At 34.0% G+C, this 57671-nt stretch carries 51 protein-coding genes; 36 read left to right on the top strand and 15 right to left on the bottom strand.

Going from position 1 to position 57671, the window contains the following annotated elements:
• Nucleotides 1–3 precede the first annotated feature (3 nt).
• The 4 genes from BLT80_RS07190 to BLT80_RS07175 all read right to left on the bottom strand — a co-directional run bounded on the left by BLT80_RS07190 (nt 4) and on the right by BLT80_RS07175 (nt 1946).
• Nucleotides 4–291 (bottom strand): EF-hand domain-containing protein, encoded by a 288-nt coding sequence (locus BLT80_RS07190; protein WP_092466949.1) that lies wholly within the window; start codon nt 289–291, stop codon nt 4–6.
• 128 nt (nt 292–419) lie between these two features.
• On the bottom strand, nt 420–923 hold the full coding sequence (locus BLT80_RS07185) for a hypothetical protein (protein ID WP_092466948.1): 504 nt from the start codon (nt 921–923) through the stop codon (nt 420–422).
• A 2-nt stretch (nt 924–925) separates the two neighbouring features.
• Nucleotides 926–1222, bottom strand: a complete 297-nt coding sequence (locus tag BLT80_RS07180; RefSeq protein ID WP_092466947.1) for a hypothetical protein — start codon at nt 1220–1222, stop codon at nt 926–928.
• 145 nt (nt 1223–1367) lie between these two features.
• The gene (locus tag BLT80_RS07175) at nt 1368–1946 is read right to left on the bottom strand and encodes an RNA polymerase sigma factor (protein ID WP_092466946.1); all 579 of its coding nucleotides are present in this window, start codon (nt 1944–1946) and stop codon (nt 1368–1370) included.
• A 200-nt stretch (nt 1947–2146) separates the two neighbouring features.
• On the opposite strand from BLT80_RS07175, the gene BLT80_RS07170 reads away from it, so the two are divergent.
• The 7 genes from BLT80_RS07170 to BLT80_RS07140 all read left to right on the top strand — a co-directional run bounded on the left by BLT80_RS07170 (nt 2147) and on the right by BLT80_RS07140 (nt 13624).
• Complete coding sequence (locus tag BLT80_RS07170) at nt 2147–3358, top strand: RsmB/NOP family class I SAM-dependent RNA methyltransferase (protein ID WP_092467305.1); 1212 nt, start codon at nt 2147–2149, stop codon at nt 3356–3358.
• A 26-nt stretch (nt 3359–3384) separates the two neighbouring features.
• A complete protein-coding gene (locus tag BLT80_RS07165) occupies nt 3385–5211 on the top strand; it encodes an endonuclease (RefSeq protein ID WP_092466945.1) in 1827 nt (608 codons plus the stop codon).
• Nucleotides 5212–5440: 229 nt separating this feature from the next.
• Nucleotides 5441–6529 carry an endonuclease gene (locus BLT80_RS07160; protein WP_092466944.1) on the top strand — a complete coding sequence of 363 codons (1089 nt, stop codon included), beginning with the start codon at nt 5441–5443 and terminating at the stop codon, nt 6527–6529.
• Nucleotides 6530–6691: 162 nt separating this feature from the next.
• Nucleotides 6692–10363 (top strand): phosphoribosylformylglycinamidine synthase, encoded by a 3672-nt coding sequence (purL, locus tag BLT80_RS07155; protein WP_092466943.1) that lies wholly within the window; start codon nt 6692–6694, stop codon nt 10361–10363.
• Between the two features lie 33 nt (nt 10364–10396).
• On the top strand, nt 10397–12421 hold the full coding sequence (locus BLT80_RS07150) for an ATP-binding protein (RefSeq protein WP_092466942.1): 2025 nt from the start codon (nt 10397–10399) through the stop codon (nt 12419–12421).
• Nucleotides 12422–12424: 3 nt separating this feature from the next.
• Nucleotides 12425–13057: a response regulator transcription factor gene (locus tag BLT80_RS07145; protein WP_092466941.1), complete on the top strand. Its 633-nt coding sequence runs from the start codon at nt 12425–12427 to the stop codon at nt 13055–13057.
• 177 nt (nt 13058–13234) lie between these two features.
• Complete coding sequence (locus BLT80_RS07140; RefSeq protein ID WP_092466940.1) at nt 13235–13624, top strand: helix-turn-helix transcriptional regulator; 390 nt, start codon at nt 13235–13237, stop codon at nt 13622–13624.
• A 253-nt stretch (nt 13625–13877) separates the two neighbouring features.
• Here the strand turns inward: BLT80_RS07140 and BLT80_RS07135 are convergent, their stop codons facing one another.
• Entirely contained in the window at nt 13878–16511 is a 2634-nt protein-coding gene (locus BLT80_RS07135; protein WP_092466939.1) for a chondroitinase-B domain-containing protein, read from the bottom strand.
• 253 nt (nt 16512–16764) lie between these two features.
• On the opposite strand from BLT80_RS07135, the gene BLT80_RS07130 reads away from it, so the two are divergent.
• Entirely contained in the window at nt 16765–18537 is a 1773-nt protein-coding gene (locus BLT80_RS07130) for an AMP-dependent synthetase/ligase (RefSeq protein ID WP_092466938.1), read from the top strand.
• Between the two features lie 172 nt (nt 18538–18709).
• Here BLT80_RS07130 and BLT80_RS07125 read toward each other — a convergent pair whose 3' ends face one another.
• Both BLT80_RS07125 and BLT80_RS07120 read right to left on the bottom strand, forming a co-directional pair.
• Nucleotides 18710–19276, bottom strand: a complete 567-nt coding sequence (locus BLT80_RS07125) for a dual specificity protein phosphatase family protein (protein ID WP_092466937.1) — start codon at nt 19274–19276, stop codon at nt 18710–18712.
• Between the two features lie 4 nt (nt 19277–19280).
• Nucleotides 19281–21266, bottom strand: coding sequence for an LTA synthase family protein (locus tag BLT80_RS07120; protein ID WP_092466936.1), 1986 nt, complete (start codon nt 21264–21266; stop codon nt 19281–19283).
• A 141-nt stretch (nt 21267–21407) separates the two neighbouring features.
• On the opposite strand from BLT80_RS07120, the gene BLT80_RS07115 reads away from it, so the two are divergent.
• The 5 genes from BLT80_RS07115 (at nt 21408) to BLT80_RS07095 (ending at nt 27778) form a co-directional block, all read left to right on the top strand.
• Nucleotides 21408–21863: a MarR family winged helix-turn-helix transcriptional regulator gene (locus BLT80_RS07115; protein WP_092466935.1), complete on the top strand. Its 456-nt coding sequence runs from the start codon at nt 21408–21410 to the stop codon at nt 21861–21863.
• 1 nt (nt 21864) lies between these two features.
• A complete protein-coding gene (locus BLT80_RS07110) occupies nt 21865–24273 on the top strand; it encodes a 3-hydroxyacyl-CoA dehydrogenase/enoyl-CoA hydratase family protein (protein ID WP_092466934.1) in 2409 nt (802 codons plus the stop codon).
• Nucleotides 24274–24351: 78 nt separating this feature from the next.
• Entirely contained in the window at nt 24352–25545 is a 1194-nt protein-coding gene (locus BLT80_RS07105) for an acetyl-CoA C-acyltransferase (protein WP_092466933.1), read from the top strand.
• Nucleotides 25546–25572: 27 nt separating this feature from the next.
• Nucleotides 25573–25929: a four helix bundle protein gene (locus tag BLT80_RS07100; protein ID WP_092466932.1), complete on the top strand. Its 357-nt coding sequence runs from the start codon at nt 25573–25575 to the stop codon at nt 25927–25929.
• Nucleotides 25930–25969: 40 nt separating this feature from the next.
• Nucleotides 25970–27778 (top strand): acyl-CoA dehydrogenase family protein, encoded by a 1809-nt coding sequence (locus BLT80_RS07095; protein ID WP_092466931.1) that lies wholly within the window; start codon nt 25970–25972, stop codon nt 27776–27778.
• A 73-nt stretch (nt 27779–27851) separates the two neighbouring features.
• Here BLT80_RS07095 and BLT80_RS07090 read toward each other — a convergent pair whose 3' ends face one another.
• On the bottom strand, nt 27852–29291 hold the full coding sequence (locus BLT80_RS07090; RefSeq protein ID WP_092466930.1) for an N-acetylmuramoyl-L-alanine amidase: 1440 nt from the start codon (nt 29289–29291) through the stop codon (nt 27852–27854).
• The gene (locus BLT80_RS07085) at nt 29284–29670 is read right to left on the bottom strand and encodes a BlaI/MecI/CopY family transcriptional regulator (RefSeq protein WP_092466929.1); all 387 of its coding nucleotides are present in this window, start codon (nt 29668–29670) and stop codon (nt 29284–29286) included. Before BLT80_RS07085 ends, BLT80_RS07090 begins: the two co-directional genes overlap by 8 nt.
• Nucleotides 29671–29760: 90 nt before the next feature.
• Here BLT80_RS07085 and BLT80_RS07080 point away from each other — a divergent pair, with 90 nt between their 5' ends.
• The 8 genes from BLT80_RS07080 (at nt 29761) to BLT80_RS07045 (ending at nt 37522) form a co-directional block, all read left to right on the top strand.
• Complete coding sequence (locus BLT80_RS07080) at nt 29761–31335, top strand: hypothetical protein (protein ID WP_092466928.1); 1575 nt, start codon at nt 29761–29763, stop codon at nt 31333–31335.
• Nucleotides 31336–31474: 139 nt separating this feature from the next.
• The gene (locus BLT80_RS07075; protein ID WP_092466927.1) at nt 31475–31717 is read left to right on the top strand and encodes a Pycsar system effector family protein; all 243 of its coding nucleotides are present in this window, start codon (nt 31475–31477) and stop codon (nt 31715–31717) included.
• Between the two features lie 32 nt (nt 31718–31749).
• Nucleotides 31750–32898 carry a DUF6265 family protein gene (locus tag BLT80_RS07070; RefSeq protein ID WP_245710161.1) on the top strand — a complete coding sequence of 383 codons (1149 nt, stop codon included), beginning with the start codon at nt 31750–31752 and terminating at the stop codon, nt 32896–32898.
• A 6-nt stretch (nt 32899–32904) separates the two neighbouring features.
• Nucleotides 32905–34251, top strand: coding sequence for a M28 family peptidase (locus tag BLT80_RS07065; RefSeq protein WP_092466926.1), 1347 nt, complete (start codon nt 32905–32907; stop codon nt 34249–34251).
• 50 nt (nt 34252–34301) lie between these two features.
• Nucleotides 34302–34652 (top strand): hypothetical protein, encoded by a 351-nt coding sequence (locus tag BLT80_RS07060; protein WP_092466925.1) that lies wholly within the window; start codon nt 34302–34304, stop codon nt 34650–34652.
• The gene (locus BLT80_RS07055; protein ID WP_092466924.1) at nt 34649–36289 is read left to right on the top strand and encodes a M1 family metallopeptidase; all 1641 of its coding nucleotides are present in this window, start codon (nt 34649–34651) and stop codon (nt 36287–36289) included. The genes BLT80_RS07060 and BLT80_RS07055 overlap by 4 nt, the downstream gene beginning before the upstream one ends.
• Nucleotides 36290–36360: 71 nt before the next feature.
• Nucleotides 36361–36933 carry a YdeI/OmpD-associated family protein gene (locus BLT80_RS07050; protein WP_092466923.1) on the top strand — a complete coding sequence of 191 codons (573 nt, stop codon included), beginning with the start codon at nt 36361–36363 and terminating at the stop codon, nt 36931–36933.
• A gap of 31 nt (nt 36934–36964) precedes the next feature.
• Nucleotides 36965–37522 (top strand): PepSY-associated TM helix domain-containing protein, encoded by a 558-nt coding sequence (locus tag BLT80_RS07045; RefSeq protein ID WP_092466922.1) that lies wholly within the window; start codon nt 36965–36967, stop codon nt 37520–37522.
• 98 nt (nt 37523–37620) lie between these two features.
• Here BLT80_RS07045 and BLT80_RS07040 read toward each other — a convergent pair whose 3' ends face one another.
• The 3 genes from BLT80_RS07040 to BLT80_RS07030 form a co-directional block, all read right to left on the bottom strand.
• Nucleotides 37621–39084 (bottom strand): MoxR family ATPase, encoded by a 1464-nt coding sequence (locus BLT80_RS07040; protein ID WP_092467303.1) that lies wholly within the window; start codon nt 39082–39084, stop codon nt 37621–37623.
• Between the two features lie 77 nt (nt 39085–39161).
• Nucleotides 39162–40292 carry a vWA domain-containing protein gene (locus tag BLT80_RS07035; protein WP_092466921.1) on the bottom strand — a complete coding sequence of 377 codons (1131 nt, stop codon included), beginning with the start codon at nt 40290–40292 and terminating at the stop codon, nt 39162–39164.
• Between the two features lie 304 nt (nt 40293–40596).
• Nucleotides 40597–41274 carry a Crp/Fnr family transcriptional regulator gene (locus BLT80_RS07030; RefSeq protein ID WP_092466920.1) on the bottom strand — a complete coding sequence of 226 codons (678 nt, stop codon included), beginning with the start codon at nt 41272–41274 and terminating at the stop codon, nt 40597–40599.
• Nucleotides 41275–41377: 103 nt separating this feature from the next.
• On the opposite strand from BLT80_RS07030, the gene BLT80_RS07025 reads away from it, so the two are divergent.
• From BLT80_RS07025 to BLT80_RS06980, 10 genes are all read left to right on the top strand, one after another.
• Nucleotides 41378–43753 (top strand): heavy metal translocating P-type ATPase, encoded by a 2376-nt coding sequence (locus BLT80_RS07025; RefSeq protein ID WP_092467302.1) that lies wholly within the window; start codon nt 41378–41380, stop codon nt 43751–43753.
• A gap of 16 nt (nt 43754–43769) precedes the next feature.
• Nucleotides 43770–44018: a cbb3-type cytochrome oxidase assembly protein CcoS gene (gene ccoS / locus BLT80_RS07020; RefSeq protein WP_317041765.1), complete on the top strand. Its 249-nt coding sequence runs from the start codon at nt 43770–43772 to the stop codon at nt 44016–44018.
• 11 nt (nt 44019–44029) lie between these two features.
• Nucleotides 44030–46237 carry a cytochrome-c oxidase, cbb3-type subunit I gene (ccoN, locus tag BLT80_RS07015; protein ID WP_092466918.1) on the top strand — a complete coding sequence of 736 codons (2208 nt, stop codon included), beginning with the start codon at nt 44030–44032 and terminating at the stop codon, nt 46235–46237.
• 6 nt (nt 46238–46243) lie between these two features.
• A complete protein-coding gene (locus BLT80_RS07010; protein ID WP_092466917.1) occupies nt 46244–46429 on the top strand; it encodes a CcoQ/FixQ family Cbb3-type cytochrome c oxidase assembly chaperone in 186 nt (61 codons plus the stop codon).
• On the top strand, nt 46426–47316 hold the full coding sequence (locus BLT80_RS07005) for a cbb3-type cytochrome c oxidase N-terminal domain-containing protein (RefSeq protein ID WP_092466916.1): 891 nt from the start codon (nt 46426–46428) through the stop codon (nt 47314–47316). The genes BLT80_RS07010 and BLT80_RS07005 overlap by 4 nt, the downstream gene beginning before the upstream one ends.
• Nucleotides 47317–47371: 55 nt before the next feature.
• A complete protein-coding gene (gene ccoG / locus BLT80_RS07000; RefSeq protein WP_092466915.1) occupies nt 47372–48796 on the top strand; it encodes a cytochrome c oxidase accessory protein CcoG in 1425 nt (474 codons plus the stop codon).
• Between the two features lie 58 nt (nt 48797–48854).
• Nucleotides 48855–49301: a FixH family protein gene (locus tag BLT80_RS06995; protein ID WP_092466914.1), complete on the top strand. Its 447-nt coding sequence runs from the start codon at nt 48855–48857 to the stop codon at nt 49299–49301.
• On the top strand, nt 49302–50003 hold the full coding sequence (locus tag BLT80_RS06990) for a sulfite exporter TauE/SafE family protein (protein ID WP_092466913.1): 702 nt from the start codon (nt 49302–49304) through the stop codon (nt 50001–50003).
• Between the two features lie 82 nt (nt 50004–50085).
• Entirely contained in the window at nt 50086–50649 is a 564-nt protein-coding gene (locus BLT80_RS06985) for a hypothetical protein (RefSeq protein ID WP_092466912.1), read from the top strand.
• Nucleotides 50650–50721: 72 nt separating this feature from the next.
• The gene (locus BLT80_RS06980; RefSeq protein ID WP_092466911.1) at nt 50722–51210 is read left to right on the top strand and encodes a hypothetical protein; all 489 of its coding nucleotides are present in this window, start codon (nt 50722–50724) and stop codon (nt 51208–51210) included.
• A gap of 76 nt (nt 51211–51286) precedes the next feature.
• On the opposite strand, the gene BLT80_RS06975 is transcribed toward BLT80_RS06980, so the two are convergent.
• Nucleotides 51287–52120, bottom strand: coding sequence for a universal stress protein (locus BLT80_RS06975; RefSeq protein WP_092466910.1), 834 nt, complete (start codon nt 52118–52120; stop codon nt 51287–51289).
• Between the two features lie 101 nt (nt 52121–52221).
• Nucleotides 52222–53586, bottom strand: coding sequence for an oxygen-independent coproporphyrinogen III oxidase (hemN, locus tag BLT80_RS06970; protein ID WP_092466909.1), 1365 nt, complete (start codon nt 53584–53586; stop codon nt 52222–52224).
• A 145-nt stretch (nt 53587–53731) separates the two neighbouring features.
• Here hemN and BLT80_RS06965 point away from each other — a divergent pair, with 145 nt between their 5' ends.
• The 5 genes from BLT80_RS06965 (at nt 53732) to BLT80_RS06945 (ending at nt 57358) form a co-directional block, all read left to right on the top strand.
• Nucleotides 53732–54361 carry a YceI family protein gene (locus tag BLT80_RS06965; RefSeq protein WP_092466908.1) on the top strand — a complete coding sequence of 210 codons (630 nt, stop codon included), beginning with the start codon at nt 53732–53734 and terminating at the stop codon, nt 54359–54361.
• A 57-nt stretch (nt 54362–54418) separates the two neighbouring features.
• Nucleotides 54419–55003: a superoxide dismutase family protein gene (locus tag BLT80_RS06960; protein ID WP_092466907.1), complete on the top strand. Its 585-nt coding sequence runs from the start codon at nt 54419–54421 to the stop codon at nt 55001–55003.
• A 96-nt stretch (nt 55004–55099) separates the two neighbouring features.
• Entirely contained in the window at nt 55100–55627 is a 528-nt protein-coding gene (locus tag BLT80_RS06955; RefSeq protein ID WP_092466906.1) for an RNA polymerase sigma factor, read from the top strand.
• 1 nt (nt 55628) lies between these two features.
• Complete coding sequence (locus BLT80_RS06950; RefSeq protein WP_092466905.1) at nt 55629–56423, top strand: anti-sigma factor; 795 nt, start codon at nt 55629–55631, stop codon at nt 56421–56423.
• Between the two features lie 215 nt (nt 56424–56638).
• Complete coding sequence (locus BLT80_RS06945; protein ID WP_092466904.1) at nt 56639–57358, top strand: DUF2071 domain-containing protein; 720 nt, start codon at nt 56639–56641, stop codon at nt 57356–57358.
• A 34-nt stretch (nt 57359–57392) separates the two neighbouring features.
• Here BLT80_RS06945 and BLT80_RS06940 read toward each other — a convergent pair.
• Nucleotides 57393–57671, bottom strand: a 279-nt coding sequence (locus BLT80_RS06940; RefSeq protein ID WP_139181027.1) for a transposase, incomplete at its 5' end; no start/stop codon positions are given.

Here is a 57671-nt window from a genome sequence, read left to right as displayed (position 1 = left end):
AGATTAGTTTCTTTCCTTTCGTTCTGGCTTTGGTGCTTTGTCAAATTCCTTTTCTGAGATAAAACCATCCTCATCAGTATCTATTTCAGAAAAATGCTCTTTTAAAGGCCCCTTTATCTCTGATTTAGACAATTTGCCATCTTCATTTGCATCCATCTCTTTTATTAATTCTTTAAATGTTGGTGGTTTTTTTCTATCCTGCTTATTACCCGTTTGACCGAAAACAGAATTCGACATAAAAATTGCGATTCCAAATGTTAACATTACTGTTTTAAATGTGTGCTTTTTCATAAGTATTTGTTTTAAGATTATATACCTTTAGATGAGCTTCTCTCCTTAAACTTGTGCGCATCCTTGTTAAAAAAAACACAAAAAAAAGACCCTCAATTACTGAAGGTCTTTTATAGTGTATTTAATAATTATGGATTTCTTGGAGGTGGTCTATGCCCTTCACCATCTCTTGGCGGAGGTGGTCTTTGCCCTTGCTCATCTTGGCGTAGCGCATCCATTATTATCGTTTTGAATTTTTCTTTTTGGGTATCGTTAGATAATTCTTGAATCATTTTAAAATGATAAAAGACTTCTTTTTCTTTTACTTTTTCCTTTTCACAAATTAATCCTGAAATAGAATCAATTACGGATTCATCTACAAAATCATCAGACAATTTACTGAAGAGTACATCTTTTAATTCCTTAACCTCATCAGACAAACGCATCATAGTTTTATGATGACCTTTACTCTTTTCTTTAAATTCTTCTAATTGCGCTTTATTAAATCCGAGCTCTTTAACTATAAAATTTCTATTTCGTTGTGGCTCATTCATGTTGTTACCGCTAGTATTTCCTATGTAATTAAACAAGAAAAAACCATTAACAACGATAAGAAACACAAGTAGCACATATAATATTACATTTTTCTTCATAATTAATCTATTAAAGAAGTTTCTGTACTTGTAGATAACCCATAAGATTCTGCAAAACTACTAACATTCTCATCATAATTTGTTTTCTTAAGATTATTGAATGCGACTAGATTTAAAACCACAACACAAACTAATGTTGCCAATTGTAGCTTAGGAGTTAACCACGACCAAGTTGCGTCTTGTATGTCTTCTGAGACATTACGAATTTGATGCATTACGTTTTCCTTAAAAAACGGAGACACTTTAACCTCCTCAATAGACGCGATAGAATCAAAGGTGTCTTTTACTTTTTTATTCATTTCTACATTAGATTTAATGTGTTTATACTTATTTGTCTTTTTACAGACATTTGTTGTTCTTTATAAATCATTCCGTCGGCTAATGACATTTTGAACAAACATTGATAATTATATCTTTAGATGCAAAAGTTTAAAAAAACTTGTGCTAATATTCATTTTTATAATAGTTTTCTAGTGTGTTTTGTAAATTCTTTTTTGCTCTAAACATTATAGATTCAACAGAAGACAAACTACGTTTGGTAATGTCCGCGATTTCCTGATAACTTTTACCATCAATTTTATGAAGTGTAAATACCACAGTCTGACTTTCGGGCAAACCATTAATCGCTTTAAATAAAGTGGCATTCAACTCTTTGTTCTCCAGTAAAATTCCGGGATGATTCATTTCTGTAAAATAATCCGTTTTGTCTATGGGAATGGCGTTTCCTGTTATAGATTGTAAAAAAGCAAAACGCTTTTTAGTAGACTTCTTTCGTATAAATTCTAAGCATTTGTTCGTTGTAATTCTATAAATCCAAGTCGATAATTTTGAATCCCCTTTAAATTTATCAATCGATTTAAAAACTTCCACAAAAACATCTTGCGCTATATCTTCAGCATCTTCTCTATTAGGCACAAACGAAATACAAGTACTAAACACCTTCTGTTGAAATTTATCCAACAGTTGGCTGTGAGCTGATGTGCTTTTTAATTTTAATTCTTGTATGAATTCGGTTTCGTTCAAAAAATACTGTTGATTAATAGGTGCTAATTTAGTTTAGATGCGGTTACTAAAAAAAACTTGCGGAACATATTAATAATTTTTTAAAAGATAACACTTTACAATAAAACCTTATACTCTTAAACTTTTCTCTTACCTTTGTATGTTCTTTTTTGCAGAGATTAAACTACTGCAAAATGAATACTCAAAACAGAAGACCTAATATGAGATTACACAGAAATTTATGCTTTGCCGTAATTGACGGATTACACCTTGTTTTTAATGAAGGTGAATATGCTGATAAAGTTATACAACAATTACTAAAACGCGATAAACGTTGGGGAAGCAGAGACAGAGGTTTTGTTGCAGAAACCGTTTATACTATTGTACGTTACCAAAGACTTTATGCAGAAATAGCAGATGTTAAAGCACCATACGATAGAGATAATCTTTGGAGAATATTTGCCGTTTGGGCGACCTTAAAAGGTATCAAATTACCAGATTGGAAATATTTTACTGATACTCCATCTCGAAAAATTAAAGGTCGTTTTGATGAATTGTCTAAAATTAGAAAATTCAAAGAGTCTATACCAGATTGGATTGACGAATTAGGTGTAAAAGAATTAGGTGAAGCCGAATGGACTAAGGAGATGGCCATGCAAAACGAGCAAGCTGATGTTATACTAAGAGTTAATACACTTAAAACTAACAAAACAGATTTACAACTGAAGTTACAGTCTGAAGATATTGAGACTGAATTTTTACCAAATCACCCTTCAGCTTTAAAATTAAAAGAACGTGCTAACGTTTTTGTTACAGAAGCATTTAAAAATGGTTGGTTTGAAGTACAAGATGCATCATCACAGTTAGTGGCTGACTATTTAGATGTTAAACCAGGAATGAAAGTGGTTGATGTTTGTGCAGGTGCTGGTGGTAAAACATTGCATTTAGCCTCTTTAATGGAGAACAAAGGACAACTTATAGCTATGGATATTTACGAAAGTAAATTGAAGAAACTAAAAGTTAGAGCGCGTAGAAATGGGGTTCATAATATTGAAATGAAAGTCATTGATTCTACTAAGCCTATTAAGAAATTACATGGTAAAGCGGATCGTTTATTAATTGATGCACCGTGTTCTGGACTTGGAGTTTTAAGACGAAATCCGGATGCCAAATGGAAATTACAACCTGAATTCATCGAGAACATAAAGAAAACGCAACAAGAGGTTTTAGAGCAATATTCTAAAATGGTGAAATCTGGCGGAAAAATGGTTTATGCAACCTGTTCTGTTTTACCTTCAGAAAACCAAGAACAAGTTCAAAAATTCTTAACGACAGAAACTGGAAAAGAATTTACACTTTTAAAGGACAAAAAGATATTAGCTTATAAATCTGGTTTTGATGGTTTCTATATGGCACTTTTAGAAAAGAAATAACAAAATAAATTATTACCCTACGACATATGAAACATATTTACATTCTATTTTTATTAGTATCAAGTATTGGGTTTGCTCAAATCCCTTCAAATTATTACGATAGTGCAAATGGTTTATCTGGTTTTACTTTAAAAACACAGTTAAAAAGTATAATTTCTAATGGACATACCGCTAGAACATACGATCAACTTTATGATGGATCTGGTGTTTCTGGTTCTAATGGCTATGTAGATACACACTCTGACATTGATGTTACAGGTGGTACGAATTATGAAAATGACGGCACTGTTTTAGATTTTTATTCTGAAAATCCAACAGGTGCAGATCCATATAATTTTACTCACAATGTTGATGAAGGTGGAAACCAAAATTCAGAAGGTGATTGCTATAATAGAGAACATATTGTTCCACAATCATCTTTTAATAGTAATTACCCAATGCAAAGTGACATTCACCACGTCATCCCTACGGATTGTCGTGTTAACAATTACAGAGGTTCTTACCCTTTTGGTAATGTCGGATCTGTTAATTTAACATCAGAAAATGGCTCAAAAAGAGGAACTAGCGCAATGGCTGGGTACTCAGGTATTGTTTTTGAACCTATAGATGAGTTTAAAGGCGACATTGCAAGAGCGCTACTTTATTTTGCGACGCGTTATGAAAGTACTGTTGATGGCTACACAAGTTTTGATATGTTTAACGGCACCGAAGATCAAGTATTTTTTCCTTGGGCCATTGAGGTTTTACTAGATTGGCATAATAACGTCGACCCTGTAGACCAAAGAGAACGCGAAAGAAATAAGGCTGCTTTTAATTTTCAAGGCAATGCAAATCCGTTTGTAGATCACCCAGAATATGCAGATCTAATTTGGAATCCTACTCCTGATACTGAAGCACCAACAAATCCTACTAATTTAGCAGCTTCTAATCCTACTGATAATAGCATCGCCTTATCATGGACAGCTTCTAGCGATAATATTGGAGTTGTAACTTACGACATATATATTGACGGTTCATATGCATTCAACTCTAGTAACACAACGGCTACTGCAACGGGTTTAACAGCCTCAACCAATTATTGTTTTACCGTTAAAGCTAAAGATGCCGCAAACAATGAATCCGGATTTAGTAATCAAGATTGTGAAACCACAACGAATAATGGAACTATCGGAGGATCTGATTGTTTAACTGAAACCTTCTCTAATTTAGATACCTCTATTGGATCTTATACAGATGTTAGCTGGACAGGTGACGAAGGTGGCACATGGAGTGCTACAGAAGCTAGGACTGATCAAGTAATTAATACATCTACAACTGCGGCAATCACAATAAGAGATGGTGTGTTAACACTACCTACAACTTCTGGTGGAATTGGAGCGCTTACAGTGACAACGAAACGTGTCTTTAGTGGCTCTGACGGTACATTCAATGTTAATGTCAACGGAACGTTCGTCGGTACAATTGCTTACAGTGCTACTGAACAAACCATTACGTTACCTAACATTAATATTGAAAATAGTGTTTCTATTGTAATAGATGGTAATAGTGGCATTACTAATAGAGTTGTCTTTGATGATTTATCTTATACCTGTTATTCAGCTTTAAATGTTGAAGATTTTAATGTTGCTAGTGTAAAGATTCATCCAAATCCTGTTAAAAATACGTTGACGGTAGATTTAAAATCTGACGTTAGCACAAGTATAGAAATTTTTGATATTCTAGGAAAGCGTGTATTAAACGAAACGATATCTAAAACAAGTAACTTAAACGTTCAAAATTTAAAATCAGGAATTTATATTGTAAAAGTTACACAAGATAATTCTACCGTTACTAAAAAGCTTATTAAGCAATAAACTAAAGCATTCTTAATTAAAAAAAAAGCAGTTGTTCACCGAGCGAAATCAAAGTGCAACTGCTTTTTTTTGGTTAAAACAATCATTACCAATGCTTAAAGAAGCGCATTCCATAAAGATGTTAAAAAAATAACTAATCTCTATTTTTATCTACCTTTGTTATTGACAAAATTCATGAATTCTGTTTCTACGTATTCTACTTGTCACTCTTAAAAAATCGAAAAAATAAATGAAACACTTTTACACTTTATTATTAGCATTTGTAACGTCAATTGCATTTGCACAATTAGTTCCTCCAACTGAATTAGAATCTTATTATAGTACCGTTGATTTTTCAGCTACAGGCATTAGCTTAAAAAATGACTTAATTGATGTCACAATAGATAATCACATCTACTATTTAAGTTATAGTGACATTTGGGATGCTTCAAGAATCACAGATTTAGATCCAAATAACTCAAATAATGTACTTTTACTATACGGATATAATGATACTGATGGCATCATAACTACCGATAGAACTAGAGGAAAGTATGATAACGGTGGTGGTGTTGGAGATTGGAATAGAGAACATGTATATCCTAAATCTTTAGGAAACCCTAATTTAGGGACTTCCGGTCCTGGCTCTGATGCTCAAATGCTAAGACCTAGCGATGTTCAAAGAAACGGTCAACGTGGAAGCTTAAAATTTGCAGATAAAAACGATGGTCAATTTTCTAATGGTGAATCTGGCACAACTAATAGTGGCTGGTATCCTGGAGATGAGTGGAAAGGTGACTGTGCAAGAATTATTATGTACATGTACCTGCGCTATGGTGAGCGTTGTTTACCAACAGGTGTCGGTTATGGAAGCAGTTCTTCTACTCCTGATGCTATGATAGATTTATTTTTAAAATGGAATGCTGAAGACCCTGTAGTTGAAGGAGAATTAGAAGACGTTAGAAATGCGTATCATGGAAACCCTAATAATGAATATGCTCAAGGCAACAGAAATCCATTTATTGACAATCCTTATTTAGCTACTGTAATTTGGGGAGGACCTGAAGCTCAAAACAGATGGGAAAATCTTTCTATTGCAGAAGTACAACAAGATCGTATTAAACTGTTTCCTAATCCTGCAAATGGTAATGAGGTTACTATTTTATCAAACCAAGACATTATTGCCGAAGTTTATGACATCTTAGGTAAAAAAGTTACGGTTCAAAACATCTCGTCAAGCCAATCTAAATTAAATATATCTGACTTAACTAAAGGTGTTTATATCGTAAAGTTAAATTCTGAAGTCGGTACGCAAACAAAAAGATTGATCAAACAATAAGTATAACTATCATATAAAAAAAAGCGACTCATGAAGTCGCTTTTTTTATGTTTAAAACATCGTGAACAACTCACCATTTTTGAATAGGTAATTATAAGTTAAATCACGTTTAAAAAAAGTAAATTTGCATTTTACTAAACACAACTCAAACACACAACACAAATGATTCATTTCTTCGGAAACCAAAACAGCAAGGTATTTGCCGTTCAAGCAACAAAAGAATTATCAACAGAAACCGTTTCAAAACTGACATGGTTATTTGGCGACCAACCAAAAATAGAACAAGCATCTCTCGATGCTTTTTTTGTTGGACCTAGAGCAGCAATGATTACTCCTTGGAGTACAAACGCTGTTGAAATCACTCAAAACATGGGAATTTCTGATATCCTAAGAATTGAAGAATTTACTTCTGTTCTTAAAGATTTCAAAGATTACGACCCTATGATTTCTGAAAAATATCAAAGTTTAAATCAAGATATTTTCAAAATTAATAGTCAACCTAAAGCGATTCTAAATATTGAAAACATTTCAGAATACAACCAACAAGAGGGCTTATCACTTAGTGATGAGGAAGTTGACTATTTAGAAAGTGTTTCTAAAAAAATAGGTAGACCATTAACCGATTCTGAAGTTTTCGGCTTCTCTCAAGTCAATTCTGAGCACTGTCGTCATAAAATTTTCAATGGAACCTTTGTGATTGATGGAGAAGAAAAAGAAACGTCGTTATTCAAACTTATAAAAGAAACATCGAAACAACATCCTAACGATATTGTTTCAGCATATAAAGACAACGTCGCCTTTATAAAAGGACCTGTTGTTGAGCAATTTGCACCAAAACGTGCTGATGTTCCAGATTACTATACCACTAAAGATTACGAATCTGTAATTTCATTAAAAGCAGAAACCCATAATTTCCCAACAACTGTTGAACCATTTAATGGTGCTGCAACAGGTTCTGGTGGTGAAATTAGAGATCGATTGGCTGGCGGAAAAGGCTCTTTACCATTAGCCGGAACAGCCGTTTACATGACGTCTTATTCGAGATTAAACGATGAACGACCATGGGAAAAAGCATTTCCTGAGCGCAAATGGTTGTATCAAACTCCAATGGATATTTTAATAAAAGCCAGTAATGGTGCCTCTGATTTTGGAAATAAATTTGGGCAACCGCTTATCTGTGGTTCTGTTTTAACCTTTGAGCACCAAGATCAAAATGGTAAGATTGGTTACGATAAAGTCATTATGCAAGCTGGTGGAATTGGGTATGGAAAAGCAGATCAAGCTTTAAAAGATATTCCACAAGAAGGCGATAAAATAGTCATTCTTGGTGGTGATAATTACCGAATTGGAATGGGAGGAGCTGCGGTTTCTTCTGCAGATACTGGCGCATTAGCTTCAGGCATCGAATTAAATGCAGTACAACGTTCTAACCCAGAAATGCAAAAGCGTGCTGCCAATGCGGTTCGTGGTATGGTAGAAAGCGATGAAAATTTTATTGTGTCTATTCACGATCATGGAGCTGGTGGACACCTTAACTGTTTATCTGAACTTGTTGAAGATACAGGAGGAAACATTGATTTAGACAAATTACCTGTTGGCGACCCAACATTGTCTGCGAAAGAAATTATTGGTAACGAATCTCAAGAACGTATGGGATTAGTGATTGCCGATAAACACTTAGAGACGTTACATAAAATAGCCGATAGAGAACGTTCTCCAATTTACGATGTTGGTGAAGTTACAGGAAAACACCGCTTTACTTTCGAATCTAAAACTACTGGCGAAAAACCAATGGATTTAGCCTTAGAAGATATGTTTGGAAGCTCTCCAAAAACCATAATGAACGATATTACTGTTGAAAAAAACTATGGAGGTATTTCTTATGACACCAATAAATTCTACGATTATCTAGACCAAGTATTACAACTAGAAGCTGTAGCCTCTAAAGATTGGTTAACAAATAAAGTAGACCGTTGTGTTGGTGGTAAAGTGGCCAAACAACAATGTGTTGGTCCTTTACAAATTCCTTTAAATAATGTTGGTGTGATGGCACTCGATTTTAAAGGTAAAGAAGGTATTGCAACCTCTATTGGTCACTCTCCTATTTCGGGATTAATTAATCCAGAAGCAGGAAGTCGCAACTCTATCGCAGAAGCGTTAACCAATATTATTTGGGCGCCTTTAAAAGATGGACTTAAGAGTGTGTCGTTATCCGCAAACTGGATGTGGCCTTGTAAAAATGAAGGTGAAGATGCACGTTTGTATGAAGCGGTAAAAGCGATTTCAGAATTTTCAATTGACTTAGGCATCAACGTACCAACAGGTAAGGATTCCTTATCCATGAAGCAAAAATATCCTGATGGTGATGTCATTTCTCCAGGTACAGTAATTATTTCTGCGGCCGGAAACTGTAATGATATTACGAAAGTTGTGGAACCTGTTTTTCAGAAAGGAAAAGGATCTATTTATTATATCAATGTATCACAAGATACGTTTGAATTAGGTGGAAGTTCATTCGCACAAATCAATAACAAAATTGGAAATACCACTCCAAACATAAAAAGTGCGGCTTACGTTAAAACGGTATTTAATACCATTCAAAATTTAATAAAAGACAATCAAATTGTTGCTGGTCATGATGTGGCTTCTGGTGGATTAATAACCACACTTTTAGAAATGTGTTTTGCAGATACTAATTTAGGAGCTGAATTAGATATTACAAGCTTAAACGAATCGGATTCATTTAAAGTTTTATTTGCTGAAAATGCAGGACTTGTAATTCAATCAGAGGATGATAGCATTGAAGGTATCCTTTCTGATGCAGCTATCAAATTTCACAAAATAGGTGACGTTACCGAAAGTGATGTTTTAGGTATTATAAACGGTAGTCAAGTCTTTACGATGACGGTTTCAAAATTACGAGATACGTGGTTTAAAACCTCTTTCCTACTCGATCAAAAACAAACCGCAAATGGTTTAGCCAAAGACCGATTTGATAATTATAAACATCAAGCTTTAGACTTTACCTTCCCAAGTCATTTTACAGGAAAATTAAAAGATACGCTTGGCACAACCAACACACGACCAAAAGCCGCTATTCTTAGAGAAAAAGGTTCAAATTCTGAACGCGAAATGGCAAATGCGATGTATTTAGCTGGTTTTGATGTGAAGGATGTGCATATGACCGATTTAATTTCAGGCAGAGAAACCCTTGAAGACATTCAGTTTTTAGGAGCTGTTGGTGGTTTCAGTAATTCTGATGTTTTAGGTTCTGCTAAAGGTTGGGCCGGAGCTATTAAATATAACGACAAAGCCAACAAAGTGATTAATGATTTCTTTAAGCGCGAAGACACATTGTCTGTTGGTATTTGTAATGGCTGTCAATTAATGATGGAACTCGATTTAGTAAATCCAGAACACGAGGTTCACGGAAAAATGACGTATAATGATTCTCATAAGCACGAAAGTGGCTTTACGTCTGTGAAGATTCAAAAGAATAATTCGGTGATGCTTTCGTCATTGGAAGGTGCGACTTTAGGAGTTTGGATTTCTCATGGTGAAGGTAAATTCAAATTGCCTTATACGGAAGACCAATACAATATCGTAGCCAAATATGGTTATGCAGATTATCCTGCTAATCCTAATGGTTCAGATTTTAATACGGCTATGTTAACGGATAAAACCGGAAGACATTTAGTAACTATGCCACATATTGAGCGTTCTATTTTTCAATGGAACTGGGCTAATTACCCTGCGGGACGAAAAGATGAAGTGTCTCCATGGTTAGAAGCTTTTGTGAACGCTAAATTATGGATTGAAGGCCATAAAGCCTAAACTACACGAATTTGTTTCGTGAAAAATAACTCAATGAGATTTGTATTTACATGCTCTTTATTATTTGCTTTTACTTTCTCGTTTGCGCAAAAAACAACGCATCAATCTGAGGTTGATGCGTTAAAGGCGCTCATAAAATCCGAGACCACTAAGACCAAAAAACTTGCTTTACTCGATAGCTTAACGTCTATCACTCGTGATAAAACAGCCTTAGGATTCGACTCTATCTCTAGAGCGACTATAGACTACGCAATTCAGTTAGATTCTTTTAATCTGGCGTCTCGTAAGACTCAAAATCTTATTAACTATCACAATAATGTTTTAGGGCAACCTACAGAAGGAATTACAATATTTAACACCTATTTCAATACCTTAAAAAATCACCTCACCGATAGAAATCTTGCTGGTATTTATATAGATGCTGGTGACAGCTTTTATTTCGCTAAAGAAGTAGACACTGCTATGTCTTATTATAAGAAGGCTAAAGCACATGCGGAAAAAGCCGGCAACGAGCGCGTTAAGGCCTTCGCTGTTTTATACCAAGGTTATGCTTACATGGACGAAGGAGAATTTGTTAAAGCATCGCAACACCTACAGGAGGCTTCCAAAACTTTCATTGCCGTAAAGGATACCTTTAATATTATTGCGTCTAAGAATATGTTGTCCATTTTATATAGTACCAATGGATTTATAAACGAAGCGAAGAAAGAACGTGCTGAAACAATTGCCTTAGCAGAACTATCTAAAAATTATGGCTTACTCACCTCACTTTACTCCAATGCAGCAGCAGACAATAATAAGCAAGGACTACAAAAAGAACGCATTAAAAATTTACATAAAGCTGTTGCTGTCAGTGAAAAATCAAACAACTTAGAGTACTTTAAACCTCTTCTTTTACAATCCCTAGTCATTGCTTATGCCGAAAACGACAGTATAATTAAAGCTAAGTCTTATTTAAATACAGTGAGACAAGACACAAAAAACATGGAAGGTATTTATGAGAGTAAATACTACAAAGCTTGTGGACATTTAGCTTTTGCGGAAAAAGATTTTGACACCGCTTTAAAATGGGGATTAAAATATCTCGAGCTCGTTAAGGCCTCCAACCATATTGAAAACATAGAAGATGGTGAGTCTTTTTTAGCCAAGGTTTACGAGGAGCGAAATGAATATAATTATGCTTACTCTCATTTAAAGGCTGCCAAAAAAATTGAAGATTCCTTAAAATCTGTTCAAAAAACGAATGCTTTAAGCTATTATCAAACCCTTTATGAAACTAATAAACGCGATCAAAGAATAAAGGACCAAAACAGTGAAATAGCATTATTAGACGAACAAAATCACAGAAAGGCCCTTTTACTTTGGGGAAGCATTATACTTTTAATAGCGCTGTTTTCAATTATCTACCTTTGGCGTTCGCGAAAGTATTCACAAAAAAATGTCCAACTTCAAAAAACGTTTGCACAAGATATTATATATAGTGTAGAACATGAACGCAAACGCATATCTAGTGAACTTCATGATAGTGTTGGACAAAGTCTATTGCTCATTAAAAATAAAATTTTTCTAGAAAGCAAAAATAAAACAGACACCTCTTTGGTTGATGGAGCTATTGATGAAGTAAGAACAATATCTCAGCAACTACACCCGTTTCAATTTGAAAAATTAGGTTTAATACATTCCATAAAAAATACAATAGAAAACTTTCAGAAGAATTCTTATATTTTCTATTCGGAAGATATTGAAATTGAAGTTTTGAATATTTCTAAGGACAAGGAAATATTTATTTACAGAATGCTACAAGAATGCTTAAATAATGTTGAGAAGCATTCTGAAGCAAAAGCCTGTGCCGTAAGTATTGAGAATTTAAAAGATGCCGTTCTTTTTCAAGTAAAAGACAATGGTACTGGTTTTGATGTCACTGAAAATACTAAATTACTCAATAGCTTAGGCATGAAAACCCTAAAAGAGCGTGCCCAGCTTATTGGTGCTCAGTTAAGTATTAATTCGGTTAAAGGAAAAGGTACAACTATTCAAATTAAAGTTCAAAAAAACTAAGCTATGTCAACTACTATAATTCTTGCAGATGACCACCCTTTATTATTAAACGGTACTAAAGAATTTTTAGAAAAAAATTGGTTTGACGTTATTGACACCGCTACTGATGGTAATACGGCTTATAATAAAATTTTAGAATTACAACCCGATATTGCTATTCTCGATTTTGACATGCCAAAATTGAACGGCTTGGAAGTTGCGCAACAAATTAAACGGAACAAATTAAGTACAAAAGTTATTATTCTGACTTTACATAAACAAGAATCTATCTTACAGGAGGTTGGACAATCGATACATGGCTATGTTACAAAAGATAGCACTTTGCAAGAACTCGAAGTCTGCTTAGAAAGTTTAAAGAACAACATTAATTATATTGGTAAAAACTTAAAAAACAGTATCCACCTTAGTGTTCAAACAGATATTGATTTTGGAGAACTCAGTCCAACCGAAATTAAAATTTTAAAGTATTTAGACAAGAACCTCAACAGTACTCAAATTGCTGAGGAATTATTTATATCTAAACGTACTGTTGAAAAACACCGTAGCAACATTATTAAGAAATTAAAAATAGATACGACCAACCAAAATGCACTTTTTGTTTGGTTAAAAAATCATCCAAATATTTTTAATACGTAGACCTACGTATATTAATACAATCTAATAAATTATAGTTTTAAGCTCACCAAACTATAATGCATTATCATTGATACACACACTTACTACACACCTAATAATTATTGGATATTAGGCGTTTTTTCTATTAAATTACAAAATAGAGAAAGCTATGCATTGCAACCAGACGGATACAGTTATATGATCTATAAATTAGAAACGACAAAAACGATATCCTACCATAAACCCTTCGCTAATCCCTTATTACTAACATCCGAAAATAAAACCACTTATTACATCGCCAAATGTAGACCAACTTATGTCGGACACTTAAAGCATCAACAAATTAAAATAGCCGCTCTAAAACCCCATGATTTTTTGGTTGTTCTATCTTCAGCAAAACTAAAAGCTATAACTCCAACGATATTAGACAATATTATAATTCATTTGCTTTCTAAAAGCGAAAACATGTCTTTAACTGAAATCCAAAAACATTATCAATGCACACCTAGTAATCTTAATCGTCTTTGTAAAACAACTTTAGGAATGTCTTTTTTACAATATCAGAACATTTTATTAAACACTACGTAGACCTACGCATTGCAACACTTAGTTAAAAGCTATAATTTAGTCGTACCAAATCACAAGTTAAATCAATTTAATTTTTCTAAATTAATTTGGTTTACATTATACCAATTAGAATGAAAAAAATTTAAATATTATACAATTGCTATTAATCAAGGGGAATCAGGTTGAGCCATTATTGTGCTTAGCCTGATTTTATTAAAAAAAAAGAGCTTTTGCAAATGCAAAAGCTCTTTAGATATAAGTTCTTTTTAAGCAATTAATCTTTTATAATAATTGGCTTAGATTTATTAGCCCCATTAGCACCAATAGCACCAATAAGTTTAAGAATATATGTTCCCTCTGAAACTTGAGATACATTTATAATAAATTCAGAAGTTAAAAAATCGATTTTCTTGTTCAATACTAATTTACCATCTAAACTATATAGTTTTGCAAATTCGATTTGAGTATTGTCTGAAATCTTAACTGTTATATTATTTAAAGCAGGATTAGGGTAAATTGAAATAGTGTTTTCTAAATCATTATCACTTACAGATAAAACCTCAGAACCGAAAAACTCAATTTCACCAATTGCTGTCCAAACACTTTCTCTAGAGTCACCAGCACTATTAAATCTTCCATAACCTAATAATTTCACGTAACGCGCATTAGTATCAACTTCATAGAGGTTAAAATCTGTGGTATTGATTGCTGACAATAACAAATCACCAGAAGTAGGTAATACCATTGTAAAATCGGAAGCATCTGTTCCTGTAGTAGAAACCCAAATTTGAATTCCGAAAGCATCAGATTTGTTTGTCGTATTAAACTGCACTAAATCTAAATCATAATTACTACCTAAATCATAAATAATATACTCACCATCTCCTTTGTAATCTCCTGATAAAATAGAACCATCGTCAGCTGCCCAAACAGAATTCATGTCCTTATCTAACGTGTTAATTGCATAATTAAATTTGTCGATTCCGTTAGCTTCTTCTTTTGAAAAGTAATTAATTGTAACTGGATCCTCACCTTCTACACCTGTATTAATAAGATCGTACAAATCGGTTAAATCAGCTCCATTTTGAACTACATTTAATTGTCTTATAATAACATTTTCGCCTGACGTTTGTGTAAAAGTCACTGAACCAGTTCTAGCACTTGTATCAGCATTTTCAGTAACCGTTACTGAAACAATTGCATCACCAGTACCAGAATTAGGGTCAATAGATATCCAAGTAGCATTAGAAACAGCTGACCAACTTACATTTGCATTCACAGAAACATCGTAACTAGCTGCAACCGGATCTAGCGCAGACAAGCCACTAACCGTTAACGATTCTGGTATTTCAATAGTACAATCTCCATCAATTATACTAGCACCTAAACTGTTTAAAAAACAAGCTCCTATGCCATGTCCAACCATAGTGTCAGTTGTTGGTCCATAACCTCCCATATCAGCACCTTTACCTGCAGATCCTGTTCCTGAAAACGTAAAAATCTCACCATCAGCAGTTGCTATAATTCCTGTTTCCTCAGAAAAACCTGTATTTGTTTCGCCCAATGTAGATCCTGTATAAACGTTTCCGCTGTAATCTAAAGTTGTACCAAGATCAGAATATGAATCTTCTGTATCTCCACTAATTACATTTGTAATATTAGGGTTGTTAGCAGTAAAGTAAATTAAGTTATTAGAAAATGTTCCGGTCGGATCAGTTGAGCCTTTATCTGTATTATAATATAAAGGTGCGTTCGTATTTATAATAGTATTGTTAGATACATTAATGTTTTCAACCTTTTGATAATCACTAGAAGTATTATCTGAAGTACAAGGAACGGAATTATTTGAACTCCCTCCTAAAAATGTAATACCATTGTTCCACTTTGCCTGATCTACAACTGTGATACAATCTTGAATATAATTATTTGTAATGGTATGTTCACTATCAACAATTCTAACACCTCCAGTACCATCAACATTTTCACCTAAAAAATAATTACCATCAACTGTCGCGTTAGAACCATGACGAAGCACTAACGACCCTCTACTTCTTCTAAACGTATTATTAATGTAGGAGTTATTTTTACTTTTATTGGTGATGATTTCATTTTCACCATCAGCCTCAACAAAGTAGTTATTACTCACCATTACACTACTATCAACATTTTGATACGAACTAGTACCTATACGAATTGTTTCACTGTCTCCTGCATTAGATAAAGCAGCATCAATTTTAGCATACTTGTAGAAATAATTATTACTAATTACATGTCCAACAATATCACAACTGGTATTTATTTCTGGCTCACCATCTTCTACAGGAGGATAGGCATTATAAGCAAGTTCAACTAGAATCATATTTCCTGAGCTTTCCTTATTCATAAATGAACAGTTAATTACGGTATTATAAGTTCCGTATAACATTACCCAATTATGTTTAGTACTTGTTCCTGCTGATGGACTTTCAACAGCTAAACCATCCAGTGCACAATTTTGAAGGGTACTATGGTTAGCATAATCTTCACCATCTCTAAACTCAATAACACTACTAGATCCATAACCACCATCCCAATAAAAACCATCAACAATAACATGGTCACCACCTATTCTCAATTGTAAACCACCTGTAAACCTAACTCCGCCTGGAGTTTCAGCTCTAAATGTAATTGGCATTGCCGCAGTACCTGTTGTAGGGGAAAATTTAATTCGTTCATCGGTGTCGTATACACCGTCTGCTAAAATAACGGTATCACCAGCAGAAAGTGTCTCAAATAAATCATTAATGACATCAATATCATCGAGATTATCAAGAGTATGCACCTCTTGAGAGAACACTTTTAATGTAGATAACAGCAATAAGCATGCTGTGATAAAGATGGAGGTTCTTAAAGTGTAAAATGTTTTCATACTTAAACTAATTATTTATTATTAAAATTGGTTTACCAATCTGGTTAACCAAATATAAATAAATTATTATGGTTTTAATAAAAAAACTGAATTATTATTGTAGATTTCACTAAAACATTGCGAAATTTATACCATAACGATAAGTAATTTCTATATTATCAATTTAATTATACCTACAATATTAATTTTATATTTTATAACTTTAATTTTTATATTTTCGTAATATCTCTATACTAAATAAGCGCCGATTAATATGACCGAAGTAACACGTCTTTTTGATTTTCCATATTACCAATTAAAACACAAACCAAACCCTAATGCATTAGTTACCAAATACAATGGTAAATGGGAATCTATATCTACACAAGAATATATAGAAAAATCAAATGCAATGAGTAGAGCTTTGTTGCGTTTAGGGGTGCAAAAAGATGATAAAATTGCAGTTATCTCAACTACCAATAGAACCGAATGGAATATTATGGATATTGGAATCCTTCAACTTGGGGCACAAAATATTCCAATATACCCTACGATTTCTGCCGAAGATTATGAATATGTATTAAACCATAGTGAGTCTATCTATTGTTTTGTTTCTGATGAAGATGTTTTAGAAAAAGTAAGAAAAGTACAAGCCAATACTAAAGTAAAGGAGGTCTATTCTTTTAATCATATAGAAGGTTGTAAACATTATTCTGAATTATTAGAACTCGGTGAAGATGAGAGTAACCAACCTGAGGTAGAACTAAGAAAAGATGCCGTAAAATCTACGGATTTAGCAACCATAATTTATACTTCTGGTACAACAGGAAAACCTAAAGGTGTTATGCTATCGCATTGGAATATAACGAGTAATGCTTTAGACAGCTCACCTAGAGTACCTTTAAAGGAAGGCGAAACACGTATCTTAAGTTTTTTACCTATTTGTCACATCTTTGAACGAGTATTAATCTATGTATATCAATATGCTGGTACCTCTATTTATTTTGCGGAAGGCATTGATAAAATTGGAGAAAATGCGAAGGAGATTAAACCTAATTTAATGAGCGTTGTGCCTCGATTACTAGAAAAAGTTTTCGATAAAATAATGCTTAAAGGAGATGAATTATCAGGAATTAAAAAAGCATTATTCTTTTGGGCTGTACGTTTAGGAGAGCGTTGGGAACCTTATGGTGCAAATGGAGCTTGGTACGAGTTTCAATTAAAAATTGCAAATAAACTTATTTTTAGCAAATGGAGAGAAGCTCTTGGTGGTGAATTAGGAACTATGGTTTCTGGAAGTGCCGCACTACAACCAAGATTAGCCAGAATTTTTGGAGCAGCTAATATGAGAGTTATGGAAGGCTATGGCTTAACAGAAACATCTCCTGTTGTTGCTGTTGGTTTATATAAAGACCATATGTACAGAGTTGGGACCGTTGGTAAACCAATTAATAATGTTGAAGTTAAAATTGCGGACGATGGTGAACTCTTAATTAAAGGACCTAATGTGATGTTAGGGTATTTTAAAGATCCTGAGAAAACTGCTGAAGTTATGACGGACGATTTCTTTCACACTGGTGATAAAGGAGAAATTGACGGAGATGGTTTCTTAAAAATTACAGGTCGAAAAAAGGAAATGTTTAAAACCTCTGGTGGTAAATATGTGATTCCTCCACTTTTAGAAAACGACATGAAACAGTCCCTTTTTATAGAGCAAATTATGGTTGTAGGTGAAGGCGAAAAAATGCCAGCAGCTTTAATTCAGCCTAATTTTGATTTTATACGTGACTGGATTGACCTGAAAAAAAACAACGTTGGTAAAACCGATGCTGAAATTGCGAGTTCAGAAATTGTAATTAATCGTATTCAACAAGAAGTTGATAAATACAATAAGCATTTTGGTAAATGGGAACAAATTAAACGCTTTGAACTTACACCAGATGTTTGGTCTATTGATGGTGGGCATCTTACTCCCACTTTAAAAATGAAACGTGCTATTATAAAAGGGATTTATCAAGATCTCTATGACAAGATCTATAGATCGTAAAATTTTAAAGGGTTTAATAAAATATTAAACCCTTTTTTAATACTTCATAAATTTTCTAAATAGAATTTGTTGTGTAGAAAGTAAAATACTATGTAAATTCAGATTACAATAAACTGAAGTAAAATAGAGAAAAGACATCATCAACTTTAAAGATTGATCTAATCTTTAAGTCTTATTTACTATTACGAGGCTTATAATTTTTAAGGTATTCACCTTTAGGTTTACCATCATCAAAAGAACTCCATTTTAATAATACACGCGTATTATCTCGTGCTTCTTCGTTTGGCATGTCTTCATATTCCATTTGATAAATTGCGGAAAACAATGGTGCTCTACCTTCACCATGGTAACAATGAATTAACACCGGATAGTTATCATCATTATCCATAATTTCGAGAAATTTATCTACTGTTGGTTGATCTGGAACTTGCGTTGCACCTACATTATAATAATTAACATTATCAATCTTTTCAATAGCCTCTTTTTCTAATGTTAATTGCTCAGGGATTTCCGGATTGTTTATAAGATCATCAGTTCCTGGATACCTCAAATCAATGACGCTTTTAATATTGTATTTACTGATATAATCTTCTAATTCATCTGGTGGAATAACACCGGACTTATAAACCTTACCCTCTGTTATCGCTTTAAAATTATAGTTTAAGTTAACATCATAGTAAAATTTAGCAGCTCCTATGATAACGATGGCTAAGACGAGTAATCCTATTTTTTTCTTCATATACTTATTCTATTGAACTTAATTTTTTATCAATAATTCTATCATAATAATCTTTGATATAGGCCTTGCAAATATCTTCAATTTTAGACATTTCGGAATTTTTATTTTCAATGAGATTTTTTTCTAATCCCTTATCTAAAATATCATAAAATCCAGTTGCTTTACCCCCATCAAAGATACAAATATAATTACCCATCTGAAATCTGTAATATGAGCTATTATAATTTATTGCAAATGGTATAGTTGAATTGGTGGGATCAACCAAACTTCTCCCCCAACTTCTAAAAGGTTTTTGATATCCTATCATATCTAAAACTGTTGGGTAAATATCTATTTGTTGCGCCAAATCCATATTAACACCTGCCATAGAGTTGTCCGGTTTATAAATCAAAATAGGCACTGTATGTCGATTCATTGGCTTATAATACATGTCTTTATAATACACCTGATTACTATGATCTGCCGTAAGAATAAAGATGGTATTATTAAACCAATCCTCTTTTTTGGATTCTTCAAAGAACCGCTTAAAGGCATAATCTGTATAACCGACAGTTTTATGCATAGGCACATTTCCAACTGGAAATTGACCTTCATATTTTTCAGGAATCACATAAGGCTCATGAGAAGACACGGTAAAAACAGTTGCGAAAAATGGAGTTTCCATATCATCAATCTCCTCCTTCATATACTGTAAAAAAGGCTCGTCCCAAATTCCCCAAGACCCATCAAAATCGTCATCATTATTATAGTCTTCTCGTCCTAAATACGAATCAAATCCCAATATATTACTAAAGCCTAAAAATCCCATAGAACCTCGTGCGGCTCCGTGAAAAAATGCTGTGTTATAACCTTCTTCATTCAATATAGATACTAAAGATTGAATGTCTTGTTTTGAATACGCGGATGAAGTAAATGCATCTTTAAAAGAAGGAATACCCGATAAAACAGACGACATACCATGAATAGACTTACTTCCATTAGCATAAGCATTTGGAAAAATCAAACTTTTACTTGCCAGCGAATCTAAAAAAGGAGTGTAACCTTCATAATTAGGAATGTCGTATTCCGTATTAAATGCACCTAAATATTCTCGCCCAAGACTTTCCGTAATGATCAATACGATGTTAGGCTTGGATTTTTGATTGTTAGAATAGTGTTTAATTGGTTGCACATAATTATCTACAATAGCCTGATCCATTTTATAACTAACTTTTTTGAACGAATTAGCGTTAATCGTTCGGATAAAGGCAAATGGTGAATTCAATACAAGATCAGCCTGTTCTATTTTTTGAACATGCCTATTGGCATCTACAAGATTAATTGGTCTAGTGCTCTTCCTAAAATCACCTCCTCTTATACCTCCAATTGCTAAAACTGTAATAATACAAAACACAACAAGCGACTGTAAGGCATAGATTAAACCGCCTTTAGTCCTGAGTTTTGGACTTTCAATGGTGCGTACTTTTACTTTCTTGTATAAATAGACCCAAAGTGCTGCAGACAAACCAAAGAGTAAAAAAACATGCCAATAATCAATTAAAAACCGGAAAAACATACTTCCTTTATCAGTTTCATGTTTAAGGACATCCACAACGACTATTGTGGTACGACTAAAGGTGTATTTATAGTAAATTAAATCTACGAAGTTAATGGCATAAGCAATAAGATTTGTTACAAAATAAATATAGAACAAGAGCTTTTGATAACTCTTTTTAGTATTTATAAAAAACGGCAAAAATGACATCAACATAAACAAGCTATTGACGTATAATATGGCTGTTGTATCGAATGTTAAACCGTGATATTGGATTTTAAGAAATTCTGTAACTGACTCAACATGCAATAAATCAAAATTGTAAATCAAAAACAAAACCCTAGCAATGAAGTAAAAAACATAGACTAAAAGAAGTCTGTAAAAAAATACTTTATATTCTTGAAATCTATAAACTGAGTTGTTCAATGTTATGAGTAGTTGGTGGCAAGATGCCATTAATAATACTATGTGGCAAATTTAAGGTATTTATTTAAAAGGTATCAAAATCCATATGCCAAAAAATTATGCCAAAATTTTTGATAATTTATTATGCATGCATAGTATTTTTTACTATCTTTGGTAATCAAATCCAAATTAATGAAAGATAAAACCATTGATTACGTCTTAAGAACCACATGGTTAGCAGTCAACAAAATGTATAATGAAGAAGCGTCTGAATTTGGGACAACAATGGCTACTGGGTTTGCATTACTAAGTATTGATCCAGAAAAAGGAACTCCTTCAACATCATTGGGTCCAAAAATGGGAATGGAAGCGACTAGTCTCTCTAGAACTTTAAAGACAATGGAGGCTAAAGGTTTAATAGAACGTAAGCCAAATCCTGAAGATGGTCGTGGAGTCCTAATTTTTCTAACTGATTTTGGTAGAGAAAAAAGAGCTTTATCAAAAGAGAAGGTTTTAACCTTTAACGAGACGATTAAAAATAATGTCTCTTCAGAAGAACTAACAAATTTTTACAAAGTTGCAGAAATCATTAATAATATGATTTCCAACAAACAGATATACAATAAAAAAGAACACATTTTAAAATAAGATGAGTAAACGAAGAATTAAGAAAATAGCAATTATTGGATCTGGAATTATGGGAAGCGGTATCGCTTGTCATTTCGCCAATATTGGTGTCGATGTTTTATTATTAGACATTGTACCAAGAGAACTTAACGACAAAGAAAAAGCTAAAGGTTTAACTTTAGAAGACAAAGTCGTACGAAACAGATTAGTAAACGATGCCTTAACAGCGTCTTTAAAATCGAAGCCCTCTCCTATTTATAGTCAATCCTTTGCAAGTCGAATTACTACAGGAAACTTAGAAGACGATATTGCTAAAGTATCTGACGTAGATTGGATTATGGAAGTTGTAGTGGAAAGGCTTGATATAAAACAACAAGTTTTTGAAAAGCTAGAAAAATACCGTAAACCAGGCACGTTAATTACATCTAACACCTCTGGTATTCCTATTAAGTTTATGAGTGAAGGTCGTAGTGACGATTTCCAGAAACATTTCTGTGGTACGCACTTCTTTAATCCTGCACGATATTTAAAATTGTTCGAAATCATTCCTGGTCCAAAAACAGACCAAGCGGTATTAGATTTCTTAAATGAGTATGGAGAAAAATTCTTAGGGAAAACATCTGTTATCGCTAAAGACACTCCTGCATTTATCGGAAACCGAATAGGAATTTTTAGCATTCAAAGTTTATTTCACACGGTTAAAGATTTAGATTTAACCATTGAGGAAGTAGATAAATTATCAGGCCCCGTAATTGGTCGTCCAAAGTCAGCAACCTTCAGAACTGTTGATGTTGTCGGATTAGATACTTTAGTTCATGTGGCTAACGGCATAAGAGAAAACTGTCCTAAAGATGAACGTTTAGAGTTATTTGAATTACCAGACTTCATCAATAAAATGATGGAAAATAAATGGTTAGGAAGTAAAACGGGACAAGGATTCTATAAGAAAATAAGAAAAGAGGATGGTTCTTCAGAAATTTTATCCTTAGACCTAAACACTTTAGAGTATCGTGCGTCTAAACGTGCAAAATTTGCCACATTAGAACTCACAAAAACTGTTGATAAAGTTGTTGACCGTTTCAAAATATTAGTCAAAGGAAAAGATAAAGCTGGTGAATTCTACAGAAAAAGTTTCGCTGCTTTATTTGCTTATGTTTCAAATCGTATTCCTGAAATCACAGACGATTTATATAAAATTGATGATGCCATGAAAGCCGGTTTTGGATGGGAACATGGTCCTTTCCAAATTTGGGATGCTATCGGAGTTGAAAAAGGAATTGAAATGATGAAAGCAGAAGGTTTAGAACCAAATGCTTGGGTAAATGAGATGTTAGCATCGGGAAGCACATCGTTTTACACTGTAAAAGAGGGAGCGACTTATGCTTATGATATCCCTAAAAAATCACAAGAAAAAATTCCTGGTCAAGATGCCTTTATCATCTTAGATAACATTAGAAAAACAAACGAAGTCTTTAAAAACTCTGGTGTGGTCATTGAAGATTTAGGTGATGGTATCCTTAACTGTGAGTTCCAATCTAAAATGAACACCATTGGTGGAGATGTTCTCGCAGGATTAAATAAAGCCATCGACTTAGCCGAAAAAGATTTTGCTGGTTTAGTGGTTGGTAACCAAGCTGCAAACTTCTCTGTCGGCGCCAACATCGGTATGATTTTTATGATGGCTGCAGAACAAGAGTATGACGAGCTTAACATGGCTATTAAATATTTCCAAGATACCATGATGCGTATGCGTTATTCATCAATACCAACAATTTCTGCTCCTCACGGTATGGCTTTAGGTGGTGGATGTGAATTATCATTACACGCAGATAAAGTAGTCGCAGCAGCGGAAACTTACATGGGACTTGTAGAGTTTGGAGTTGGAGTTATTCCTGGTGGTGGTGGTTCTAAAGAAATGGCTTTAAGAGCATCGGATATTTTCCATAAAGGAGATGTACAGTTAAATGTATTACAAGAGTATTTCTTAACTATTGGTATGGCTAAAGTATCAACTTCTGCTTACGAAGCTTTCGATTTAGGATTACTTCAAAAAGGGAAAGATGTTGTAGTGGTCAATAAAGACCGTCAAATTGCAGTCGCAAAACAGCATGCTAAATTAATGGCAGACGCTGGTTATACGCAACCTGTAAAACGAAATGACGTTTTAGTTCTTGGTAAACAAGCCTTAGGTATGTTCATGGTAGGAACAGATTCTATGGAAGACTCTAATTACATTTCTGAACATGATATGAAAATCGCTAATAAATTAGCTTACGTTATGGCTGGTGGTGATTTATCTGAACCAACTTTAGTAACAGAACAATATCTACTAGATATTGAACGTGAAGCATTTTTAAGTTTATGTACAGAACGTAAAACTTTAGAGCGTATTCAACATATGTTAACCAAAGGAAAACCGTTAAGAAATTAGACAACTTAGATTCTCAGATTTCTAGACTCTTAGAAATCTAAAATATCAAAAAATCTAATTATCTAAAAATCTAAAATTATGAAAACAGCATATATAGTAAAAGCATATAGAACCGCAGTTGGTAAAGCACCAAAAGGCGTGTTCCGTTTTAAAAGAACAGATGAATTGGCAGCAGAAACCATCAAGTATATGATGAAGGAATTGCCAGGTTTAGACCCAAAGCGTATTGACGATGTTATTGTTGGTAACGCAATGCCAGAAGGTTCTCAAGGATTAAATATGGCACGTTTAATCTCTTTAATGGGATTAGAGATTGTGGATGTTCCTGGAGTAACTGTCAACCGTTTTTGCTCTTCTGGAGTAGAAACTATTGGTATGGCAACTGCAAAAATACAAGCCGGAATGGCAGATTGTATTATTGCTGGTGGAGCAGAAAGCATGAGTGCGGTGCCAATGACAGGTTTTAAGCCAGAATTGAATTACGACGCCATTGTAAAAGCAGGTCATGAAGATTATTATTGGGGCATGGGAAATACGGCTGAAGCTGTTGCAAAACAGTTCAACGTATCTCGTGAAGACCAAGATGAGTTTGCTTACAACTCTCATATGAAAGCCTTAAGAGCGCAAGCTGAAAACCGTTTTCAAGATCAAATAGTACCAATTGAAGTTGAGCAAACGTACATTGATGCGAACGGAAAGAAAGCTACAAAATCTTATACAGTTACTAAAGATGAAGGCCCTCGTGCAGGAACAAGTAAAGAAGCTTTAGCAAAACTTAGAGCAGTATTTGCTGCTGGTGGAAGTGTTACAGCTGGTAACTCATCACAAATGAGTGATGGTGCTGCTTTTGTAATGGTAATGAGTGAAGACATGGTGAAGGAATTAGGTTTAGAGCCAATTGCAAGAATGGTAAACTATGCTGCAGCAGGTGTGGAACCTCGTATTATGGGTATCGGACCAGTAAAAGCGATTCCAAAGGCATTAAAACAAGCAGGATTGAAACAAGACGATTTAGCTTTAATTGAGTTAAATGAAGCTTTTGCTTCTCAATCTTTAGCAGTAATTAGAGAACTTGGCCTTAACCCAGATATTATTAACGTAAATGGTGGTGCAATTGCATTGGGTCACCCATTAGGATGTACAGGTGCAAAATTATCAGTACAACTTTTTGATGAAATGCGGAAGCGTGACATGAAAGGGAAATATGGTGCAGTTACCATGTGTGTTGGAACAGGCCAAGGTGCTTGTGGGATATTTGAATTCCTTAATTAAGAATCAAGATTTAAAAAACTAGAAACCATGCATAATTTCAATAATTTGAAGATTTGGAATGAAAGCATGGCATTAGTTTCAGAATCTTATAAAATCACGCGAAGTTTTCCAAAGTTTGAAACGTATGGTATAATTAATCAAATGAATAAATGTGCTGTTTCAATCCCTTCAAACATATCTGAAGGCACAAGCAAAAATTCAAATGAAGATTTTGCTCAATATTTAGAGTACAGTTTAGGCTCTGCTTTTGAGTGGGAAACACAACTGAATATCGCTTTTAATGAAAGCTATATTTCAGAGGAAAAATTTAAAGAACTAAAAGACAAAATAAAACATATACAAAAAATGATTTCAAGTTTCAAATCCGGACTTAAGCTGTCTTGATTCTTGGTTCTAGAAATCTTAAAATCTAATAACAAAAAAAATGGCAGATACAGAAAAAGACATCCTACGTGGAGGTCAGTTCTTAGTAAAAGAAACAAATTGTGAAGATGTGTTTACTCCTGAAGATTTTTCAGAAGAACAAACCATGATGAAGGAATCCGTAATGGAATTTAACGATCGTGAAATCATACCTCATAAGCCTCGTTTTGAAGCTAAAGATTATGCACTAACCGAAGAGGTAATGCGTAAAGCTGGTGACATGGGCTTTTTAAGTGTTGCTGTTCCTGAAGCTTATGGAGGCATGGGTATGGGTTTTGTATCTACGGTGTTAACTTGTGATTATATCTCAAGTGGAACAGGTTCTTTTAGTACTGCCTTTGGTGCACACACAGGAATTGGTACTATGCCAATTACATTATATGGTACCGAAGAACAAAAACAAAAATACGTACCGAAATTAGCATCTGGTGAATGGTTTGGAGCGTATTGTTTAACAGAACCTGGTGCAGGATCTGATGCCAACTCTGGTAAAACAACGGCTACACTTTCAGATGACGGTAAGTCTTATAAAATTAACGGACAAAAAATGTGGATCTCAAATGCAGGTTTCTGTAGTTTGATGATTGTTTTTGCACGTATCGAAGGTGATAAAAATATTACAGGTTTCATCGTAGAATATAATGGTGAAAACCCAAATGGTATTGTTCTAGGTGAAGAAGAACACAAGTTAGGTATTCGTGCCTCTTCTACGCGTCAAGTATTTTTTAATGATACTGTAGTGCCTGTTGAAAATATGTTAGCAGGTCGTGGTGAAGGCTTTAAAATTGCTATGAATGCGCTTAATGTTGGTCGTATTAAATTGGCTGCGGCTTGTTTAGATTCTCAGCGTCGTATTTTAACGACTGCTGTAAATTATGCTAAAGAACGTAAACAATTTAAAACACCTATTGCAGACTTCGGAGCTATTAAAGTAAAATTAGCTGAAATGGCTGCTAGTGCTTATGCTGGTGAATCTGCAACCTATAGAGCTGCTAAAAATATTGAAGATAGAATCGCCATGCGCGAAGCGGCTGGTAATTCGCATCAAGAAGCAGAACTAAAAGGGGTTGAAGAATACGCTATTGAATGTTCTATCTTAAAAGTTGCTGTATCAGAAGATGTACAAAATGCTGCCGATGAAGGTATCCAAATTTTTGGTGGTATGGGATTCTCTGAAGAAACTCCAATGGAGTCGGCTTGGAGAGATGCTCGTATTGCTCGTATTTATGAAGGTACTAACGAAATCAACAGAATGTTAGCTGTTGGTATGTTAGTTAAAAAGGCGATGAAAGGTCATGTTGATTTATTAGGACCTGCTTCTAAAGTACAAGAAGAATTAATGGGTATTCCTTCTTTTGAAACTCCTGATTATTCTGAATTATTTTCAGAAGAAAAGCAAATGATTGCAAAACTTAAGAAAACATTCTTAATGGTTGCTGGTGGAGCTGTTCAAAAATTTGGACCTCAACTAGAAGAACACCAGCAATTGTTAATTGCTGCTGCAGATATCTTAATTGAAATCTATATGGCAGAATCTGCAATTTTAAGAACAGAGAAAAACGTAAAACGTACTAGCGAAGCAGAACAATCTGCACAAATCGCAATGGCGAAATTATATTTATATCACGCTGTAGATATCGTTGAAGAAAAAGGGAAAGAAAGTATTATTTCTTTTGCTGAAGGAGACGAACAACGTATGTTATTAATGGGACTTAAGCGTTTCACAAAATATGCAAACTATCCAGACATCGTAGATTTACGTATTGAGATTGCAGAAAAAGTAAAAGCAGAAAACAAGTACTGCTTTTAAAATTTAGGTTAAGTTGAATGGTTAAAAGCCGATTCTTCCCTTTACATGATTGGGGTTGAATTGGCTTTTTTTATTATTTACTATTTTTTATATCTAACAAACCGTCATAAATAGATTTTGCTATTTTCACTTGTTGGTCTTTATTAGTAAGCACCATTCTATCGCTTTCATTAGTCATAAAACCTAATTCTAAATAGACTCCAGGAACGCTAGTATTCTTTAAAAGATAAAAGCCAGATGCTTCTTTAACCCCTCTACTCGCAAAATGCTCTAATTGATGCTCAACTAAAACACTAGCATAAGCAAGACTCGTTTTAGCGTACTGATGTTTTGGATTGTAATAAGCTTCAGTTCCGCTTATAGCCGCATCTGTATGTGCATTACAGTGTAAACTCAAAAACAAATCTGGTTTTTTATTGTTTATAAACTCTGTTCGTTCGCTTAGCTCTAAGAATTCATCCGTGTTTCGAGTTAATACTATTTCAACTTTTTCATCACTTAAAGCTGCTAATAAATTGGTTACCTCTAGAACAATACGCTTTTCTACTTCATGTTCACTTAAATTCCCAGAATCTTGCCCTCCATGTCCTGCGTCTATTACGACAACTAATGGCTCTCCAGATAATGTATCATCTAAATTTTTACAAGAGCTAAGTGCAAAAATGCCGGTAAAAAGCAAAATGACTGATATAATGTTTAAAGTTCGTTTGAATACTGATGATTTTGATTGATGTAACATAATAATTCGATTTTTGATTTGAATGAAATTAAATCCGCTAGTTAGAGGAACGCGGTATTCCTTTTGTCCTAAGTTTATTATAGTATTTGAGTAATTCTCAATATCAATCCCTGATAAGACGGACTTTTCATCTGCTCTAAATTCATGATTCTGCAAAGTGGCTTTTTTGTACAACCAGATAAATGGATTAAACCAAAAGATGCAACTGAGCAATTCTAAAAGGATTATATCTACAGAATGCAATTCTTCACTATGGACGGTTTCATGAGCAATAATGCTTTCATAGTCCGCTCTAGTCAGCCTGTGATGTTTAGGAATAAACATATTATTAAAAAAACTAGATACCATATCAGAGTCAGCACTCTTTATCACTTTAAGTTTTCCATTGTATTCATATTCTTTTCTTGTCAATTTATAAATCTTAGCTAAATTCTTTAAAAACCGGAACACTAAAAACAATGATATAATCATGTAGATATAGAAAAAAGGGCTGTTTTGAGATTGACTGACTTGCTGAACCTCACCAAAAGTTACGTCTTCTATAGACTGGGTTTCCACTACCGAAGCAGTAAATTTCTCTAAAGGAATCTCAGTAATACTCGGCACAGCCTTAAATAATTCAACTTCCATAAATGGTGCGACTAGACACAAAAGCAGAGAACCTATTAAGAAAAAGCGATTAAACTGAAATGTTTTTTGCCTTCTGAGTAACAAAACATAAACCGCATAAGAACAGCCTAAACTAATAATGGTATAAATAAAATAACTAATCATTGGCTTTCTTTTGATCCATTTTTTGCTTTAACAACGCTTGAAGTTCTTCTAACTCTTCCATCGATAAATCGGCGTTTTTGGCAAAAAACGAAGCAAATTGCGCTTTAGAATCGTTAAAAAAATGCTGAATCATTCCGTTCACTTGTTTAGTGAAATAATCGTTCTTTTTAAGAATTGGAAAATATTGTTTGTCTCTTCCCAAACGTTCAAATCCTATATAATCCTTATCTGTCATACGTTTCAATAAGGTTGAAATCGTTGTATAAGCTGGTCTTGGTTCTGGAAATTTCTCAACGATGTCTTTCATAAATCCTTTTTCAAGCATCCATAAATACTTCATAATTTGAAGCTCAGATTTATTTAGTTGTTTTATATCCACAATTATAGTTTTAATACTACAAATGTAGTAACAAAAAATTAATATGCAAATGACTCATAAAATTTCTATCTTTAAAAAAACTTATATGTTATGCGTTATTTACTAATTACCGTATTCTTACTACCATTATTAAATTACTCACAGGCTAACACCGAAATCTTCCTATTTGATATAAATACAAACGGTTCGAAAATTGAAGTCAACAATGGCAAAAACGTTTCACACAATCAAGGTTACGATAATCAGCCTTCATTTGTAGATGATAAAACCATTTTATTTGCTTCAACCAAAAATGGTCAAACTGATATTTTAAAATACAATACATTCGATTTTTCTAAAACTTGGATCAACGCTACAGAAGGAGGAGAATACACACCACTTAAAATTCCGAATAAAAATAGTGTCTCTGCAGTACGTTTAGATAAAGATGGAAAGCAACGTTTATATGCTTACGATTTAAATAGTGGAGAATCGACTGAACTGATAAAAGATTTGGTTGTCGCTTATTACACTTGGTATGATGAAAATACGATTGTCTCTGCCGTCATTGAAGGAGATGATTTAAATTTATACGTTCACGATTTAAAAAACGGCACAAATAAAAAATACGCCTCTAATGTTGGACGTTCTTTTCACAAAATTCCAAACTCAAACTTAGTCAGTTATATTTCAAAAGCGAATACTAAGGTATGGCAAATAAAATCGCTTAACCCATTAACAGGAGCTACAAAGGTTATTGCGAATACCATAAAAGATATAGAAGATATATGTTGGTTAAATGAAAAGAATCTCCTGTCTGGTAAAGAAGGGATACTTTATAAACTAACTCTTCAGAAGGATAATAATTGGAAAAAAGTTAAAGATCTAACGGATAATGGTATCATAAATATTACACGCTTAGCAGTTAATTCAAAAGGTTCAAAATTATTGATTGCTGGAGACATGGCAGAAAATTCAAATTCATCAAACATGATGGATTCTAAGCTTCAATTAATTGAAAAACAAGCCGCACAAATTGTTGACAGACACATTGAACCCTTCAATAAAAGAGATCTAACAGAGTTTTCAAATGCTTTTAATATCAATGTTATAGTCAAAGAATTTCCAACTGACATCATGTACTATGGCCGAGACAAGCTCAAAGAACATTATAAATTATTTTTTGAGACTAACGAAAAATCGAGTGTTAAGGTTTTAAGTAGAATCACCCTAAAAAATGTAGTAATAGATGAAGAATTAGTAACCCTTAATAATTCTACAAAGAGACAAGTTACCATTTATGAAACTGAGGATAATGAAATAACTACGATGACATTTATTGCGAACTCTAAATTAAAAAAGAAGCAAGAGGCATTAATAAATGAACAAATAGAAATGTATAATAAGAAGGAAATTAAGGCATTTGGAAGAACCTACTCCACAGATGTTAAGATTTATAATTTTCCTAATGAACTTTCAATTGATGGTCGATCTGCATTACGAGAACAATATATCTCCCTTTTAGAAACAACACCCAATTTATATGCCGAAATCGTAAACAGAATCATAATTGGGAACAAGGTTATTGATAAGATTAAAACTACCAAAAACGATACAACAGAATACGCTGTTGCTATTTACGAGATTGAAAATAATCTCATTAGCAATGTCACTTTCATCAAATAATGTTACATTATAACACTTTTATAGACATATAGTTAAACAACCCAACACTATCTAACTGTCCCTACTTTCTAAAACCAACCACAATGGGACTATTTTGGGATTTAATCCAACAAAGCGAACTTGAAGATCAAAAAGGAACATGTTTTTCTTTAAAGACATTATCACAAAATTTGGCGATGTTAAGGAATTTTCTAGAACCTTTCTAAACAAGAGTAAAGACGAAGACGAACTGTTTATGCAATTAGGAGAGCAAATTTTTATCATTTCTAAAATCTCAGATTGGAAATTTAAAAATGTAAGTCGCGCTATTAGTCTTTTAGCAATAGGGTTAATTATTTTGTTTATAACCGGATTCTATCATGTAATTTTTATCTTTACTTAATACTTAAAAAAAGTAAACCTAAAAATTCATCAATGAAATTACTAGTTCTCTTTCTCATTACATTTTCCTTATCCTGTGTAACGCAAGCTCAAAACATTCTCGAACCCAAACTAGAAAACATAGCTTGGATTTCTGGCACTTGGCATGGAGAAGCTTTTGGCGGACAAGTAGAAGAAATATGGAGTAAACCCTCTGCTGGTTCTATGATGGCTAGTTTTAAATTTATAAATGATGGCAGAGTCTCGTTTTACGAAATAGAAGTGATTAGAGAAGTAGAAAACACGTTACTACTTCAACTAAAACATTTTAGGTCCGATTTAAAAGGTTGGGAATCTAAAGATGAAACTGTTGATTTTCCGTTAATAGAGATCACAGAAAACAAAGTGGTTTTTGAAGGTATGATTTTCGAGAAAATAAGTGCTACCGAAATGAATATCTATGTTGATATTGAGGACAAAGGCAAAACAGAAACCCTAAAATTCAGCTATAAAAAGCAGGTAAAATTACCAAAACAAATGAATCAATTCATTTATGTAAAAGAAGCAAAAGAAAAACCTGTAATTGATGGCAAAGCAGATGATGACATTTGGTCTAATACATTTTGGCTTCCATTAAACGAATTATGGCTCGGTGAACCTTATACCGAAGACGACTATTCTGGACGTTATAAATTATCTTGGGCAGAAGATGGCTTATACCTTTTAGCCGAAATTACAGACGATATTCTTGTGGATAGTCATCCTGATCCATTAGATTTATGGTGGGACGACGATTGCTTAGAAATTTTTATAGATGAAGACAATAGTGGTGGCGAACACCAATTTAATCACAATGCCTTCGCTTACCATATTGCATTAGACGGTAACGTAGTAGATATGTCACCTGAAAAAACAGGCAAACTTTACAATTCGCACATAGAATCGAAACGCGTTACAAAAGGAAACACCTCTTTTTGGGAGGTTAAAATATCTTTATTTGATGACGCCTATAAAGATGATGCAGAGAACACACCTTTAAAACTAAAAGTCGGCAAAGTTATGGGATTCGCCTTAGCTTATTGTGATAATGACACGAGTAAGACACGCGAAAATTTCATTGGTTCTGTGTTTGTTGCAGGAGAAGACAAAAATAGAGGTTGGATTAATGCTAGTATTTTCGGAACTTTAAAACTAAGAAATTAAAATTTCATGAAATATTTATCAGCCGTTTTTGTTTTTCTATTGTCATTTACATCGTATGGGCAAACCGATCAGAAAATTTATGATATTATTGAAGCGGTTTCCGAAGAACGCTTACAAAATGATGTAAAAACTCTAGCTAATTTTGGCACAAGACATACACTCAGTGATACCATATCAAAAACCAGAGGCATTGGAGCAGCGCGTCGATGGATAAAATCTGAATTCGAAACCATTTCTAAAGATTGTAACGATTGCTTAGAGGTGTTCTACCAGAAGGATTTAGTAAGAAAGGGAGAAAACCAACGCATCATTAAAGACGTGATGGTCGTTAATGTTGTTGCCATTCAGCGAGGCACAAAATATCCAAATCGCTATATCATAATGAGTGGTGATATCGATTCTAGAGTTTCTGATCCAAATGATTTTACTTCAGATGCACCAGGTGCTAATGACAATGCCACAGGAATGGCAGGTGCTATTGAAGCTGCTAGAGTATTGTCTCAATATAAATTTGAAAGTAGTATTATTTATGTGGGATTGTCTGGTGAAGAACAAGGTTTGTTTGGCGGTCAAGGTTTAGCAAAATATGCGAAGGAGCATCATTGGGATATTATTGGGGTTTTAAATAATGATATGATTGGAAATATATCTGGAGTGGATGGTGTGATTGATAATCGCACTTTCCGAATTTTCTCAGAACCAATTACAACCTCGGAAACAGATCCTGAAGCATTAGCAAAACAAGCGAGAGCCAGACGTTTTTATGGTGGTGAAGTTGATGGCATTTCGCGTCAGTTGGCACGATTCATATACAAAACCACAAAAACATACATGCCAGAGATGAACCCAATGCTAGTGTATCGCTTAGATCGTTTTGGACGTGGAGGTCATCATAGACCTTTTAATGATGCGGGTTTTGCTGGCATCCGAATTATGGAAGCTCACGAAAACTATACACAACAGCATCAAGATATTCGTACAGAAAATGATATTGCATACGGAGATACTTTTGAACATGTTAACTTTCCGTATTGCAAAAAATTGACCGCTGTCAACGCCATTACTATGGCAAGCCTTGCTTCTGCTCCACCGTCTCCAACCGAAGTTAGTATTGGTGGCATTGTGGAAGCCTCTGCTAAATTACAATGGAATAAAGTTGAAGGTGCCAAAGGTTATAAAATCTATTGGAGAGATACCACTTCGCCAACTTGGGACCACAGCCGTTATGTAGAAGGTGCTACCGAATTTACCTTAGACGGCATCGTTATTGATAATTTCTTTTTTGGAGTCGCAGCGGTAAGTGGAGATGGCCATGAAAGTGTTGTGGTGTTTCCGAATAAAATTTTAAGATAAAAACTCCGTTAAATTAGTGAAACACTAAACTAATTATACCAAAAGCAACCATGAAAATTAAAACGATTACATCTCTACTGCCTGAATTATTTTTAATCGGTTCCGTTATCTATTATTGGACCTTAACTCCTAACCTTTTTAATCCCATTGCTATAGCTTTATTAGCCGTTCTTTTTTATCAAATATTCAGTAAAAAAACGATTTTAGGATTACTAATTTCCACTGTCGTTATTATGTTGAGTTTATTTATGGTATTAGCGTTAGTTTCAGAATTAGCTGAATTTACCGTTGTTAATCAAGATTATAACAACCTTCTTCTTTTTGGATCCTTGTATTTAGGACTAACCTTACTATTGGCAGGATTTATGTTCTTTAAATATTTAAAACTTCAAATGAAATGAAATCGAAATACGTATGTCTCATCATTGTCATTCTTTCAACGTTTTCTGTAAAAGCACAATTACTTCAAGATAAAGAAAAATTCACACATCAAGATACCTTAAGAGGAAGCATCACGCCAGAACGCGCATGGTGGGATTTAACCTATTACCATTTAGATATTGAAGTAAAACCAGAGCTCAAGTTCATTTCAGGCAAAAACACTATTTATTACAAAGTCGTTTCAGAGCCTAATGAGTTTATGCAAATCGATTTGCAACAACCCATGGAAATAACCAAAGCGATTCAAGATGGCAAAGAATTAGAGGTACAAGTTGAAGGTAATGCCAATTTTATTTTAATTCCTACAAAGCAAAACATTGGAGACATCAAATCCATTGAAATTCATTACAACGGTTATCCGAGAGAAGCTAAACGCGCTCCTTGGGATGGTGGATTTTCATGGAAAAAAGACAAAAATGGAAAGCACTTTATTGCCACCTCTTGTCAAGGGTTAGGAGCTAGTGTCTGGTGGCCAAATAAAGACCACATGTATGACGAAGTGGATAGTATGCTGATTAGTGTTACCAATCCAAAAGGGTTGACGAATGTGTCTAACGGTCGTCTTAGAAAACGGGTTGAAAATAATAACAACACGGTCACTTCGCATTGGTTCGTTAATAACCCAATTAACAATTATGGAGTTAATGTGAATATTGGCGACTATGTCAATTTCTCTGAAGTCTTTAAAGGTGAAAAAGGCGATTTAGATATGAATTATTACGTTCTAAAAGAGAACTTAGAAATCGCCAAAGCACATTTTAAAGATGCACCAAAAATGATGAAAGCCTTTGAGCATTGGTTTGGACCGTATCCTTTTTATGAAGATAGTTTTAAATTGGTTGAAGTGCCTTATTTAGGCATGGAGCATCAAAGTTCTGTGACCTACGGAAATCAATATAAGCAAGGCTACCTAGGACGAGATTTATCTGATACTGGTTGGGGTTTAAAATTTGATTTTATTATTATCCATGAAGCTGGTCACGAATGGTTTGCTAACAATATCACTAACAAAGACATCGCTGATATGTGGATTCACGAAGGCTTCACCTCCTACTCAGAAAATTTATTTTTAGATTACTATTACGGGAAAGAAGCTTCAGCAGATTACGTGATAGGCACACGTGCTAATATTCAAAACGATAAACCTTTAATTGGACATTATAATGTAAACAATGAAGGCTCTAGCGATATGTATTATAAAGGCGCCAATATGTTGCATACGCTTCGTCAATTGATTGAAGATGATGAAAAATGGAGACAAATGCTTAGAGGTTTAAATTCTGAATTTTATCATCAAACGGTGACTACTAAACAAATTGAAGATTACTTAAGTGAGCACTCGGGTATTGATTTAACGGCTTTTTTTAATCAATATTTAAGAACGACTAAAATTCCGACTTTAGAATATGAAATAAAAGCGGGTGAGTTAAAGTATCGTTGGACAGACATTGTTGAGGGGTTTGATATGCCTATTCAAATTGACATTGATGGCAAATCCGAATGGTTATTTCCAAATGCAGAATGGCAAACTAAAAACATCAAATCGGATAGTTTTAACATTGATCGTGATTTTTACGTTAACTCGAACAAAATATAAAAAGACCTGTCAGGTTTTAAAAACCTAACAGGTCTGAAAATAAAAGATTCCCGCTTTCTCGGGAAGTGAGCATGGATTTACAAGAAATATATTTTAAAACAGATACGGAATGGCGAGAATGGTTGCTAGACTATCACGATTCTGTAAAAGGTGTTCATTTAATTTTCTACAAAGTCGATCATAAAAAGGACTCTATGCGTTGGGAAGAGGCGGTAAAAGTTGCCCTTTGTTTTGGCTGGATAGATTCCACAGTAAAAAGTTTAGGAGATGGAAAACGTAAACAATATTTTTGTCCGAGAAAGCCCAAAAGTGTCTGGAGTGCGGTAAACAAAAATCACATAGCGCAATTACATAAAGAAAACTTAATCCACCAAAGTGGGCACGATTCTATTAAAATCGCAAAAGAAAATGGCAGTTGGACAGAATTAGACGATTTAGAAAATGGAGTTATTCCTAGTAATCTTCAACACGCTTTTGATGCCAACAAAAATGCTTTTGAGAACTACCTCAACTTTGCTCCTAGCTACAGAAAACATTATTTATATTGGTTAAACCAAGCCAAACGTGAAGCGACAAAACAAAAAAGAATCGAAGCCATTATTAAACTCTGCGAGGCTAATATTAAAAGTCGTGATATATGGTAAATTTATTTAGATTCGTACTTTAACTGATTCCTTGAAAGAGAAAAATAAATCCTTAGCGAAGTCTACACGTTGGTATCGCAAAGCACATCGCTTTGTGGCGATTCCGCTATTGATTTTTATAATCATAATGAGTGTTACTGGTTTGCTCTTAACTTGGAAAGATCAATTAAAGTTAAAACCTCCCACCACAAGTATTGATGCTAATGGCCGACATCTGATTTCTTTATCAGACATTGAAATGAAAGCTATTAATTATATTGACAGCTTAGAACTTTCAAACGACATTAATAGAATTGATTACCGACCACGAAAAGGCATTGCTAAAGTACGTTTTGAACATCATTTCACCGAATTACAAATCGATTGTTATACAGGTGAAATTATATCAGAAAAGACGAGAACAGCTGATATCATCGAAATGATTCATGATGGTTCAATTATCGATTATTTATTTAATTCAAACGGAACACCAACAAAGCTCTTCTACTCTACCTCAATAGCATTGGGATTATTATTTATTTCTTTGAGTGGCTTTTGGTTATGGTTGAAGCCGAAACAGATTAAGAAGAATAAGACGCTTATTAAGTAAGCGTCTTAGATGATCCAAAAATCATTAATGATTTCATAAAAAAAAGACCTGTCAAGTTCTAAAAACTTGACAGGCCAGAAATTAAATATTTATTTCACTTACAAACCACTGATATAACTTCCATAAGGATCTTTAAACTGCATACCTTCAGAATAACTATACTTGCTCAATTTTTTAAATTGCGTTAATCCCCAAAGAATAAATTCCTTTTCAAAATAAACATCTTTTGGATCAATTTCTGGTTGATAATCTGCAATTAAAGCATCTAACGGAGTCACCTCATCTAATTTTGCTTTGTAAGTCTTATCATCATATTCGTTTAACAATTCAAAACCATCTCCATTGAAAAACCATGAGATTAAGTCATCATAAGGAGTTTCGTCACCTTGCTTTTCTAACTTTTCAACTTTAGGGAAATATTTAGGAAATAAGGTTTTTACTGCGGCTTCCATTAAAGCGTTAGCTACAAAATCGGCACCTTCTTGTTCTCCTTCGTACACTAATTCTACTTTCCCAGTAATTGCGGGAATAACTCCCGTAAAATCAGATAATCGTATAGCAGTTGTATCGTCACCAGCAATTAAAGCTCTACGCTCTGCGGTGCTTAATAAATTCTCAAACGCCGTAATGCTCATACGCGCACTGACGCCACTTTTTACATCTACATATTCACTTTCTCTGGCTTCAAAACTGATTTGCTCTAATAAATCTTTCGCTAATTCTGGAACGTAAACAGATTCCGATTGTCTTAAATCTAGCTTAGCCTCTTGTGCTGTAATGGTTCTTGCCGTTTCTACATCTTCAGGATAATGCGTTAAAATCTGAGAACCAATTCTATCTTTTAAAGGAGTTACAATACTTCCTCTATTGGTATAATCTTCAGGATTTGCCGTAAACACAAACTGCATATCTAATGGCAAACGCAATTTGAATCCTCTAATTTGAATATCACCTTCTTGTAAAATATTAAATAAGGCCACTTGAATTCGTGCTTGTAAATCTGGCAATTCATTGATTACAAAAATGCAACGGTTCGCTCTTGGAATCATACCGTAATGAATGACACGATCATCAGCATAACTCAATTTTAAATTCGCTGCTTTTATAGGATCGACATCACCAATAATATCAGCAACAGTCACATCTGGTGTGGCTAATTTTTCAGCAAAACGATCATTTCTATGTAACCAAGTTATTGGAGTGTCATCCCCTTTTTCTGCAATCAACTCTAAAGCAAATCTCGAAATCGGAGCTAAGGGATCGTCATTAATTTCAGAACCTGCTACGACTGGAATGTTTTCATCCAACAAATTCACCATCATCCTTGCCAAACGTGTTTTTGCTTGTCCTCTTAATCCTAATAAATTAATATTATGTCTAGATAAAATCGCACGTTCTAATTCTGGGATCACGGTATTTTCATAACCATGAATGCCTTCAAACGTATTGACTTTATTCTTTATATTTTCAATGAGATTATCCCTCAATTCATCTTTAATAGACTTAGATTGATAACCTGCTTTTTTTAATTCTCCGAGTGTACTTATGTTTTCTGTTTTCATTTTATAACTTTTGGCCATTGGCTTTTCGCTGTTAGTAACTTCAAATACATAGAAGCTAAAGGCAAACAGCTAATTATTTATCCTTTAATTCTCTTCTTCCTATTGTTTTCGTAATCTTCAAAAATCATTTCGCCTAAACCTTTCAATCCTGTGTAGAAGGCTTTTCCTCTGTTGGCTTGCGTAAATGCTCTAATAAATTGCATCAAATACGGATCTTCTGCAATCATAAAAGTTGTTATTGGAATATGTAAACGTCTTGCCTGTTGTGCCATCGCATAACACTTGTTGGTGATAAACGGATCTAAACCATTACTGTTTTTATAATATTGGCCGTCTGGCATACGTAAGCAACTAGGCTTGCCATCGGTTATCATAAAAATCTGCTTGTTGGTATTTCGTTTTCTGCGCAACATATCCATCGCGAGTTGTAATCCTGCAACGGTATTGGTATGGTAAGGACCGACTTTTAAATAGGGTAATTCTTTAATTTTAATTGGCCAAGCATCATTACCAAAGACTAATATTTCTAAAGTGTCTTTTGGATAACGTGTGGTGATTAATTCCGCCAGAGCCATTGCTACTTTCTTCGCTGGAGTAATCCGGTCTTCACCATAAAGAATCATACTGTGACTGATATCTATCATCAGTACCGTACTCATTTGACTCTTATGAAGGGTTTCTTCAACCACCAAATCATCTTCGGTAAGACTAAAATCGCCAATACCATTATTGATTTGAGCGTTTTTCAAGCTTTCGGTCATAGAGACTTTATCTAAACCATCTCCAAATTGATAGGCTCTTAAATCACCCGTATGTTCATCGCCAAGACCAACACCTTTACTTTTATGATTACCAGAACCACTGCGCTTTATCTTTCCGAAAATTTGATCTAAGGCTTGTTGACGGATAGCACGTTCTGTTTTCGCAGTAATTGTCATGCCGCCTTCACCTGATCCTGTCGGATCTAGCTCTTCTCTTATATACCCTTTATTCTTTAGGTCTTCAATAAAATCATCAATGGTATACTCTGGTATCGTTAACTTATATTCTTTATCAAGACTACGTAACCATTCAATAGCTTCATCAAAATCTCCTGAGGTATGTGTAATAAGCTCCTTAAAAATTTCGAAGAGTTTTTCGAAAGGAGACTGATGCGGAGCTTCGTAGGTTTTAAAGACGAAACCCGATTTATTTGTTTTTTCCTTCATAGCTATGTAAAAATAATGCTTTTCCAATACCTCTGCGAAGCATTAACTCCACTTTTAGAAATTGGTTATCTATTTTTTGATAAAAAAACAACTAATATTCAATTAAAGACATATATAGATAATTCTAACATGACTTAATTCAAATGAAAATATTTTATGAGATAGAAATTTTTGGAGTTATTTTAAACCAAAGCAACATAGAACTCATAAATTTATGTAGATGTGTTTAAAATGAAAATTTAGATTCTATAAGGCTTAGAGATTAGACTTAGAAATGTAAAACGGGAAATGAATTATAATAACATTATTCAATACGTCTTAAACCTTCCAAATCTTCAATCTTTACATGTTTCCCTGTGGTAGAAATCAACCCTTCTTTTTTAAATTGAGATAAAATTCTAATGGCAGATTCTGTTGCAGTTCCTACAAGACTCGCATAATCTTCCCTAGATAACACCACGGTTAAAAAACCATCATTATCCTTATCAAAAGTTTCATGTAAATAAATTAAAACATCAGCCAAACGTTGCTTCACAGATTTTTGTGCCATATCGACAATGATATTATCTGCTACGCGAAGTTCTTTTGCCATGTCTTGAAGCATATCTAAAGAAAAACTAGCATTTTTTGCTAAATCGTGAAGAATCTCACTTTTTGGAATAAAACAGACTTCCATATCATTTATAGCAACCGCTGTAAGATTCGATTTCTCATCTGACACTAAAGAACGCTGCCCAATTAAATCTCCTCTAACAACCAATTTTACAATTTGGTCTTTACCGTTAGCACTCAATTTAGTTAATTTACAAACACCATCTTTAATACAAAATATCCCATTGATACTTTCTCCTTCTCTAAAAAGCGTTTCCCCTTTTTGCACAAATCGAGACGTCTTACATCCTGAAATTCGTATTAAATCGTCTTTTCCTAAAGCTTTTAAAGAATTAAACTGTCTAATAATACATTGGTCACATTTGCTCATAGAAAAACATTAAATTCAAAGTTAATTAAAACATGACAAATATCATAGATTATAATCAGTAGTTTTATGACATTTGTCATAGGTATAAATGAGCGAATTAAAAATGGAAAACAAAACTTGTTTTCACTGTGGTGATGACTGTGGTGGTCATGCAATTACATTTCAAGAAAAATCATTTTGTTGTAATGGCTGTAAAACCGTTTTCGAGATTTTTAACGAAAATGATTTAACCTGTTATTACGATTTACAAAATTCACCTGGTGCTATTCCAAAAGAAATTGAAGGTAAATTCGATTTTTTATCTCAAGAAAATATCATCGAAAAGCTCACGGAATTCAGAGATGGTTCTATAGAAATAGCTACGCTTTACATTCCGCATATTCACTGTAGTTCTTGTATTTGGATATTAGAAAACCTCAACAAGCTCAATCTAAATATTTCTGACTCTCAAGTTAATTTTGGTAAAAAAACAGTTAGAGTGACTTATAACTCTGATACTACCGATTTAAAATCAGTTGTGTTATTATTAAGTTCTATTGGCTATGAACCCTATATTAGTTTAGAAGATTTTAATTCTGGCAAAAAACATATTAACCGTAGTTTAATCTATAAACTCGGGGTTGCAGCCTTTGGATTTGGTAATATTATGTTTTTATCATTTCCAGAGTATTTTGAAGTCAATGAGTTTTGGTTAGAGCAATACAAACCGCTCTTTAGATGGCTAATGTTTGCCATGTCTTTACCCATTGTTTTTTATTCTGCTCAAGATTATTTTATTTCGGCATATAAAGGTCTAAAGGCAAGAATTTTAAATATTGATGTTCCAATCGCTCTTGGAGTTTCTGTGCTCTTTATTAGGAGTACTATTGAAATTATGTTCGATTTAGGTTCTGGCTTTTTTGATAGTTTAGCCGGATTGATATTCTTTCTATTAACCGGAAAGTTCTTCCAGCAAAAAACATACAATTTCTTATCCTTTGAGCGCGACTATAAATCATACTTCCCGATTGCCATCACTAAAATTGATAAATCAGGCAACGAAAATTCAATTCAGGTTTACGATATTGAAAAAGGTGACCGTATTTTAATTCGGAATGAAGAGTTAATTCCTGTTGATGGTATTCTTATTAACGGAAAAGCAAAAATAGATTACAGTTTTGTCACTGGCGAATCACAAACGGTATCCAAACAGTCTGGAGATAAATTATTTGCTGGTGGAAAACAAACTAATGGAGTTATTGAAATGGAAGCTCTAAAATCTGTTGAGCAGAGTTACCTCACACAATTGTGGAGTAATGATGTTTTCAACAAAAACAAAGAAGACAGTTTTACAAATATCACCAACACCATTAGTAAACATTTTACGATAGCGATATTGACGGTTGCTTTTATTGCGACCTCCTTTTGGCTGTTTGTAGATCCTAGTAAAGCTATGAATGTATTTACAGCGGTACTAATAATTGCCTGTCCTTGTGCTATTGCGCTTTCTGCTCCTTTTACCTTCGGAAACTTATTGAGAATCTTTGGCAAGCAAAAATTCTATGTAAAAAACGCTACTGTAATTGAACAATTAGCCCAAATAAACACGGTGATTTTTGATAAAACAGGAACTATTACATCTAATAAAGATAGTAATGCTGAATATGATGGTGATTTGCTTTCAGATTCTGAAAATATACTTCTTAAAAATTCACTTAGAGGTTCTAATCACCCGTTAAGCAGAACGTTATACACTATATTAGAAGAACATAACATCATTACACTTGATGCTTTTGAAGAACACATTGGTAAGGGAATTGAAGCAAAGCACAATGCGGTAAGCATGAAAATTGGTTCTGCTAGTTTTGTAGGAAATCCTAATCAAAGCACAATTCTAAATACTACAGTCCACGTGAGTAGTAATAATGTTTACAAGGGAAAATTCACCTTTTACAACAGTTATCGAAAAGGGGTTTCAAAGCTCTTTAATCAGCTAAAGAAACATTTTGATTTGGTTATTCTCTCTGGCGACAATGAAGGTGAGTTTGAAAACTTAAAGAAATTATTGCCGGCTAAAACCAAATTAATTTTCAATCAAAAACCAGAAGATAAACTAGAGTTTATTAAGTACCACCAATCAGAAGGCGCCAAAGTCTTAATGATTGGAGATGGTTTAAATGATGCAGGAGCACTAGCTCAGAGTGATGTTGGTATAGCGATATCTGAAGATGTAAACGTCTTCTCACCTGCTTGTGATGCGATATTAGATGCTTCAAAATTTAAACAATTATATAATTATATACTAGCTTCTAAATCAGCCATCAAAATTATTAAGTGGAGCTTTGTATTATCATTTTTTTACAATGTTATTGGATTATACTTTGCTACAACCGGACAGTTAGAACCTGTAGTTGCAGCAATATTAATGCCTCTAAGCTCTATTAGTATTGTCATATTTACAACAATTGCTACAAATCTTTTAGGAAAGAGATTAGAATGATTAAAAATAAGGAAACATGATTTTTATCATATTTTCAAACCGGCCTCAATATTACTTTTGGGCCATAACTTCAGTAGGTATGAGTGTTATTTATATTTTATTATCAGTTAGCGTCGTTATTGGCGTGGCTTTTTTTGTCATTTTTTTAATGGCAGTAAAGTCTGGACAATATGATGACGACTATACTCCGTCCGTTCGTATGCTCTTTGAAGACGAATTGGTAAAAAAACAAACCAAAACAACTAAACAAACTAAAACTGACTAATTATATTAAATATGGAAATGCAACAATTCTATTACGATAATAAAATCGTTAAAAAATTCCTTTATGCTACCATTCTTTGGGGAGTTGTTGGGATGCTTGTAGGGCTCATTTTAGCCTTTATGTTTTTATTCCCTAACATGACTGATGGAATCTCTTGGTTGAGTTTTGGTCGATTAAGACCATTACATACCAATGCAGTAATCTTTGCCTTTGTTGGTAATGCCATTTTTGCAGGAGTCTACTACTCTACACAACGCCTCTTAAAAGCCAGAATGTATAGCGATTTTTTAAGTAATTTAAATTTCTGGGGTTGGCAACTTATTATAGTTGCAGCAGCAATAACGTTACCCTTAGGATATTCTACGTCTAAAGAATATGCAGAACTTGAATGGCCAATAGATATTGCTATCGCTTTAATCTGGGTTGCTTTTGGTATTAACCTTATTGGGACCATGATAAAGCGTCGTCAACGTCACTTATATGTTGCGCTATGGTTTTACTTAGCAACGTTTGTAACGGTCGCTGTACTTCACATATTTAATAGTTTAGCACTTCCTGTAAGCTTTACAGGTATGAAAAGTTATTCTGTTTACGCAGGTGTTCAAGATGCCTTAGTACAATGGTGGTACGGACATAATGCGGTTGCATTTTTCTTAACGACACCTTTCTTAGGTCTAATGTATTATTTTGTACCTAAAGCCGCTAACCGACCTGTTTATTCTTATAGATTATCTATCGTTCACTTTTGGTCATTAATCTTTATTTATATTTGGGCTGGACCTCACCATCTTTTATATACAGCATTGCCAGAATGGGCACAACATTTAGGTGTGGCTTTCTCAATTATGTTACTAATGCCATCTTGGGGTGGGATGATCAACGGACTATTAACCTTACGTGGTGCTTGGGATAAAGTACGTACCGACCCGGTTTTAAAATTTATGGTAGTGGCCATTACAGGTTATGGTATGGCAACTTTTGAAGGCCCAATGTTATCCTTAAAAAATGTTAATGCCATTGCACACTTTACAGATTGGATTATTGCGCACGTTCACGTTGGGGCTTTAGCATGGAATGGTTTCCTTGCCTTTGGTATGATCTATTATCTAATTCCTAAATTATTTAAAACAAAACTCTACTCTATAGGTTTAGCAAATATGCATTTCTGGATTGGGACATTAGGGATCATGCTATATGCCTTACCACTTTATGTTGCTGGTTTTGCACAAGCAAGTATGTGGAAACAATTTAATCCTGATGGTACTTTAGTTTATGGTAACTTTTTAGAAACCGTAACTGAAATTATGCCAATGTATTGGATGCGTGCCATTGGAGGAACATTATACATTACGGGTATGTTAATCTTAGTGGTTAATGTTATTCTGACAGTTATAACTTCTAAACATGCAGTTACCGACGAATTAGCTGAAGCACCTGCATTAAAACGTGTGTCTAAAGGTCGTGTTGCAGGAGAAGGATGGCACACTTGGTTAGAGCGTAAGCCCATACTTTTAACAATATATGCTACAATCGCTATTTTAATTGGTGGTATTGTTCAGATTATACCAACCATTGTTGTAAAATCAAATATTCCAACAATTAGCACGGTTAAACCATACACTCCTTTAGAACTTGAAGGTAGAGATCTTTATATTAGAGAAGGCTGTGTGGGCTGTCACTCTCAAATGGTTCGTCCGTTTAGAAGTGAAGTAGAACGCTATGGCGAATACTCAAAAGCAGGAGAATTTGTTTACGATCATCCATTCCTTTGGGGAAGTAAACGTACTGGACCAGATTTACACAGAATTGGAGGTAAGTATTCAGACAACTGGCACTTTAATCACATGTACGATCCTCAAAGTACTTCTAGTGGATCTATAATGCCTTCTTATAAATGGCTTATTGTAGGTGAAGGGGCAAAACTAGATAAATCTACTACGGAACAGAAAATGGAAGTAATGGTAACTTTAGGGGTACCGTATACAGAAGAAGATATTACAAATGCTCAGGCTTCAATGTTAGAGCAAGGGATTCAAATAGAGAAAAATCTTTATAACGATCCAGATTTTGTAGCCTCTTATGAAGCTGATAAAGCGGCTTCAGGTGAAGAATTCGTAGAAATGCGAAACAGAGAAATCGTTGCTATGATTGCGTACTTACAACGTCTAGGAACCGATATTAAAGTAAAAGATATTTTAGACGAAACCGCTCAAAACTAATTTATTATGTTCAAATTTATAAAAGGTCATTTAGAAAGTATCACGGGTATAGAAATATACCCAATGATATCACTTCTTATTTTCTTTATCTTCTTCGTCGTATTATTCTATTGGGTAATCACAGCTAAGAAAGATTATATAACCACTGTTAGTAATATACCATTAGACAACCAAAACGACACAGAACTATGAGACATTTAATCCCATCATACATTAGAGTACCTGTAATGTTTTTCGCCATTGCCGGACTTGTAGAATATTTTGTAGATTCAGGAGATCAGCCTGCCTTTATTGCGCAGCCTATTATCTTACTATTTTTACTGTTAGTGTTATTAGTACTAATTGCTATTGAAGGTATTGTTAACTCATTAGATAATATTCTTTATCAGAGTTTAGATGAAGAAGGAAAAAAACGCTACTTAGCGTCTCAGACCAAAACTCCTAAGTTTACAAAAGTAAAAGCATTTTACTCAAATTTAGTAGGGAAACATAAACCTATTGAGGAGGAAGGTGAGATTATACTAGACCACAATTACGATGGTATTAGAGAATTAGATAATAATTTACCGCCATGGTGGGTATATTCATTCTATATTTCAATAGTTTTCGCCGTGATCTATATGGTGCGTTATCACGTCTTAAATGCAGACGATCAATTTGTAGAATATGAAATGGAATATGCAGAAGCGAATAAAGCAATTGAAGAATACAAGAAAACAGCAAAAGGTTTAGTAGATTTTAATACCGTAGAATTATTAACCGAAACAGCAGATTTAAAGGCTGGTCAAAAGATTTTTGAAGCTAACTGTGTGGCCTGTCATATGGTAGATGGTGGTGGTGGAATTGGGCCAAACCTTACCGATAATCATTGGATTTTAGGTGGAGGCATCAAAAATGTTTTCAAAACGGTTTCTGAAGGAGGACGATCTGGAAAAGGTATGATTGCATGGAAACAAAGTTTAAAGCCTCTTGAAATGGCTCAAGTATCTAGTTATGTTTTACAATTTCAAGGTACAACTCCTGCAAATCCTAAAGATGTAGAAGGTGATATTTGGGTAGATGATGACTCTAAAGAGTAATATAGAAACAGTATTAATAAGAATTGTTTCTAAATAATAGCAAAGTTACAAAACAATGGAAACGCCAGAAAATGAAGTTTTTAGAGATTCAATTGGTACAATTGATGAAGATGGTAAACGTAAATGGGTATTTCCTAAAAAACCGTCTGGACCGTTATATGAAAAGCGTAAGTTAGTAAGCTATTTCTTATTAGCATTTTTACTAGCTGCTCCCTTCATAAAAATTAATGGTAACCAGTTTCTATTATTTAACATCTTAGAAAGACGTTTTAATATTTTTGGATTTCCGTTTTGGCCACAAGATTTTTATCTCTTTGTGGTGTCCATGCTAATTGGCGTTATTTTCATCACCCTATTTACAGTAGGTTTTGGCCGCGTGTTTTGTGGATGGATTTGTCCGCAAACCATCTTTTTAGAAATGGTCTTTAGACGTATTGAATACTGGATTGACGGAGACAGAAATAAACAAATGCGTTTAGCGCGTCAAAAATGGGATGCAGAAAAAATTAAAAAACGCCTACTAAAATGGTTTATCTTTTTAGTTATTTCCTTTTTAATTGCTAATGTGTTCCTGGCCTATTTAATTGGTGGAGACAAACTATTAAAATATATAACTGAAGGCCCTTTTGAGCATACAAGCACACTGATTCCGCTTCTCATATTCACAGCAGTATTCTATTTTGTATTTGCTTGGTTTAGAGAACAGGTCTGTATTATAGCCTGTCCTTATGGTCGTTTACAAGGTGTACTTTTAGATAATAAATCTATCGTTGTGGCCTACGATTACAAACGAGGTGAAGCCGAAAGTGGTAGAAAGAAATTCAGAAAAAACGAAGATAGAGAGGCTTTAGGCCACGGAGATTGTATTGATTGTTCGCAGTGTGTTAATGTTTGTCCAACAGGAATAGACATTAGAAACGGTACGCAATTAGAATGTGTTAATTGTACGGCATGTATCGATGAGTGCGACCATATTATGGAAAGCATTAATCTTCCAAAAGGCTTAATTCGTTTTGCTAGTGAAGATGAAATTGAGAAAAAAGAGCCTTTTAAAATGACGGCTCGTATGAAAGGCTACATGGCAGTTCTTACCATTTTAATTGGAATTTTAGCTGGTATGTTATTACTAAGAAGTGATGTTGAAGCCCGAATTTTACGACTACCAGGACAATTATATGAACACAAAGACAATGACATTATAAGTAACGTTTACACGTTTAAATTGGTAAATAAAACTTCTAGAGAAATAGATGATTTAACCTTTAAATTAAGAGGTTGGGATGGAGATATACATATCGTTTCTACATCTGAAACCTTTATTGTTGAACCCCAGGGTATTGCAGAGGGTACCTTATTTATAGAACTGAAGCAGAGTGATTTGTCTGGTGATAAAAACGACATTATGATAGATCTCTATAGTAAAGATGAACTCATTGAAACCACATCTGTAACGTTCATGGGACCTAGAAGTTTTAATTAGAAAAAAGTCAATTAAATATATCTTGAATGTAATTCAGGAGAATAAAATAAATTTTATTATGAAAATAAATTGGGGAACAGCAATCGTAATCGCATTCGTATGTTTCATTTCTTTCATTATGTACTTTGTAATAACGATGAGTACTGATAGTAAGTATGAGCACGATTTGGTGATTGACGATTATTATGGACAAGAGCTTCAGTTCCAAGCTGATTTAGATCATGAAGAAAATTCGAAAAACTTAAAAAGCAATGTGTCTTTCAAAAAAACCAATGAAGGCATTGTAATTACATTTCCTGAAGACTTAGAGATTGATAAGATTAAAGGTAAAGTGTTCCTATATAGACCATCTAACAAACAACTAGATTTTGAAACACAGATTTCACTATCTAACCACAATTTGCTCATACCTGACAAACGTTTGTTGGATGGTCGTTGGAACATTAAAGTAGACTGGAAATATAACACAAATTCTTATCTCTTTAAAAAAGAAATCACATATTAAATGTTAGTTTCGGCGCTTATATTAGGCTTATTAGGGAGTTTGCACTGCGTTGGTATGTGCGGTCCTATTGCTTTTATGTTGCCCGTAGACAGGTCTAACTCATTTAGAAAAGTGAGCCAAATTAGTATGTACCACTTAGGTAGATTACTAGCGTATAGTAGTATTGGTTTAGTTTTCGGTCTCGTAGGAAAAAGCTTTTCTCTATTTGGAATACAACAGCAACTTTCTATTATTATTGGGGTTTTAATGATTGTTATTGTGCTCTTACCTCAAAGAATAATAGGAAAATACAACCTTACAAAACTATTATATAAAGGTATTTCTAAAGTAAAATCATCCTTAGGTAAAGCTTTAAAAAAGAAAACCGCGGACACATTTTTAACTATTGGCTTTCTCAACGGGTTTCTACCTTGTGGATTAGTCTATATGGCTGTATTTGGAGCTGTTGCCACAGGGAGTTTATTAGAAGGCAGTTTATATATGGTCTTATTCGGTCTTGGCACAATTCCCTTAATGACCACAGCGATTTATTTAGGTAAGTTTTTAAACAGTACCATAAAACAACGCATTCAAAAAGCAATTCCTGTTTTTGTAGTTGTAATTGGTTTATTGTTTATTCTTCGTGGGTTAGGTCTCGGAATTCCTTACCTCTCTCCTGCTCCAATCATAGAAACCGCCACAAGTGCTATTGAGTGTCATTAAAACACAGATGAATTCTTACAAAGTGGAATGATAATTGATATATTAGCTCTTTATAAATCAACAACATCAATCCATCAAAACCATGAAAAATTTTATCTTTTTATTTGTTTTCTGTCTTTCTATGGCTACTGCAACCGCACAAGATGCAAGTGTAGAAAAATCTGTTTACGGTATACAAACCGGTCTTTTAGGAACTTGGGCACACAATGAATCTAAACTAACAAACGCCATAGCATTACGAAGCGAATTGGGATTAGACGTCGGCATTTATAGCAATAGCTTTGTTGGTAGCCGAGGCTTTCTTTTAGTACCAGCAATTACATTAGAACCACGTTGGTATTACAACCTAAATAAAAGAGTTTCTAAATCGCGACGTGTAGATGGAAATAGTGGTAATTTTCTTTCAATCAAAACCACCTACCATCCCGATATTGTGGTGAATTCTATAGACGATAACTTAAATTTTATTAGCGACATATCTATTATTCCGACTTGGGGAATTAGACGTAATGTGGGTAAACATTTCACTTATGAAACAGGTATAGGATTAGGATACATACACTACTTTAAAGAAAAGAATGTGTATTTAAAAGACAATAATGGTTTGGCAATAAACCTGCATTTAAGACTTGGATATCGCTTTTAGAACAAACTGACTTAAAATTAATGACAGAATTTTAAGTCTTTTTTTTACTTTAGACCTTAAATCATTTTTTAAATGCGAACAACCAATCAACCACCAAACTCTAAAGGTGTTTTAAAAATCATAACCTTAATTCATCTTGCACTCTGTAGTTCTATTCTTTTATTAGGAATCGTAGTTCTATTTATAACTGAGAATGCAAGGTTAAATTTTGCAGATACTGAAGACCTATTCTTTTATGTCGTTCCTCTTTTTGCCATTGTAGCCGCATCGGCAAGTCATTTGGTATTTCAAAAAAACTTAAAACAAGTACACGAAAAATCGTCCTTAAAAGAAAAACTCGTACACTACCAAACGTCTAAAATTATACAATTTGCGATGATTGAAGCCCCTACTTTCCTAGGTATTGTAATCTTTTTAATAACTTCTAATCAGTTTTATTTAATTGTTTCAGCTCTACTTCTGGCCTATTTGGTTGTTCTGAGGCCATCGGCTTCGATGATGAAAGAAAATTTAAATCTTAACGCAGACCAAGACCGCGCGTTTAAAGAATCATTTAGATAAAAAACGCCAAAGAAATAATCTTTGACGTTTTTATTGACGATATTAAAACACCAACTAAAAAAAATAATATCGGCAACTATATTTTAAAGGTCATAACGGGCAAGGTCGAATGATTTGCAATATCTTCAGAAACACTACCTTCAAAGAAATGTGATAAGCCTTTTCTACCATGTGTTGCTACAGCAATAAGATCTGCACCAATAACATTAGCAAAATTGAGAATACCCTTTTCTATAGAATAATCTGAAACGACACTAATGTCATCTAAGTTATCTAAATTACCATCGGCTTTTTCCAAAAATTGAGACACACGTTTATCGATTTCAGAAGAACTTTTAAAGTTACCGTCTGGTGAATTCACGTATACCAAATGCATAAAAATGCCTAACTCATTAAACGTTTCTTTTGCTTTTAAGTAAGGAGGAACAGCTTCCTCTGAAAAATCACAAGCAAAAACAGCATTTTCAAAATCCATTAAAATGGGATTATGCTTAATCACCAAAACAGGAATATCGGAGTACCGAACCACTTTCTGTGTATTAGATCCTATTAACACCTCCTTAATGCCACTTGCACCTTGCGACCCCATAACTATGAGATTCGCATTATGCTCAATAGCGACATCGTTGACTTCGCTCCAGACTTTAAAATGCTTCACAATAGGATTGACCGTAAGTCCTTCTAAATAAGGTTTATCTAAAAAGGTTTCAAATTTCTGTTCGGCAAGTTTTAAATAAAAAATAGCTTCTTGATTCAAAGCTTCACTTGCAGAAGTAATAATTGCATTAGACAATTCTAACATGTGTAATACAATAAGTTCAGAACCAAACTTATGTGCTAAACCTGCAGCTGCTTCGAGTGCAAATTCAGAATGTTCTGAAAAATCGACTGGAACAATTATTTTATTCATGTGTTTTAATTTATTATGTTTTAATGATCACGTGCTGTTCGCTATTAATTAGCCCTTAAGGCGATTAAATTTTGAATAGGCGTGTTTCATTTTGGTCTATATTAAATGGTCATTGAAAACAACTGAGTTTCGGGCTTTTTACGCTGTAGTAAGACATCGAAAGCCATACATATATTTCTTATAAAAGCTTTTCCTTTTTCGGTAACGATAACGTGTTTTGGCTCAAACTGAAGTAAGCCATCCAATTCAAATTCTTTTAATTTTATAAGGACTTCTGGTAAGTCTTCAAATACCATATTATGAGCTTCCCATGAGGTTTCAAAATTACACATTAGGTTAAGAATGTGTTTTCTAATGACTAAGTCTTCCGTATTTAAAATATGACCTTTAAACACCGGAATGATATCCTGTTCTAACAACTTGTAATAGTCTTCATTCGATTTTACATTCTGTGCAAAACCATACCAACTATCGCTAATAGAAGAGACGCCCAAACCAATCATCGCTTTCGTTTTAGAAGCGGTATACCCCATAAAATTACGATGTAAGGTTTGATGTTCCATCGCCTTATAAAGTGAATCCGTTTTTAAGGCAAAATGATCCATGCCTATTTCTACATAACCTGCAGCTTCAAAATACTGTTTTCCGGTTTCGTATTGCTGGCGCTTAGAATCTGGTGTTGGTAAATCGGCTTCACTAAAACCACGTTGTCCATTTCCTTTTATCCATGGCACATGCGCATAACTGTAAAACGCAATCCGATCTGGCATTAAAGCTTTCGTTTTATTAATGGTTTCAATAACGTCGGTTTCGGTTTGAAATGGTAATCCGAAAATAATATCATGTCCGACAGAAGTGTAACCAATTTTACGCGCCAAATCTGTCGCACGTTTTACGTTTTCAAAAGGTTGAACACGGTTAATAGCTTTTTGGATATTTAAGTTATAATCCTGAACGCCATAACTGACTCGTCTAAATCCTAATTCATATAAGGTTTGTAAATGTGCTTCTGTTGTATTATTGGGATGCCCTTCAAAACTAAACTCATAATCGTCTGCCAATTCTGAGGATTCTAAAAGTCCGGAAATTAAATAATTAAGGTTCTCTGGTGAGAAAAAGGTTGGTGTACCTCCCCCAAGATGTAATTCCTTAATTTTTGGTTTGCTTCCTAGTAAGTTTAGGTACAAACTCCATTCTTTTAAAACGGCTTTGATATAAGGTGATTCTACTTCATGCCGTTTTGTAATACGTTTATGACAACCACAAAAGGTGCATAGACTTTCACAAAATGGAAGATGAATATAAAGGCTTATGCCTTCAGACGTATTACTTTCATCAAAAGCACGTTGCAATGATGCTTTCCATTGGGCTAAAGAAAAGGATTCTAAATCCCAATAGGGCACTGTTGGATAACTTGTATAACGAGGCCCAGCAACATTGTATTTGTGGATTAACGATTGACTCATACCTATTTATTAATGTTCAAAATTAGAGTTAAGCCTTAATAAAAAACATGATTTTTATCATATGGGTTAAAAATTTTAGTGTAAGAATCACTCTTCACTTGCATTAACGCAGTTATATGGCTAATTTTACTTAAATTAAAAAAACATGAAAAGCACAAAATTCTTATCAGTACTATTGGTTATTAGCTTAGTCCTTTCATCTTGTAAACAAGAGAAAAAAGACGGTGCAACTCTACCCGAAGAAACCGTTGAAAACACCATTAAATATGTTGTTAAATCTGAAGCTACCAACGTAAAATGGGTGGCCTATAAGACGACAGAAAAAGTACCTGTTGGTGGGGAATTTGCCACATTAAATTTTGAAGATAAAGGAGGTGCAACCCCTGAAGAAGCTTTAAATAATTTAGAATTTTCAATTCCTGTAAGTAGTTTATTTACTAAAGATGAGACTAGAGATGAAAAGCTAAAGACATCCTTTTTTGGTGCCATGCTAAACCCTGAGTTATTAAAAGGAAAAATTAAATATGCTGATAACACTTATTCTGCTGACATTACAATGAACGGAGTTACCGCAAACTTACCACTAGAAGTTAGCATTACAGATGACAGACGTGTAAGTATGAAAGGCACCATGAATCTTAAAGATTGGGATGCTTTAGGCGCTTTAGAATCTTTAAATAAAGTTTGTTTTGATTTACATAAAGGTGCTGATGGAGTGAGCAAAACATGGGAAGATGTTGCTATTGAAGTGAACACCTTTCTTCGCGAGAAATAAAACGATATATCATTTAAAATTGTAAAATGACATTAACCTAAAAATTATTATAAAATCATGAAAACTATAAAATTATTTACACTTGCATGTACAATAGTCGTATTTGCCACAGCATGTAAAGACACTAAAAAAGAAACTGAGACGGTTACAGAAACTGAAACTTTAGAAATTGAAGAGGTTGTCGCAGCTCCAAAAAAATTATCAATTACCTTATCTCCAAAAAGCGGTAGTAATGTAGAAGGGACTATTAACTTTAATGAGGTTAATGGTGTCGTGAGTATGGTAGGTACGGTTACCGGTTTAGAAGAAGGAGAACACGCTATTCATATTCATGAAAAAGCAGATTGCTCAGCAGACGATGGTACCTCATCTGGAGGACATTGGAATCCAACAGGTCAACCACATGGTGCCTGGGGAGATGCTGCGGGTTATCACAAAGGTGATATCGGAAACTTAACCGCAAACGCTAACGGACGTGCTACCATTACAAAAACTACAGATGAGTGGTGTATTGGTTGTGGAGACGACACTAAAGACATCCTTGGAAAAGCCATAATTGTACACATCGGAGTCGATGATTTAAAAACACAGCCTACAGGTGCCGCTGGTGCACGTATTGGTTGTGCAGGTATTATAGAATAAATACCTCTGACATATAAACAATAATTAATTGTTAGAACATTTGCGGTGATTCACTTCCCCATTTCTGCGAAAAATTCTAAATAAAATCGCCAATCAATGGAATTAGAAGTACTGGTAAAACAGTTTCAAGATAAAAATCATGCCGCTTTTGAAACGCTCTATGGTATGTATAGCAAGAGCATACACGGAGTGGTTTACAATATCGTAAAAGATACAGCCATCGCAGATGAGCTTATGCAAGATGTCTTTATAAAGGCATGGCACAAAGCCGATACATACTCTTCAAAAAAAGGACGCTTTTTTACGTGGATTTTAAATATAGCGCGCAATGCTGCTATAGATAAAACACGTTCTAAAGCGTTTAAACAATCCAAACAAAACCTCAATACCGATTATTTCGTAGATATCATAGCCAGCCATGATAATTTAGACAACAGTACGGATGCCATTGGTATTAAAAACTTTGTAACGCAATTAGGCGAAAAATGTAAAGCCGTTATTGAGCTCCTTTATTTTAAAGGATTCACTCAAAAGGAAGCTTCGGAAGAATTACAAATGCCAATAGGTACTATTAAAACAAGAAACCGGAACTGTATTCAACAATTAAGAGATATGGTATTGTAATATGGACATAAACACATACATAGAATCAGGAATTTTAGAGCTATACGTAGCTGGTAAACTTTCTGAAACAGAAAATGAAGAGATCTATCAACTCTTAAAACAGCACCCAGCGCTGTTGCAAGAAGTTTTAGACATAGAAGCAGCTGTTCTTAAATTAACAGCAGCAGTATCGCCTAGAGCAAACGGTTTTGAGTCTATTAAGGCAAGATTAGATGCCGACGATACTAAAGTTATAGACCTACAGCCTAAAACAACCAATTGGATAAGTTATACCGGTTGGGCAGCGTCTATTGCATTAGCTGCAGGTTTATTTTGGACATTAAACCAAAACACCGATTTAGAACAGCAATTACAAACCGCTGATATAGAAAACCAGTATCTCGAAACACAAATAGAAGATGCCAGAACTGATTTGGCAGCCACTAAAAATCTATTAAATGTTATAAGGGATAAAGACATTATTGCGGTACCACTTGGTGGCCAAGGTAATTTTGCATCTAGCTTTGCAAAAGTTTATTGGAACAAAGCCGATAATACGATTTACTTAGATGCAGAAGGGTTACCTAATGCACCAGAAGGAAAAGTATGGCAAGTATGGTCGTTAACCTTAAACCCATTAACACCAACGAGTTTAGGAACCATAGACGATTTTAATACCGACGACAATAAAATATTTACCATTGCCAATGCTAACGAAAGCCAGGCCTTTGGTATTACTTTAGAACCCGAAGGAGGAAGCGCTGGTCCTACAATGGAACAATTGTACACACTTGGTGTTGTAGCGAGCGCGCCATAAACCACAATATATATAACTTAAAAATCCACCTTGTGAAAACTTGGTGGTTTTTTTGTATAAAACAGGTACGTAACGTTACGTATATGAGTTTGGTTTCTTTTGGTTATTTTTATAAACGTAAATAAGCCTTAATAGTATTCTTATCCTAAAATTAAAATGGGATAACAGTTACTTTTAGCGCTATATAATTAGTTAGGTGCAATTTGCTCACTCAAATGAAAATACCGAAAATAAAAGGAATAATAGACAGACGAATTTTAATCAATTACCAAATTGATAAAGAAGTCTTGGAAAATTATTTACCAAAACCTTTCAAACCTAAATTAGTAAACGGAAAAGGAATTGCGGGAATCTGTTTGATAAGATTAAAAGAAATCAGACCGAAAGGTTTGCCGAAACAAATCGGAATTTCCTCTGAAAATGGAGCTCATAGAATTGCAGTTGAATGGACAGAAAACGGAAAGCGAAAAGAAGGAGTTTATATTCCAAGAAGAGATACTTCTTCTAAATTAAATTCTTTAGCTGGCGGAACTATATTTCCTGGAATTCATCATTTAGCAAATTTTAAAGTAAATGAAAAAGATGGAAACTACGAAGTTGGTTTTATCAGCGATGACAAAACTTCATTATCAATAAAAGCAAAAGAAACAAACTCTTGGAATACCGAAAGTGTATTTGAAAATTTAGAATGTGTTTCTGAATTCTTTGAAAATGGTTCTATTGGATATTCACCTGACAAAAACGACTTTGACGGACTTGAATTAAAAGCTTATAATTGGAAAGTATCACTTTTAGAAGTTAAAGATGTAAAATCAAGTTTTTTTGAAAATGAAGGAATTTTTCCAAAAGGTTCTGTGAAATTTGACAATGCTTTATTAATGAAAGATATTGAACACGAATGGATTGGGCTGAAAAAAATAAAAAACTGCACCTAACAAAGTACTGTGCTAAAAAACAAGTAAAATCCCATTAATTTTTCACTAGCGTACTTTTATATGTTGCATCAAATATTAACCCAGATTTTGCGATAGCAAAAGCTTGTTTTAGTAGCTTATTACACACTGCGATTAATGCTAATTTTTTACTCTTTCCTTTAGCCACTATTCGCTCATAAAGATCTCTGCATGCTTTGTTGTATTTGCAAGCTGTAAAACTGCACATAAATAATAAATTCCGAAGTTTTTGATTGCCCATTTTACTAATTCTTGGTCTCCCCTTTACACTACTTCCACTTTGTCTAATCATTGG

Source organism: Winogradskyella thalassocola (assembly GCF_900099995.1).
Taxonomy (GTDB): Bacteria; Bacteroidota; Bacteroidia; order Flavobacteriales; family Flavobacteriaceae; genus Winogradskyella; species Winogradskyella thalassocola.
The sequence above is the reverse complement of the archived record's forward strand: the minus strand, read 5'-3'. Positions and strand labels throughout refer to the sequence as shown.

Coding starts and splice junctions, on each gene's coding strand:
- BLT80_RS07035 (WP_092466921.1), bottom strand. CDS start 40,292: ATGAAGGAAAAAACAAATAAATCGGGTTTCGTCTTTAAAACCTACGAA.
- BLT80_RS07140 (WP_092466940.1), top strand. CDS start 13,235: ATGATCTATAAATTAGAAACGACAAAAACGATATCCTACCATAAACCC.
- BLT80_RS07100 (WP_092466932.1), top strand. CDS start 25,573: ATGCATAATTTCAATAATTTGAAGATTTGGAATGAAAGCATGGCATTA.
- hemN (WP_092466909.1), bottom strand. CDS start 53,586: ATGAGTCAATCGTTAATCCACAAATACAATGTTGCTGGGCCTCGTTAT.
- BLT80_RS07060 (WP_092466925.1), top strand. CDS start 34,302: ATGAAAATTAAAACGATTACATCTCTACTGCCTGAATTATTTTTAATC.
- ccoN (WP_092466918.1), top strand. CDS start 44,030: ATGGAAATGCAACAATTCTATTACGATAATAAAATCGTTAAAAAATTC.
- BLT80_RS07090 (WP_092466930.1), bottom strand. CDS start 29,291: ATGATTAGTTATTTTATTTATACCATTATTAGTTTAGGCTGTTCTTAT.
- BLT80_RS07070 (WP_245710161.1), top strand. CDS start 31,750: ATGAAATTACTAGTTCTCTTTCTCATTACATTTTCCTTATCCTGTGTA.
- BLT80_RS06950 (WP_092466905.1), top strand. CDS start 55,629: ATGGACATAAACACATACATAGAATCAGGAATTTTAGAGCTATACGTA.
- BLT80_RS07040 (WP_092467303.1), bottom strand. CDS start 39,084: ATGAAAACAGAAAACATAAGTACACTCGGAGAATTAAAAAAAGCAGGT.
- BLT80_RS07025 (WP_092467302.1), top strand. CDS start 41,378: ATGGAAAACAAAACTTGTTTTCACTGTGGTGATGACTGTGGTGGTCAT.
- BLT80_RS07050 (WP_092466923.1), top strand. CDS start 36,361: ATGGATTTACAAGAAATATATTTTAAAACAGATACGGAATGGCGAGAA.
- BLT80_RS07145 (WP_092466941.1), top strand. CDS start 12,425: ATGTCAACTACTATAATTCTTGCAGATGACCACCCTTTATTATTAAAC.
- BLT80_RS06995 (WP_092466914.1), top strand. CDS start 48,855: ATGAAAATAAATTGGGGAACAGCAATCGTAATCGCATTCGTATGTTTC.
- BLT80_RS06955 (WP_092466906.1), top strand. CDS start 55,100: ATGGAATTAGAAGTACTGGTAAAACAGTTTCAAGATAAAAATCATGCC.
- BLT80_RS07005 (WP_092466916.1), top strand. CDS start 46,426: ATGAGACATTTAATCCCATCATACATTAGAGTACCTGTAATGTTTTTC.
- BLT80_RS07115 (WP_092466935.1), top strand. CDS start 21,408: ATGAAAGATAAAACCATTGATTACGTCTTAAGAACCACATGGTTAGCA.
- BLT80_RS06965 (WP_092466908.1), top strand. CDS start 53,732: ATGAAAAGCACAAAATTCTTATCAGTACTATTGGTTATTAGCTTAGTC.
- purL (WP_092466943.1), top strand. CDS start 6,692: ATGATTCATTTCTTCGGAAACCAAAACAGCAAGGTATTTGCCGTTCAA.
- BLT80_RS07055 (WP_092466924.1), top strand. CDS start 34,649: ATGAAATCGAAATACGTATGTCTCATCATTGTCATTCTTTCAACGTTT.
- BLT80_RS07125 (WP_092466937.1), bottom strand. CDS start 19,276: ATGAAGAAAAAAATAGGATTACTCGTCTTAGCCATCGTTATCATAGGA.
- BLT80_RS07160 (WP_092466944.1), top strand. CDS start 5,441: ATGAAACACTTTTACACTTTATTATTAGCATTTGTAACGTCAATTGCA.
- BLT80_RS07190 (WP_092466949.1), bottom strand. CDS start 291: ATGAAAAAGCACACATTTAAAACAGTAATGTTAACATTTGGAATCGCA.
- BLT80_RS07105 (WP_092466933.1), top strand. CDS start 24,352: ATGAAAACAGCATATATAGTAAAAGCATATAGAACCGCAGTTGGTAAA.
- BLT80_RS07095 (WP_092466931.1), top strand. CDS start 25,970: ATGGCAGATACAGAAAAAGACATCCTACGTGGAGGTCAGTTCTTAGTA.
- BLT80_RS07010 (WP_092466917.1), top strand. CDS start 46,244: ATGTTCAAATTTATAAAAGGTCATTTAGAAAGTATCACGGGTATAGAA.
- BLT80_RS07180 (WP_092466947.1), bottom strand. CDS start 1,222: ATGAATAAAAAAGTAAAAGACACCTTTGATTCTATCGCGTCTATTGAG.
- BLT80_RS06975 (WP_092466910.1), bottom strand. CDS start 52,120: ATGAATAAAATAATTGTTCCAGTCGATTTTTCAGAACATTCTGAATTT.
- BLT80_RS06960 (WP_092466907.1), top strand. CDS start 54,419: ATGAAAACTATAAAATTATTTACACTTGCATGTACAATAGTCGTATTT.
- BLT80_RS07185 (WP_092466948.1), bottom strand. CDS start 923: ATGAAGAAAAATGTAATATTATATGTGCTACTTGTGTTTCTTATCGTT.
- BLT80_RS07150 (WP_092466942.1), top strand. CDS start 10,397: ATGAGATTTGTATTTACATGCTCTTTATTATTTGCTTTTACTTTCTCG.
- ccoS (WP_317041765.1), top strand. CDS start 43,770: ATGATTTTTATCATATTTTCAAACCGGCCTCAATATTACTTTTGGGCC.
- BLT80_RS06985 (WP_092466912.1), top strand. CDS start 50,086: ATGAAAAATTTTATCTTTTTATTTGTTTTCTGTCTTTCTATGGCTACT.
- BLT80_RS07080 (WP_092466928.1), top strand. CDS start 29,761: ATGCGTTATTTACTAATTACCGTATTCTTACTACCATTATTAAATTAC.
- BLT80_RS07165 (WP_092466945.1), top strand. CDS start 3,385: ATGAAACATATTTACATTCTATTTTTATTAGTATCAAGTATTGGGTTT.
- BLT80_RS07110 (WP_092466934.1), top strand. CDS start 21,865: ATGAGTAAACGAAGAATTAAGAAAATAGCAATTATTGGATCTGGAATT.
- BLT80_RS07075 (WP_092466927.1), top strand. CDS start 31,475: ATGTTTTTCTTTAAAGACATTATCACAAAATTTGGCGATGTTAAGGAA.
- BLT80_RS07030 (WP_092466920.1), bottom strand. CDS start 41,274: ATGAGCAAATGTGACCAATGTATTATTAGACAGTTTAATTCTTTAAAA.
- ccoG (WP_092466915.1), top strand. CDS start 47,372: ATGGAAACGCCAGAAAATGAAGTTTTTAGAGATTCAATTGGTACAATT.
- BLT80_RS06945 (WP_092466904.1), top strand. CDS start 56,639: ATGAAAATACCGAAAATAAAAGGAATAATAGACAGACGAATTTTAATC.
- BLT80_RS07065 (WP_092466926.1), top strand. CDS start 32,905: ATGAAATATTTATCAGCCGTTTTTGTTTTTCTATTGTCATTTACATCG.
- BLT80_RS06990 (WP_092466913.1), top strand. CDS start 49,302: ATGTTAGTTTCGGCGCTTATATTAGGCTTATTAGGGAGTTTGCACTGC.
- BLT80_RS07120 (WP_092466936.1), bottom strand. CDS start 21,266: ATGGCATCTTGCCACCAACTACTCATAACATTGAACAACTCAGTTTAT.
- BLT80_RS07135 (WP_092466939.1), bottom strand. CDS start 16,511: ATGAAAACATTTTACACTTTAAGAACCTCCATCTTTATCACAGCATGC.
- BLT80_RS07170 (WP_092467305.1), top strand. CDS start 2,147: ATGAGATTACACAGAAATTTATGCTTTGCCGTAATTGACGGATTACAC.
- BLT80_RS07130 (WP_092466938.1), top strand. CDS start 16,765: ATGACCGAAGTAACACGTCTTTTTGATTTTCCATATTACCAATTAAAA.
- BLT80_RS06980 (WP_092466911.1), top strand. CDS start 50,722: ATGCGAACAACCAATCAACCACCAAACTCTAAAGGTGTTTTAAAAATC.